Source organism: Bradyrhizobium sp. Ghvi, from assembly GCF_900115265.1.
Lineage (GTDB): Bacteria > Pseudomonadota > Alphaproteobacteria > Rhizobiales > Xanthobacteraceae > Bradyrhizobium.
Genome location: NZ_FOVU01000005.1, coordinates 287,242 through 344,912 on the forward strand (window position 1 = coordinate 287,242; position 57,671 = coordinate 344,912).

Sequence of the window (57,671 nt, forward strand, 5' to 3'; positions counted from 1 at the left end):
CGGCGATGGTCCAATCCTTCGGATCCTTCAGCTTGACGTCGGCTGGCGGCGTCAGCTTCGCCGCGGCTTCCGCGACCTTGCCGTAAGTCGTCGTCTTGCCCGAAGCCTTGTGGGTGATGACACCCTTGTCGACCGTGCATTCAGAGGCCGGCACCTTCCACTCGTCGGCGGCGGCCTGGATCAGCATCATGCGCGCGGTGGCGCCGCCCTTGCGGACATAGTCCTGCGAGCTGCGGATACCACGGCTGCCGCCGGTCGAGAAATCGCCCCAGACGCGCCTGCGAGCGACGCTCTGGCCGGGGGTCGGATATTCGGTCGTGACCTTCGACCAGTCGCATTCCAGTTCCTCGGCGACGAGCTGGGCGAGGCCGGTGAGCGAGCCCTGGCCCATTTCGGAACGGGCAATGCGGATCACCACGGTGTCGTCGGGCCTGACCACCACCCAGGCATTGACTTCAGGCGAGCCGTCGGCCGCACGCACCACGGCTGGGCCGCCGAACGGGATATCGAGGCCGATGGCAAGGCCGGCGCCGACTGCAGCGGTGCCGATCACGAAAGCGCGGCGGTTCATCCTTGGGGAAACGTGCTTGTTCATGTGCCGGCTCCTTTACGCGCTTGCGATCGTGTGGATCGCCTCGCGCACCTGCTGGAAGGTGCCGCAGCGGCAGATATTGGTGATGGCCTCGTCGATGTCGGCGTCGGTCGGCTTCTGTTTCTCATTCAGCAGGGCCGCCACGGCCATGATCATGCCGCTCTGGCAATAGCCGCATTGCGGGACATCCTTGGCGATCCAGGCCTGTTGTACCTTGTGCAGCGTAGCGCCGGAGGCGAGTCCTTCGATCGTGGTGATCTTCTTGCCCTCGGCCTCGGCCACCGAAATGCCGCAGGAGCGGGTGGCGACTCCGTCAACGTGCACGGTGCAGGCACCGCATTGTGCAATGCCGCAGCCGTATTTGGTGCCGGTCAGGCCGGCATTTTCGCGGATTGCCCAAAGGAGCGGAGTATCTGGCTCGACATCGAGCGTGAAGGTTTTTCCGTTGATTGTTAGGTTTGCCATCGCAAGTCCCCTGATTGGCCCATCCACCGATGGACTCAGCGGCAATGTGTCCGGCCAACTGGGACTGTTCAAATCAAGAGTCTGAGGGCGGCTATCGAAGATTCTCGCCGCTGCGGGAAGATTATGGAGAGGACGGTGTTACGCGCGCTTTGGGAAGGCCTCGCGAGGGGCCTGGGTCGCGCCATCTCCCTGAACGCCGACGGGATGGTCTGGGGCGACGTCCCGGCGAGCGACGTGCGACAGCTTGTCCCTTTTGCCGGGGTGCAAGGCCGCGCTGCTTTGCTACACTGACGGCAACGCATTCAAAAGTTCCCTGGGAGTTCCGTGAACGTGCCCTGCAACGTGCTTATGCTCTATCCGCTGTTCACCGCGGAGTCCTTCTGGAGTTTTGGCGAGTCCTGCAAGCTGATGGGGGTGCGGCGCCCTGCCGCGCCGCTGGGGCTGATCACGGTTGCGGCGATGTTGCCGGAGAGCTGGACGGTCAAGCTCATCGACTGCAACACGCAGCCTTTCGCCGATGAGGATCTCGCCTGGGCCGACGTGGTCTTCACCGGCGGCATGCTGCCGCAGCAGGCCGATACGTTGCGGCTGATCGACAAGTGCCGCGCGGCGAGCAAGCCGGTGGTGGTCGGCGGACCCGATGCGACGTCAAGCCCTCACATCTACGAGAAGGCGGACTTCCGAGTTCTCGGCGAAGCCGAGGGCGTCATCGACGAGTTCATCGCCGCCTGGGACAGCGGGAAACGTTCCGGCGTCTTCACGGCGCCGAAATTCCAGGCCGATGTCACCAAGACGCCGGTGCCGCGCTTCGACCTGCTGAGGTTCGAGGACTACCTCTATCTCGGTGTGCAGTATTCGCGCGGTTGTCCGTTCACCTGCGAGTTCTGCGACATCATCGAGCTCTATGGCCGTGTGCCGCGCACCAAGACGACCGAGCAGATGTTCGTCGAACTCGAGCGGCTCTACCAGATGGGTTATCGCGGCCATCTCGACTTCGTCGACGACAACTTCATCGGCAACAAGAAGTCGCTGCGCCAGTTCCTGCCCCAACTCGCCGAATGGCAACGCGCACACGGCTATCCCTTCGAGCTGTCCACCGAGGCCTCCGTCAATCTCGCCGACGACCCTGAATTGCTCGAGCTGATGGGCGCGGCGAATTTCTTCGGCATCTTCGTCGGCATCGAAAGTCCGGATCCCGCGACGCTGGTCGCGATGCGAAAGAAGCAGAATACGCGACGCAATATCGCCGAGAGCATCCACAAGATCTATGCCGCCGGCATGCTCGTCACCGCCGGATTCATCGTCGGCTTCGACAATGAGAAGGTTTCGATGGCAGATGCCATGGTCGATTTCATCGAGGAGGCCGCGATTCCCGTCGCCATGGTCGGCTTGCTCTACGCCTTGCCGAACACGCAGCTCACGCGGCGGCTTGAGCGCGAAGGCCGGCTGCATCCGGGCCACGATCTGGCGCCGACGATCGGCGCCGATCAGTGCACGGCCGGCATCAACTTCGATCCTATCCGCCCGTTGCGCGACATCCTGATGGACTACAAGCGGGTGCTGGAGCACATCTATAGTCCGGCTGCCTATGCAGGACGCATTGACCGTTTGATGACCCTGCTCGACCGATCCAGGCAGCGCCCCGAACTCGCCGAAGGAGATATCCGCGCCAGGCTAGGGGCGATGGAGACGGTGCACCGGGTGGTCACGGCCCTTCCCGAAGCACGGGGGCCGCTGTGGCAGACCTTCATGAACTGCGCCAAGCGGGACACCTCGTCGGCGCGGATCGCGGTGCAGATGATCGCGGCCTATGCGCATCTCGGCCCGTTCTCGCGCAAGGTCATCGACACCATCGACGCGCGCCTCGCCGCGCTCGACGAGCAACTGCCGGTTCCGGTCCTTGCCGATGGCGCAACCGCAGCGGGAAATCTGGCCTGATACCGGAGACAGAAGTCGAAATTCTCAAACGCACTTGTGAGCCCGCCGCTTGACAGCCTGACAACCTCAGGGCGATCGTTCTCTGGATAACGCCAGTTGCAGTGGCAGCGGAGTGCGTCATGTCCAGAAAGGTGATCGGCTGGTCGATTGCGGCGATCGTCGCAATCTTTCTGATCTTCAATTATTTGCCTTCGTTCGTCGCCGACTCTCTCTACAAAAACGTCGACGACATCACCGACGGGGAGATGCCCGCCACCGTCACCTCGTTTGAATCGGGGCCCGATGTCGTCAGCACGATCGGCGGCAGCGGAGAGGGGTTGAATTGCAGCCTTCCCGCACCAACCAACCTCTTTTTCGACGGAAGCATTGATTCTCGGGGCAGACGCCATCTCGTGCTGCAGCGGTTCCGGCAGGCCTGCGTCTTCCACGACCTCTGCTACCGCCATGGCCTTGCCACCTATGGCTATAACCAGAATGATTGCGATCGCATCCTGCAGAACGCGGCGTTCCGGCTCTGCACCTACATCCGCAACGGCAGTGGCACCGGCAGCGCAACGCGGTGCCAGACCGACTCGAAGATGGTCCTGGCAGGTGTCAGCATGGGCGGATACAACGCCTTTCGTGGCTGGGATCGATCAACCTATTTCGAATTCGAATCCGATCCTTTCCGCTCGGACGGCTTCCAGGCCAGCCGGGTGGTGGATCATCCGTTCAAGGCCGTCGATCCCGTCAAATATCGCGACGATCCAGATCAAGTCATTCTGTCGTTCGAGAACGTCCGATCCGATATTGCCGTCACCTGCATGACCTGCGGGCAACTGCCGGTGTTTGAATACACGCAGGATCCGAACCAGGTCGACGCCGAGCTGCGCTCGGTCGGCGTGACGAAACTGCCGGAGGCGTTGCTCAAGCGTGAGCCGATGTTGTCGGAAACCGTTCCGATCTGGCTGCCGCCACGCCGCCATCATGCGGCTCCGCATTTGCTGGTGGATGCTGCGGGCAAGGATCATCTGATCTGGATGAGCCGGAACAATCCGCAGGACACCATGTCCTGCGTCGTTGGTTCCGATGCCGCGCGACTTCTGACCAACACGTTGCCGCGGCGGGACCTGTGCTCGATCGATTCCGGCTCGTCGCTGACCATGGTGGAGGTCGACATGTTCGCGACGTCGCCGCTGCCGATGGAAATTCCAGGCGCGCCGGACCCGATCTACGCGACAGCGATCAGCCCGCAGAGGACGGCCGACAACGGTCTCAGTTTCTGCTCGCGCTCGGCATCGCGGCCGGTCGATCGATCCGGGAACGACGACCGGTCCGCGTGCATCAACTTCTCCGGAGACGACGTCAGCAAGGGCGCTGCCCTCGGCGCATTTCAGGACTTTCCCATCATTCGTTCCGGACAGCAGATCGTCTTCGCGCGGGACGTCGACCAGCGGACGACTTCGCCGCTGGCGGCGATCTTGCAGCGTGCCTTCGGCGACACCTATTCACCGGGAGGCGCCCTGCTCGTGATCGACGTCGCGCCGCCGACCACGCCCAAAGGACCCGCTTCGGCCAGGCTGAAGAAGATCGTCCGGTTCAACATCGATGATCGCTTCGATCCGATGATGCCGATCACGCGCAAAGTCGATGATTTGCGCTTCCTGAGCCTGGAAGCATCGAAAGAAACCGTGCGCCTTCGGCAGATCGACTTCGCCAGGGACAACCCCGCCATGGGCAATGTCCGGTTGATATTGGGAGGTGCCGACGTGGAGTTGGACCGATCCTGGGCCGCAAGGCCCGTGATGGTGCTGGAGACCAGGGATGCTCAACCCAAGACCAAGCTAGTGTTCTCGCGTGGCGAGATCGCGATTGACCCGGGCAAGGCCATCGCCCCCGACGCCACGACGGAAGCGCTGACATTGCAGACCCTCGTATTCGAACGCGACGCAGTTGCGCCTGCGGATGCGCCATTCGTCAGATCGGCTGGCGCGGCTTGCAGCATCACCTATGAATTCGCAGCCCGCCACACCGACTGGCCATGCTATCGCGCGTTCGACCCCGATCGTTCGATGCGGGCCTCGCCGGCCGCGCGGATGCATGCCTCGCAGATGCTGGTTGGGCATTTCTCGAAAAGCGCCGGCCATGCCATCGCGTTTCCCGATGCCTGTCTGAAGTCGGAGCCGATCATTCTCGCACCCAAGGGGGATACGTTCACGCCCGTGAGAGACACCGCGGGGTGGAACGGTCCGCCAAAACTGAGACGGACGATCACATGCGAGCCGCTCGATGCAGCGGAGGTCGTAAGCCGGCCGATGGTGCAGAAGGCACCGTGAATGCCGATTTACTTCACCGCCAGCCGCAAGAAGCTCATCACGCTGCCGAGGGCGGCAAAGCCTGCACCTAACGCCAGCGCCACGGTGGCGCCGTTGTGGCCGGCGAGCGCAAAGCAGGCCGCGGCGAGCGCCGCCCCGGTGGTCTGCCCGGTCAGGCGCGCGGTGGCGACGATACCCGAGGCACTGCCGCCGCGGTGCGGCGGCGCGCTTGACATGATCGCCTTCATGTTCGGCGCCTGGAAGAAGCCGAATCCCACGCCGCATATCATGATCCGCCAGACGATATCGGGGATGCCCGGGTTCGCCGGAAGCAGCGCGAGCAGCGCCATGCCGAAGCCGAGCAGGATGAGCCCGACGCCGCCGAGCAGGCCGACCGGATGGCGATCGGAGAGGCGGCCCGCAATCGGCGCCATGATGCCGACTACCAGGGGCCACGGCGTCATGAAGAAGCCGGTCTCGACCTGCGACCGCCCGAGCACATCCTCGAAATAGAACGGCAGCGAGACGAAGGCGAGGCCCTGCACCGCGAAGGAGCAGACCGCCGTCGCCGCCGACAGCGCGAACATCGGCCGGCCGAACAGGTCAATCGGCAGCATGGGCGCCGGATGGTCGGCGTGACGCCGCGTCAGGATGAATCCGACTGCGACTGCCGTGACCAGTTCGCCGGCCACAACGACCGGCGACAGATTATGCGCCGCACTGCCGATGCCCGTGATGAACAGGCCGAGACAGACGGCCGTGAGCAGCGCGCCGAGGAAATCAAAACCGTGATCGGCGCGCGGCGTCTTCGGCAGCATCGCAAAGCCGATGCCGATGGCAACGAGGCCGAAGGGGATGTTGACCGCGAACAGCCACGGCCACGGGCCCACCGCCAGGATGGCCGAAGCAATCGACGGGCCGAAGGTGAAGGCGGTGGCGACCACCAGCGCGTTGTGGCCGAAGCCGCGGCCCTGCATCCGTCCGGGATAGACGAAGCGCACCAGCGCGGTGTTGACGCTCATGATACCGCTGGCGCCCAAGCCCTGCAGGGTGCGCGCGACCAGCAGGCTATCCAGCGACCACGCCACTGCGCAGAACAGCGAGGCGATGGTGAACAGCACGAGGCCGCCGAGATAGATGCGCTGGTGCCCGACGATCTCGCCGAGCGCCCCGAGCGGCAACAGCGTTGCCACCAGCGCGATCTGGTAGACGTTGACGACCCAGACCGATTGCTCCGGGCTGACATGCAGGTCGGCGGCAATGGCGGGCAGCGCGATGTTGGCGATCGCGGTGTCGAGCGAGGCCATAGCCAGTGCCGTGAAGATCGCGGCAATCGCCCAGCGGCGCTGCTCGGCGGGCAGGCCATCGGCTTTGTGATGATCGAGCTCGCGCGCAGCGGCAGGTAACGTCATGGTCATTGCGTTGCGCTTCGCTCCAGCGTGTCCGGCATCGATGATCCTAGGCCATGTACTACGCTTGAGACGGCTTCCACAGACATAGGCTTGCATGCATTGTATGCGCGAAGGTCAGTCGCCGCTCTCTGACCGCATTTTCCCTCTGGCGTCTGAACGAAGTGTCGAAAACAACCCCATGCACAGTAGGACGCCCTTTGATCGAAAAGGGTTTTTTCAGCGGCGGCCGTAACCACCCCCGAACACAGGCAAGGTTTGACCCGCCAACCCGCATGCACACGCGCGTCATGATTTTCATAAGCTGCTACCGCGCGAGCATCCCTTCAAAACTTCGGTGCACGACAACGCTTGCTTGACAGTCATCCTCAACTCCAGCAGTCTCAGGTTGAATAACCTTCGAATGATTTTCGCTTTGCTGGTTTGATTTCTCGGGAACCAAACGCGGAGCATTCATATGACGGTTATTCCTCCCGCCAGTGGAGTCACGCTCCATGATGGCGACACGATGGATGTCAGCTACGGCGCTTCTGTCGACGGCACGTGGATCCTGACTGGCGGTTCGCAAACAGTCGGCGGCTCCTCCACGACGAGTACGGCAACCAACACGAACATCTTTGGCGGAGAGCAGGACGTCGTCTTCAACGGCCTCGCCAGCCATACGATCATCTACCAGGGCGTCCAGCGCGTTACCGGCCAATATGTCCATGAGGGACCATCTCCCGGCAAAGCTGATCACACCGCCATCGATGGTGGCGAGCAGGACGTCGACACCGGCATCGCATCGGCGACAACAGTCAATTCCGGCGGCGCCCAGAACGTGACGAATGGGGGCAGCGCGAGCGAAACGATCGTCAATTCCGGCGGGGTTCTCAGGGTTTCGGGTGAAACCGTGGAAACGGCGCCGGTGTATCCGCCGCCGGTGATCCGAAGCGTCGCGACCGCTGCAACCATCAACTATCAGGGCGAATTCGACGTCACGGGCGGCGGCACGGCGGTGAATGCGGTCGTTCATGGCGGCGTCATGACGGTCTCGGGATCGATACCGGATCCGTTCGCCAACGTCCCCGGCCAGCCGGCCGTCGACGCCAGCACAGCGACCGGCACCACCGTTTCGGGTGGAACCTTGACGGTGTCGGACGGAGCATTGGTATCCGGAACGATACTCCAAAACCTCGGCAAGCTGGACGTCGAGGCCGGCGGCACGGCGACCGGCACGACGATCAATTTCGGAACGATGCAGCTGTCCGCAGGCGCGACGGCGACTGACATAACAGTCAATCAATATGGCATTCTTGTCGTGCTTGGTCAGGCCAATTTTTCTGGCGCCGTCTTCAACGCCGGCAGTGCCTTGGAGATCGGAGATGGCGCGAGCGAAACCGGTTTCGTTGTCGCAAACGGCGTCACGCTGGACGTTTTGGACGGAGGTGCCCTCCATGGCGGCATTGTCGCCGCAGGCGGAACGCTCATGCTTGAAGCTGGCGCGAAATTATCCGACACGACTTTCCAGAGCGGCGCGACGTTCATCATCGAGTATGGCTATGCAGAAAGCGACTTCACCGTATCGAACGGCCTAACGTTCAAAGTATTCGGCGGCACAGCCGCGAACACGACGATATTGGCGGGCGGCAAACAAATCGTCGGTAATTTCGGCGACGGAGGCTCCGCCACCAATACCGTCATCAATGGCGGCGAACAGGATGTCGAGCTTCTCGCCACCGCGAGCTACACCACGATCAACATGGGCGGCATTCAGCATGTCGCCGGCCTTTACGTCCATGATGAGCCGGGACCGGGACGGGCCGACCACACCATCGTCAACAATGGCGGCGAACAAAATGTCGATACCGGCATCGTCTTGTTGACCACAGTCAATGCCGGCGGCGTCCAGAATCTCACCAACGGGGGCATTGCCAGCAACACCATCGTCGAATCGGGCGGCGTCATCAATGCTTCGGGAGAGACGGTCTATTATTCGCCCGGCGGCTATTACGCCACCGTCATCAGAAGTGAATTCGATTCGGCAGACGTCAACAGCGGCGGCCAATTGCACCTGACCGGGGCGGGGATCGCCAAAAACGCCATCATCGATGGCGGGGTGATGACCGTTTCGGGATCGATACCGGATCCCATAACCAACGACCCCAACGCACCGGCGGTCGACGCCAGCGAGGCGAGCGGAACAATCGTCAAGTCAGGCAGCATCTCCGTCTCGGACGGCGGCATCGTCACCTCTACGACTTTGAATGGCGGCACGCTTGACGTGCTCGCTCAAGGCACCGCCAACGCTACGACGATTGATCACGGCGCCACAGAACTCGTCGAAGCGGGCGGCATGGTCGGCGCGACCACGATCGCCGGCGGCATGCTTGATCTCAAGGCGGGTGCGATCGCTGACGATGTGATCACCTTTGCCGGCCAAGGCACGCTCAAGATCGAGCAGAAGCTGGTCTCGGGCCCATCGTTCTTTGCAAGCGAGATCAAGGGCCTTGCGATCGGCGACCAGATCGACCTCGCCGGGCTGTCCTATGCGAGCGGTGCAACGGCGACTGTATCCGGTTCGACACTCACGGTCAGCAACGGCACGGCGAGCGAGACCTTCACGTTGGCGGATACGTCGGTGGCACATTTCGGCATCACGAAAGACAGCGCCGGCGGCGTTTTGCTGACAGCCGCGGCTCTGCCGGCCATCGTTGGAACCGTGTCGGGACAAACGACCAGCAACGAAGCTGCGATCAATCCATTCGCGACCGTAGCGATCACGGATCCAAACGCAGCCGCGACGGATGGCCTGATCATCACGCTGGCCGGGGCGCCGGGCATCCTCTCCGGGATAGGGTTGATCTCGCTTGGAAACGGAACCTACGAGTTGGCGGCGACAGACCCGGCCAAGCTGACCGCCGAGTTGCACGGCCTCACCTTCGTATCCTCACCGCACGGCGACGGCAGCGCAACGACCAATTTCACACTAAGCGACACAAGCAGCGTTGGCTTGACTGTCACCGACGCCAACACCTCCGTCACGGATACGCATCAGACCGGTCCCACGATGATCAACGGGCCGGCATCCGGTTATGCGATCATTGAGGGCACGACGGGCAACGACATCATCCACGCCTATGGCATCTTCAATACCATCCACGGCAATGGCGGCAACGACGCGATCTACGCCGGCCTGTACGGCACGGTTGATGTGCCAAGTGGCGACAGCACCGTCTTTCTCGAGGGTTTCGACAACCGCGTATCCGGCGGCGACGGCAATGTCGCCGTGAAGGGGGCAACCGGCGCGACCATGATTGCGCTCGGCAATGGCAACGACACCATTGACGCGAGTGGATACGGAAACATCATCACGCTGGGCGACGGCAAAGATATCGTCCATCCGGGTGACGGCGCCAGCACAACGACGGCCGGCAACGGCAACGACCAGGTGACGCTCTCCGGTTTTGGCAACAAAGTCGTGCTGGGAAATGGCGATGACGTTGTCTCGGGCGGAGGTGGCGCCAACAATGTCACGCTCGGCGATGGCAACAACACCGTGGATCTCGGCGGGATGGTCAACCAGATCACCGTTGGATCGGGAACGAATACGATCATAGCCGGCAACGGATTGGATAACGTCGTGGCCGGCGCGGGCCACGATACAATCGCCCTCGGCGGGGTCGCCAACCACGTGGTGCTCAACGGCTCCACGGCAAATGTGACAAACCAGATCGGCCAGGACGTCATGACGGCCAATGGCGGATCAGATCAGTTCAACTTTGTCGGGTTCGGCAACCAGGCGATCATCAATGGCCCGGCCCATGTCGACATCATTGATCACAGTACGGGTCTGACCGTCTCGATCAACTCCAGCACCCAGATCGATTCGATCTCCGGATTTGGAAATGACGTGCTCGGCGTCGTCGATCTTGCAAACGGCGTGGGCAATTACCACTCCGTTGCCGATATCATGAACGCGCTCAAAGGTGATGGGCATGGCGGGACCGTGCTGGCCCTGGGCAGTGCGCCTAACGCGGGGTCTATCGATTTCGTCGATACCGCGATCAGCCAATTGCACGCATCGAACTTTGTGATCGTGTAGATCTCGGCTTCCAGGCGACGCCTTGCGAGGCAACCGACGGGCTCGTTCGCGCCTAGGAGAGGGGCCGCTGGGCTATCGGAGGCGCGTCGGCACCTCTGTCTCACATTTGTGCCTGGTGTTGATCCTGATCAAAGGTCGGGCCGTGGGGCACGTCACGTTGGGCGGACCAGCGTTCGCATGGGAGGAAACAACATGATCTTCAACGTCAAGCGTCTTGGGCTGGTCGTGGCGGTGGCCCTGTCGACCGCCGCACCATTGTCGCTGCACACTTCGTCCTCAACACTTCCATCAGTCTCAATCGACCGCGCTGAAGCGAGGGTAGGGCGACCGCTGACTCCGATGAGCGTCGCCGGCGTGAACCGCAGAGTACACCGTCGCGCGTATTACGGCGCAGCGGCGGTCGGTGCTGCCGGGGCTTACGGCGCGTATGGCTACCGGAGGGCCTGCGGATATTATCCGTATCCGCCTTGCTATTGAGGCAAGCGAGGTCTGCGACGGCGAGCAACCGACACGATAAGCGCATATGGTGTCCAGGATGCTGCGGCATCGTCAGTGAGCTTCCTCTCCCGCTTGCGGGAGGGGGGCGCCGATCACGGCACCGACGATTCATTCCCAAGGCGCGAAATTGGTCGACAGGCGCGGGAGGACAGGTGTCCGACCGCATTCGGACACGAAAGATCAAACCGCCGGGCCGGTGATTTCGAGCGACTGCCCGAACTCCGGAATACCGCTTCTAGAGGACAAGCCCCAGCACCAGCCACGTGGCAACAGACAAGCAGATGCCGATTCCCAAATACGGCAATGCCGTGCGCATGGTCACTCCTCGATTCCGAGACGCGACGAGAACATGCTCAGATACGCGTATTCGGGGCGGCAGCCCTATATTCCATGCGATGTATGAGCTTCAGCGTGGTACGGCATAAGACGCGCATATTTAATTTGACTTTAAATGCAGTCAAAATTATATGTATTTCAATTAATTATTATGTTTAATTTGAGCGCCTCGCGGCGCCGCAACATCATTATGTGCGGGTGTTCTGATCGAGTGCCGAAACCATGCAAACAGGCTGGGCGATTGCTCCATTGGAGTTGCTCTTGAGAAAGGCGTGATACATGCGCCGATCAATCGATATTACACCCAGGGATCGAGAAAACATCCGGATAGAAGATGCGGCGGGCGCCGCTGAGCTCGGCCACGGGTCGCCCGAGACGGACAGATGGGCCGCAAGGGATGACTCGACGATCTGCGGTTCACCGACCGAACGCTGTGGTGAGACCGAGGATGTCGATCTGGAGGGGGTAACGTCGGGTAGTTCGCTCCTTGCGGCTGTCGTTCTGGTCCCCCTCATCTTCATTGCGATAGCCCTGCTCGGTGCGCTCGGCCCGTTCAAGGCGCAAACGGCCCTGGACACGATGCACATCGACGGCGGAAGCGCCGCCGGACTCGACCGGCAGCCTGAGATCGGGACCGGATCGCTCGCACTCCCTGACAGCGAAACCTCCGAGGCCCTGATGCAGGCAGTCTCGGCAAGCACGGCGGCACCTCGACCACGGCTCGAGGCCGACGCTCCGCGCAGTGACGGACTCGCCGGTGACCTCGCCGGTGCGCGCAGGGAGCTTGAAGAGGCGGACCAGCGCACGCACGCAGCGGAACGTGCCACGGAGGATCTGCAGCAGTCTCTTCAACATGAGCAAGCCCGCAGCGCGACGCTCGCAGACGAACTTGCCGGAACCCGCCGCGAAATCGAGGCCCGTATCGCGCAGGCACGCGATGCGGACGAGGTGGCCGCGCAGCAGAGAGATGCGGCGGCGCGAGAGATCAATGAGCTGCAGCGATCCCTGCAGCAGGAGCAGGAAAAGAGCGCCGTCCTGGCGGAGCAAGCGAGCGCCGCGCAGACGGTAGCGGCACGCGCTGAGCAAGAACGCTACGAGGCGCAGGCACGTGCCGCGGCACTCGCGAGCGAGCTTGCCGGCATGACTCACGGATCGGCCACGGCCGACGGTGCGGCGACCGAGCAGAGCGAGGCGGCGGGCAGGGAGATCGCGGAATTGCGGCAGTCCTTGCAGCAGGAGCGCGAAAGGAACGCTGCCCTCGCGCAACAGGAGGACGCCGCGCGGTCGGCAACGACGGATGCTGAGCAACAACGCCGTGCTCTCGGAGAGGCCCAGGCTCACGCTGCCGCGCTGGAAGGCAAACTTGCGCAAGCGCGCGGGGACATCGAAATCCTGAACGGGCGTTTGCGCGAGGCGAGCGATGCAGCCTCGCAGCAGAGACAGGCAGCGAACCGAGAGATTGACGAACTGCGGCAGTCGCTGGAACGGGAGCGGAGCAGGACTGATGCCAGGGAGAGAGACATCGCCTCGGTATCCCTCCCCACCGACAAGGGCGCCCCGGCGTCGCAAATAAACGGCGGCCCGATCTTGTCGACGGCGAAGAACGTGACCGCAGCGGAGCCGCCGACGAGTCCAGCTCAAGACGAGGTGGAGGCCCGATTGATCCCGCGTGCCAGAGCGTTGCTCGATCAGGGCAATATCGGTGCAGCGCGGATCGTACTTGAGCTCGCTGCTGAGAAGAATATTGCGCAGGCAACCTTCATGCTCGCGGAGACATACGATCCAGCGGTTCTGTCCGCGTGGGGTGCTTATGGAACGCGCGGCGAGACGGCCAAGGCGCGAGATCTCTACGCGAAGGCGCAGAGGAGCGGTATTCGCGCAGCTAGAGAACGACTGGATGCATTGGATCACTGAGAGTGGGCTTGCACTGATGCTGGGACGAGTCGTTGCAGTGGGTAGTCCGGAAGGGAAGGACATGAACAAAGTGACAAGATCGCTCTCCTCGCTCCTGCTCGCCACGCTGGTGCCGATTGCCGTGCTGATTCAACCGGCTTGCCTGGAAGCACAAACCGCAAGATCCGCCAAGGCGGATGCACAAATGGTTCGACGGCCGCTGCCACAGGAGAGGGAAAAGGATCGGATGAACGCCTGGACCGTCGGGCTCGCCGGCGGCCTGCTCGAGGGCGCGCCGATCCGCCTCGCGGCAGAAATGGCCCGTGTCGTCGATGACGGAGCGGAGCTGCATCTCCTGCCGATCGTCACCCGGGGCGCCACCGACAATCTGAATGCGTTGCTTTATTTGCGCGGTGTGGATACCGCGATCATCAATTCCGACGCGCTCGACGAGTACAAGCTTCAGGTTCCGCAGATCCAAAGCCGCATCACCTACCTGCTCAATCTGTTTCCGTCCGAGTTGCACATCTTCGCACGGCCGGAGATCACGAGCCTGCAGGACCTTGCCGGCAAGAAAGTGAACTTCAATACCCAGGGCACCGCAGCGGCCTATTCCGGACCGATGATCTTCAGCCGCCTCGGCATCGACGTCGACAAGACGTTCATTCCGCACCAGCTTGCCCTGGAACAGATGCGAAAGGGGGAGATCTCGGCGGTCGTGTTCATCACGTCGAAGCCCGTCGATGCCTTCGTGCGCGGTCGTTGGGAGGCGGGATTCAAGTTTTTGCCGGTCCACTACGACAGGAGATTCGAGGACTATTATCTGCCCGCGACCCTGGACTCGACCGAGTATCCCAATCTGATCAAGCAGGGCGATCGGGTCTCGACCATCGCGGTCCCGACAGCGCTCGTTGCGTTTAACTGGCGGCCAGGCTCGAATCGCTATCAACGCGTGGCGCGCCTCGTCGACTACCTGTTCTCGCGGATTGACCGTCTGCAGGCGGCAGGCTTTGATCCGAAATGGCGGTCGATCAATCTTGCTGCAACCATCCCGGGACTCACCCGCTTCCAGGCCGCGCAGGAATGGCTGGATCGCCAGGCGCGCAGTGCCCAGGCGAAGCCATGAAGACTCCCGTTGCTCCGCTCGTGGTCACCTTCAACGTTGCGTGCGGAATTGCCTACGCGCAAAGCGCGCCCGGTTCCATGGAATCACCTCGGGCTTGTCCGGCGATGGACGGATCGGCTCGGCTGGAATGTCTTCGAGATTCATCACGCGAGTCGCCACCGCCTGCCCGGCGGGTGTCCGACGATAACTGGCTGGTCAGCGAGACCACCTCGCCGGTTGACTATTCGCCGATCGTCACGGCCACCACATCCTCTGTCAGCGGCTCCGATGGACCCGCGATGCAGCTCGCAATCCACTGCCGCAAAGGCCGCACGGAAGTCACGGTCGCCGGAGCGGCGCTGTCTCGGAGCGCCAACGAATACGTCATCTCCTTTCGGCTGAATGCGGATACGCCGATTCAGCTCGCAGCAGCCTCGCCGTCATTCGGCTCCGGCGTCGCTTTCGGAGGCGACGTCGTAAAGTTGCTGAGCACGCTACCCGAGGACGGTCACATCGTTGTGCGCCTTTTCACCCGCACTGGTCCGGTGCAAGACGGACAATTCTTGCTCAGCGGATTCGAAAATGTACGCAAGAAAATGGCGGCTGCATGCAAATGGCCACATGTCGTCGCCAGGCCGGGAAGGTGATAGTCAGGGAACGAGGAGACGCAAGATGATCAATCTGAAGTTGGCGATGGCAATGATCGGCGGCGTGGCAATGCTGCTCCTGGTCGGCTCACGCGCGCAGGCGCAGCTCGACAACCTGGCGATCGCCCACGCGAGCGAGAAGAACCAGGCGAACAATCAGAAGCAACCGACCAGACAGATGCGGACGAGCAAGCCGGGGCAGACACGCGCGGGCGCGCAAACCCCTGCGACCAGGGCGGCGCTGGATCAGGCGACAAAATCCGAGATCGCCAAGAAGCCGCATCAGCTGATATTGCAGGTCAATTCTAATGACCCCGCTACGATGAACCTGGTCCTCAACAACGCGACCAACGTCGCCGAATACTACCACGACCTCGGTGAGGCAGTGTCAATCGAGGTCGTCACCTTTGGTCCTGGCCTCCACATGCTGCGCGATGACACTTCGCCGGTAAAGCCGCGCATCGAAGTGCTCGCGATGAGCCATCCCGAAATCTCTTTCAAAGCCTGCGGCAATACCCGGGAAAACATGCGCAAGGCGGAAAACAAGGACATCAGCCTGATTCCGCAGGCGACCGTCGTCAAATCTGGTGTCGTGCGCGTCATGGAGCTGCAGGAGCAGGGATGGACCTATGTCAAACCTTGAGGTTCGCCGGCAGGTTTGGCCGCCGGATCCATAGCTAGAGCATCATGGAGCAGGGACCTCGACTCCGATGATCGTCAGAGCGAGTGTCAGCGGCGTGCCAGAAGTTGGCCACGAGGCCCCGCCTTAAAACTGATACCGCCGTAAGCCCCCATCCACCGGGATCACCGTGCCGGTGATGTAGCGCGCCACGGGCGAGGCCAGGAATACCGCGAGCGCGGCGAGGTCTTCCGGTTCGCCCCAATAGCCGACCGGAATCTCCTCCTCGGCAAAACGCTCGCGATAATCCTCGGGATAGTTGCGGCGGATCTGCTCGCTCATGATGCGGCCGGGCGGGATGCAGTTGATGGTGATGCCGTGCTCGCCGATTTCGCGCGACAGTCCCTTGGCCCAGGCGTGCACGGCGGCCTTCGCCGCAAACGCGGCGTTGAGGCCCTCCGGCTCGGACTTGCCGGTGATGTTGACGATGCGGCCCCATTTGCGTTCGATCATCTGCGGCAAGAGCGCGTGTGCGATGCGGCGATAACTGGTGAAGTTGAGCGCGATCGCCTCGTCCCATTTGCTGTCGGGCGCATCGACGGGGAGAGGGCGGCTGCCGCCGGCATTGTTGACGAGGATGTCGACATGACCGAGCTCCTTCAGCGCGAAGGTGGCGATCCGCTCGGCGGCGTCCTTGGCCATCACGTCCTGCTCGAGCGGGGTGATCAGGCCGCCGCCGACTTCCGTTACCAGCTCGGCCAGCAGGTCGGTGCGGCGCGCCACGCCGACGACGCGGACGCCTTCGGCCGCCAGGCCCTTGGCGATGGCACGGCCGATGCCGATGCTCGCTCCGGTGACAACAGCGGTTTTCGATTTGAGGCCGAGGTCCATGGTCACACGCTCTCTTGGTGGTTCTTGCTTTTTGCTTTCGTTTCCCGCCCGTCTCGCCGGCTTTGCGAATTTGCCTGGGCAGGACGAGCAGTGGTAACCAAGAGCGACAGCGAAGGAAACACCAAAAAGAAAAGGCTCGACCGATGGTCTGGGATCCGCAGCAATATCTGAAATTCTCCGGCCACCGGCTTCGGCCCGCCGTGGACCTGCTGATGCGAATTCCGGATATCGGCCCGCATGCGGTCGCTGATCTCGGCGCGGGCGCCGGTAACGTGACAAAATTGATCAAGGAGCGCTGGCCCTCGGCCGCCGTGACCGGCGTCGAGGGCTCGGCCGAGATGGTTGCCGCCGGGCGCAAAGCCGCGCCCGAAGTGGAATGGTCACACGAAGATCTCGGCCATTGGCGTCCCGCAAAGCAATACGACGTCGTCTATTCCAATGCCGCACTGCACTGGCTGCCCAATCATGCGGCACTATTTCCGTCGGTTATGGAGAGGGTCGCGCCCGGCGGGATCCTTGCGGTGCAGATGCCGCGCAATTTCCTGGCGCCATCGCATGTCCTGATCGGCGAGACCGCTCTGGACGGGCCATGGCGATCCAAGGTCGAGCACCTCGTCACGCCGCCGCCGATCGAGGGCCCGGCCTTCTATCACGACGTGCTCGCGCCGCTGTCTCAGAATATCGACATCTGGGAGACCGAATATCTTCAGGTGCTGGAAGGCGAAAATCCCGTGAAGGAATGGACCAAGGGCACCTGGCTGACGCGCTACCTCGACGTGCTCGAGGGCGACGAGAAGGCCGCGTTCGAAGCCGCCTATGGGATGCGGGTTGCAAAGGCCTATCCGAAGAATGCGGCGGGGCAGACCCTGTTCCCGTTCCGGCGGCTGTTCATGGTCGCCCAGCGCAAAGGTTAACGACCTTTGGCAATGCGACATAAGCGCTCGCTCGATCGCGATGAAGCGGGCGCTGGGTTGCGCATGCGACCGCCGTCAAGCTAGCCTGCCTGCGGCATAGCTTCGCTGTGGCAAATTGGGCTTAGGTCTAGTTGTTCGGGGTCCGGATTGCTGCCACTACTGAAATCCTAAAAACAAAAAGAATCCGGTTTCCTGGGTTGTTGGGGAGGTCTTTCATGCGCAAACTGCTCTTTGCGGCCGCTGCGGCCGCGTTCGCTCTGGCTCCGGCCGTTGCTCAGGCCCAGAGCCCGATCATCATCAAGTTCAGCCACGTTGTCGCCAACGACACTCCGAAGGGCAAGGGCGCGCTGAAGTTCAAGGAGCTTGCCGAGAAGTACACCGACGGCAAGGTCAAGGTCGAAGTCTATCCGAACTCCTCGCTCTACAAGGACAAGGAAGAGATCGAGGCGCTGCAACTCGGATCGGTGCAGATGCTGGCGCCTTCGACCGCGAAATTCGCCCCGCTCGGCATCAAGGAATTCGAGGCGCTCGATCTGCCCTGGCTGTTCAAGGACGAGGCGACCTATTCCGCCGCGATGAAGGGCACGGTCGGCAAGTGGTTGTTCCAGAAGCTGGAGACCAAGGGCATCACCGGACTCGCCTATTGGGACAACGGTTTCCACATGGTGTCCTCGAACCGACCGCTGATCAAGCCGGAGGATTTCAAGGGTCTGAAATTCCGCATCTCCGGATCCAAGATCGCCGACCAGTATTTCCGCCTGATGGGCTCGATCCCGCAGATCATGGCGTTCTCGGAAGTCTATCAGGCGCTGCAGACCGGCGTCGTCGACGGCTGCGAGAACACGGCGTCGAATTATCTCACGCAGAAATTCTATGAAGTGCAGAAGGACATCACCGTGTCCTATCACGCGCATCTGCAATACGCCGTCATCGTCAATTCGAAATTCTGGTCGGGCCTGCCGCCTGATATCCGCACCCAGCTCGAGAAGGCGATGGCGGATGCAACCGACTATACCAACCAGATCGCGCATCAGGAGAACGAGGACGCGCTGGCCGAGATCAAGAAGTCGGGCAAGACCACGCTGCACTATCTGACCGATGCCGATCGCAAGGCCTGGCAGGAAGCGATGCAGCCGACCTATAAATGGGCCAAGGGCCGGGTCGGGCAGGAGGTGCTCGATCTCGTCGCCAAGGAACTCGACGTCAAGATGAATTGACGCGTTGTCCGGGAGAACAAGACGAACGGTCGGGAGTGCATGCACTCCCGGCCGTTTCGTATCGATAGGGGGACTCTGATTTGCTTCGCGTGCTCAACCAGGCGCTCAACCATCTCGAAGAATGGTTGATCGCGACGCTCATTGCCGCTGCAACCGGACTGATCTTCATCGCCGTCGTGCACCGTTACGGTGCGGGCGAATCGATCAACCTCGCGCGATGGGCGACCGCACACGGCATGACCTGGCTGGCGTCGCTCGCGATGGCAGTGTTCACCTTCATGTCCGAGCTGGACCTCTCGTGGGCGCAGGAACTCTGCATTTACATGTTCATCTGGATGGCGAAGTTCGGCGCGGCCTATGGCGTGCGGACCGGCATCCATGTCGGCGTCGACCTGCTCGTTAATCGCCTGCCGGAGCATTCGCGCAAGCACGTCATCCTGTTCGCGCTGCTCTGCGGCGCACTGTTCACCGGCATGATCGCCGCCTTCGGCGCCTCCTTCGTGGGCGAGATGTTCCACACCGGGCAGCAATCCAACGATCTGGAAGCGCCGATGTGGTTCGTCTATCTGGCGATCCCGCTCGGCTCCGGCCTGATGTGCTTCCGCTTCCTCCAGGTCTCCTGGTTCTATTTCTGGACCGGCGATCTGCCGCATCACGACGAGACCCATGTCGAAGGCGTCCAGGCCGACGTCTCGCCGGCGCTGCACCCGCAACCCGCGGGCGCGGCGACGAAAGCGGCGGCGCGAAAAGTCTCACCGCTCGGCGTGATCCTGATCCTGACCCCGATCCTGATCTTCGCGCTCTGCCTTGCCGAGAAGACCGGATTCATCGTGCTGCCGCACTGGATGCGCGCGGCGACCGTGTTCGCGCTGCTGATCGCGCTGATGCTGACCGGCATCCCGGTCTCGATCGCGCTCGGCCTCACCGTGATGACGTTCCTGTTCACGCTGACCGCGGTGCCGATCGAAGCGGTCTCGATGAAGCTCTTCACCGGCATCGAAGGCTTCGAGATCATGGCGATCCCGTTCTTCATCCTCGCCGGCAATTTCCTCACCCATGGCGGCGTCGCGCGGCGCATGATCAACTTCGCGACCTCGCTGATCGGGCACTGGCACGGCGGTCTCGGCCTCGCCGGCATCGTCGCCTGCGCGATGTTCGCGCTGGTGTGCGGCTCGAGCGTGGCGACGGTCGCCGCGATCGGCGCCATCGTGCTGCCGGAGATGGTCCGCCACGGCTATCCGATGCGCTTTGGCGCCGGCATCATCACGGTCGCCGGCTCGCTCGGCATCTTGATGCTGCCGTCGATCCCGAAGATCGTCTACGCGGTCTCGACCAATACCTCGATCGGCGCGCTGTTCGTCGCGGGCCTGTTGCCCGGCATCCTGCTCACCACCATGCTCTGCATCGTGACCTGGTGGCTTGCGCGCAATCGCGATTATCCCCGGCTGCCGAAGGCGACCTGGGCGGAAACCGTTCACGCCTTTCGCGAGAGCGTCTGGGGCCTGATGCTGGTCGTCATCATCATCGGCGGCATCTACAGCGGCCTGTTCACCGCCACCGAGGCGGCAGCGATGGCTGCGGTCTATTCCTTCTTCATCTCGGTCTTCGTCTACAAGGCGATCGGGATGAAGGACGTGCCGCGGGTGCTGCTCCGTGCCGCCAACACCAGCGCGATGCTGCTCTACATCGTCACCAACGCGGTGCTGTTCTCCTTCGTGCTCTCCAACGAGAACCTGCCGGCGACGCTCGCCGACTGGATCGCGGCGCAGAACCTCGGCTGGGTCGGCTTCCTGCTGCTGGTCAACGTGCTGCTGCTGCTCGCCGGCAACTTCATGGAGCCGAATTCGATCATCCTGATCATGGCGCCGATCCTGGCGCCGGCCGCCAAGAAGCTCGGGATCGACCTCGTCCATTTCGGCATCGTCATGGACGTCAACATGGAGGTCGGCCTCTGCCATCCGCCTGTCGGCTTGAACCTCTACGTCGCATCGATGATCGCGCGCATGCGCATCACCGATCTGGCGGGAGCGGTGATGCCGTGGTTGCTGACCATGCTCGGCTTCCTCGTCATCGTAACCTACTGGCCCGATCTGACGCTCTGGCTGCCGCGGGTGCTCGGGATGCATTGAGCGTCGAGCGGCTTGAACTCTTACCCTCCCCTGGAGGACCCTCTCCAGGGGAGGGTAAGTGAAGCCCCCGCGCCGGCGATGGCAATCGACCGCGAGATGCGGTTAGATGCCGCGCGTCAGGCCGGGAGGATACAAAATGACCAGCAACGAGCCGAAGGATGCAACGCCGTCGGTGATTGCGCAGCATCAGGCGATGCTGAACGCGCTGCCGTTTTCCGACACGCGGGATTTCGACGACGCTGCGCGCGGCTTCCTCGGTACGATCGAGCATGCGAAGATCACCAACCCGCAAGGGCGGACGGTCTGGAGCCTCGAGCCTTATGGTTTTCTCTCGGCTGAAGAGGCGCCGCCGACGGTCAATCCGAGCCTGTGGCGACAGTCGCGGCTGAATATGCAGCACGGCTTGTTCGAGGTCGTGCCCGGCGTCTATCAGGTGCGCGGGCTCGACATCGCCAACATGACGCTGATCGAGGGCGACAGCGGCGTCATCGTGGTCGACACCCTGACCTCGATCGAGGGCGCGCGCGCCGCGCTCGATCTTTATTTCAAGCATCGCGGGTTGAAGCCGGTCGCGGCCGTGATCTTCACCCACACGCACACCGACCATTGGGGCGGGGCGCGCGGCGTGCTGGAAGAGGATGCGCTCGCCACGGGTCGCGTACCGATCATCGCGCCGAACCTGTTCATGGAGCACGCCGTCTCCGAGAACATCATCGCGGGACCTGCGATGCTGCGCCGGGCGCAGTACCAGTTCGGGCCGTTCCTCGCCAAGGGCGTGCGCGGGCAGGTCGATTGCGGCCTCGGCAAGACCATGGCGGCGGGCGCGGTCGCATTGCTGCGGCCGACCGACCTGATCATGGCGACCGGCGACAGGCGCGTCATCGACGGCGTCGAATTCGAATTCCAGATGGCGCCGAACAGCGAAGCGCCGGCTGAAATGCACTTCTTCCTGCCGCGCTACAAGCTCTTGAACCTCGCCGAGAACTGCACGCACAATTTTCACAACCTGCTGCCGTTCCGCGGCGCCGACGTGCGCGACGCGCTGGCCTGGTCGAAGTACCTCGGTGAGGCGCTGCATCTGTGGGGCGGCAAGGCAGAGGCGATGTGCGGCCAGCATCACTGGCCGGTGTGGGGCCGCGAGCGCATCGACACCATGATCCGGCAGCAGCGCGACCTCTACAAATTCGCGCATGACCAGACTATCCGCCTGATGAATCACGGCCTCACCGCGGCCGAGATCGCCGAGACGATCCAGCTGCCGAAAAGCCTCGAAGGCGCTTGGCACGGCCGCGGCTATTACGGCCACGTCAGGCATAACGTGAAGGCGATCTACCAGAAATATCTCGGCTGGTACGACGCCAATCCGGTCAATCTCGATCCGCTGCCGCCGGTCGCAGCGGGCAAGAAATATGTCGAGTATATGGGCGGCGCCGATGCGATCCTCGCGCGGGCGCGCGCGGATTTCGACAAGGGCGAGTTTCGTTTCGTGGCGCAGGCGCTCGGCCATCTGGTCTTTGCCGAGCCGGACAATCAGGCGGCCCGCGCATTGCTCGCCGATACGCTGGAGCAGCTCGGCTACGCCGCCGAGAGCTCGACCTGGCGCAACGCCTATCTGTTCGGTGCCCAGGAGCTTCGGCAAGGCATGCCGAAGGCGCCGCCGCGTCCGCCCATGCCGCGCGAGACGCTGGCCGCGCTGCGCTCCTCACAGCTGTGGGACGTGCTCGGCATCCGCCTCAACGGTCCCAAGGCGGAAGGCAAGCGCATCGTGCTGAACTGGAGCTTTTCGGATACCGGCGAGACGTTCGTGCTCAACCTGGAGAACTGTGCGCTCACCTATACCGAAGGCGTGCAGGCCGGGGACGCCGATGCCAGCTTCACGCTGGCGCGCGCGACACTGGATGAAGTGATCGCCAAGCTGACGAGTTTTCCGGAAGCCGTCACGGCCGGCAAGGTCAAGCTGTCGGGCAATCCGATGAAGCTCGCCGAGCTGATGGGGCTGATGGACGAATTCCCGCGGATGTTCGAGATCGTCGAGCCGAAGCGGGCGGGGGTTTAGGGGCGCGCCTTTTGCCTTCTCCCTTGTGGGAGAAGGTGGCGCGAAGCGCCGGATGAGGGGTATCTCTCCGCGGAGATGGTTTACGATGAGGAGGCAACCCCTCACCTAATCGAGTTAGTGGCCAGACCTCGGAGCCCTCTCCCACAAGGGGAGAGGGCGCTTCGACTGGCAGCCGCAATGTCGCGGCAGAACGATCCTTACTCCGCGCTGCTCACCAGCTTGATCCGCGGCGCCTGTTCTTCGGCGAGGCTGCGATAGGCCGCGAGATAATCCAGCGCCATTCGCCGCGCGGTGAAGCGCTTCTCGAATTGCTTGCGGATGGCGGTGCGGTCGAGCTTTGCCAGGTGATTGACCACGCCGGCGGCGCTGAGGACATCCTCGACCACGAAGCCGGTGAGGCCCTCGTCGATGATTTCAGGGACCGAGCCGCGGTTGAAGGCAACGACCGGCGTGCCGCAGGCCATCGCCTCGATCATCACAAGGCCGAACGGCTCAGGCCAGTCGATCGGTAGCAACAGACCGAGCGCACCGCTCAGGAAGTCCGACTTCTCGTGATCGCCGATCTCGCCGATGTAATCCACCAGCGGATTGTTCTCGATCATCGGCTTGATCAACTCGTCGTAGTAATCCTGGTCAGCCCGATCGACCTTGGCCGCGATCTTCAGCGGGATGCCGCAATGGGTCGCAATCCTGATGGCGCGGTCGACGCCTTTTTCCGGCGCGATGCGGCCGAGCACCGCGAGGTATTCCTGCTTGGCGGGCTTTGGCGTCAGCAAGTTCTCGGGAAGCCCATGGTAGATGGTCGACACCCAGTTTGCTTGCGGCACCGGCCTGCGTTGCGCATTCGAGATCGAGATGACAGGCATCTTGGAGAAGGTGTTGAAGACAGGCTGATGCTCTGGCAGGTCGAGCCGGCCGTGCAGCGTGGTCAGGAATGGCGTCGGCTGCCGGTAGAACAGCGACCACGGATAATAGTCGAGGTGGAAGTGAACGAAGTCGAATTCCTCGTCGTCACATTTCTGCCGCACGTGCTCCAGTAGCACCATGTGCAGCGCGTTGGGGTCGCGCACGGAACCGTCGAGCCGCAGCGCCCGCGGCCAGAGCGCGTCCAGTTTCGCCGAGGTCTGCGAATCGCCGCTGGCGAACAGTGTCACGTCGTGTCCGAGGGCAACCAACTCCTCCGTCAACCAATGCACCACCCGCTCGGTGCCGCCATACAGCTTGGGTGGAACAGCCTCCGTCAACGGAGCTACCTGCGCGATGCGCATCTCACCATCTCCTCTGCGATCATGTGAACGTTGAAACCCCCGCCGTGTATCGGGCACCGGCACGCCGACAAGGGAACGTTCCCGCAGTTGCGAAGTTCCTCTCAGCAAACGTTACTTATTCGACACATCGCGCACTGTGTCTCGATGCCGCCATCTGATCTTCTCAGATCGTCCGCATCCGCATGTCGTGATGGCATTGCCCGGGAACCGAGGCGAACTGGTCGATGTTCAGTCGAGCAGTAGAAAAAATGTACTCATCACGATGGGGTCGAGTGTCACATGGATCATCTTTCTCGGTATGCGCGCAGGCCATTTGCCTTTGTCTTGCGCTATCTGCGACGTCGATTGGCATCGCACCTGGTGATCCTGATCGCCGTCGTTGCGGCGGTTGCCTGCTCCGTAGGCACGCAGTACGGCGTTAAATCCCTTGTCGACAGTTTGTCGGCGGGAACCTCGCATGGCGGCAGCGTATGGCTGGCATTCATTCTGCTCATGTCGCTGATCACCGCCGACAATTTTCTGTGGCGGATCGCGAGCTGGACGGCGAGCTTCACCTTCGTTCGGGTCACGGGCGATTTACGCCGCGACATATTTCGTCATCTGACCGGACATGCGCCGAGTTACTTCTCGGATCGGATGCCGGGCATGCTGACCAGCCGCATCACGGCCACTTCCAACGCGGTCTTCACCGTCGAAAACATGTTCGTCTGGAATGTGTTGCCGCCGTGCATCGCCACAATTGCGGCCATCATGCTGATTGGAACCGTCAGTCCCTATATGGCGGCAGGCCTGATCGTGGTTGCCGGCGGGATGGTGGTCGCCATGTTCCATCTGGCCGCGGCCGGCAAGCCGCTGCATGACGATTTCGCCGACAAGGCGGCGGTCGTGGATGGTGAAATGATCGACGTCATCAGCAACATGCCGCTGGTCCGCGCTTTCTGCGGCATCGGCCACGAGCATGAACGGTTCGATGCCACCGTGAACCGGGAGCTCACGGCTCGCGGGCGCAGCCTGCGCTATCTCGAAAAGTTACGGCTCACTCACGCCGCCGTGACCGTCGTCCTGACAGTGGCGCTGATGGCCTGGGCGATCACGCTGTGGCAGCAGGGCGAGGCCACCACGGGCGATGTCGTGCTGGTCTGCACGCTTGGCCTCTCCATCCTCAACGCGACGCGTGATCTCGCGGTGGCGCTGGTCGACGTCACCCAGCACGTCGCGCGCCTGACCGAGGCGATCGCGACGCTCCTGGTGCCGCACGAGCTGCGCGATCACCCCGAGGCCGGGCCGCTGGTCAAGAGCGGCGCCGCGATCGCGTTCAACAACGTCACCTTCGGCTATCCCGGCGGTGAAAAGATCTTCGAGCGCTTCAGCCTGCGCCTGCAGCCGGGCCAGCGCGTCGGCCTGGTCGGCCAGTCCGGCGGCGGCAAGTCGACCCTGTTCACGCTGCTCCAGCGCTTCTACGACGTGGACGAGGGCAGCATCACGGTCGACGGTCAGAACATTTCCATGGTGACGCAGCAGAGCCTGCGCGAGGCGATCTCCGTGGTGCCGCAGGACATTTCCCTGTTCCATCGCTCCATCCGCGAGAACATCCGCTATGGCCGGCCGAACGCGACCGACGACGAGGTGCTGCGCGCCGCGATCGCGGCGCGCTGCGATTTCATCGATAGCCTCCCCGAAGGTCTCGACACCATGGTCGGCGACCGCGGTGTGAAGATGTCCGGCGGCCAGCGTCAGCGGATCGCAATCGCGCGCGCCTTCCTGAAGGATGCGCCTATCCTGCTGCTCGACGAGGCTACCGCCGCACTCGACAGCGAATCCGAGGAAGCGATCCGCGAGGCGTTGACGCGGCTGATGCGCGGCCGCACTGTGATCGCGATTGCGCATCGCCTGGCGACGCTGCGCAATTTCGACCGCGTGGTCGTTCTGAAAAGCGGCAAGATCATCGAGGATGGCGCGCCCGACCGGCTGATGCAGAGCCACGGCCCCTATCGCGAGCTGGTGACCCAGGAAATGAGCCGGCTCGCGAAGTTCGCCGCGTAACACAAACAGTCGCGTTTGCGTTGGTCGCGTTCGAAATCAAGACGCAGGGGAGCAGCTCATGGCAGCCGAAGCCGTCACCAAGATCATTTCGGTATCGCAGACGGTGGAATCCGTCGCGGAGCAGGCGTTCTACATTCCGATGACGGGCCCCGCCGCGCGACCGCGGCGGTCGCTCAAGCACGACGACACTTTCATCGTTCTGGACAGCCATGGCGACATCGGCGCCTCCGCGGGCGGGCCGGACGGCCTGTTCAATTGCGACACGCGCTATCTGGCGCGGCTGGAGCTCGTGCTCGACGATCTCCAGCCGTTGCTGCTCGGCTCGAACCTGCGCGACGACAATTCGGGACTGACGGTCGATCTCACCAATCCCGACATCTATCGCCAGGACCGCCTCGTCTTGCAGAAGGACCTGCTGCACATCGTGCGTACGATCTTCCTGTGGCGCGGCACCGCGTATCAGCGCATCGGGCTGCAGAACCACGGCGAGCAGCGCGCCAGCTTCGAGCTGACGCTGCTGTTCGACAACGATTTTGCCGATCTGTTCGAGGTCCGCGGCGAGCGGCGGCCGCGCCGAGGGACCGGCACCAGCAAGCTGCTCGGGCCGACCGACGTGCTGTTCGAATATCGCGGCCTCGACGATGCCGAGCGCACCACCGGCCTGCATTTCGATCCGCGTCCGACCCGGCTCTCGGTCAATGCTGCGACCTGGCAGCTCGAGCTGGATCCGCATGAGGCCAAGTCGCTTTTCGTAGCCGTCTCCTGCAACCGGCCGGTCGCGGAGAAACCGGCGCGCTTCTTCAGGGGCTTGCTCGCCCACCGCCGCGAGATGCGCCAGTCCACGATCGGCGCGGCGAGCATCGAGACCTCCAACAACATCCTCAACGAGGTGCTGTGCCAAGCCATGGCCGACCTCAACATGCTGATGACGGAGACGCCGCAGGGGCGCTATCCCTATGCCGGCATTCCCTGGTACTCGACGACGTTCGGCCGCGACGGGTTGATCACCGCGCTTCAGATGCTGTGGGTCGATCCGCGGGTCGCCAAGGGCGTGCTGCGGCGGCTCGCGCATTTCCAGGCCAAGGCGGTCGATCCGCTCGCCGATGCCGCGCCCGGAAAGATCCTGCACGAGATGCGCGGCGGCGAGATGGCGGCGCTGCGCGAGGTCCCGTTCTCGCAATATTACGGCAGCGTGGATTCGACTGCCTTGTTCGTCCTGCTTGCAGGGCGCTATTTCGAACGTACCGGCGACGAGCAGACTTTGGTCGAGCTGTGGCCGGCAATCGAGGCGGGCCTCGCCTGGATCGACGGTCCCGGCGATCCCGACCAGGACGGCTTCGTCGAATACCAGCGCGCCACCGAAAAGGGCCTCGCCAACCAAGGCTGGAAGGACTCTTACGACGCGATCTTTCACGCCGACGGCAAGCTCGCGGAAGGCAATATCGCGCTCGCGGAAGTCCAGGGCTATGTCTACGCTGCCAAGCAGCTTGCCGCCCGCTGCGCGTTGAAGCTCGGCAAGCCTGATCTCGCCAGCAAGCTCGGGGCGGAAGCCAAGGCGCTGGCCGAACGCTTCGAACAGGCGTTCTGGTGCGAGGCGCTCGGTACCTACGCGCTCGCGCTCGACGGCAACAAGCGCCGGTGTGAGGTCCGCACATCGAATGCCGGGCAGGTGCTGTTCAGCGGCATGATTCGCCAGGATCGCGCCCGCCTCGTTGCCGCCGATCTGATGCGCCCGCACTTCTTCTCGGGCTGGGGCATCCGCACCGTCGCGCGCGGCGAAGTGCGTTACAATCCGATGTCGTATCACGATGGATCGATCTGGCCTCATGACAACGCGCTGATCGCGCTCGGGCTCGCGCATTACGGGCTGAAGCACTCGGTCGCACATGTGTTCAAGGGCCTGTTCGATGCCGCAACCTACATGGATCTGCGCCGGCTGCCGGAATTGTTCTGCGGCTTCCGCCGGGAGAAGCGCCGCGGCCCGACGCTCTATCCGGTCGCCTGCGCGCCGCAGGCCTGGGCCAGCGCGACGCCGTTCACGCTGCTGGAGGCGGCGCTCGGCATCGAGTTCGACGTCCCGCGCTGCGAGATTCGCCTACGCAATCCGCATCTGCCGGCGTTCCTGAACGAGGTCATCCTGCGCGATCTGCGTCTCGGCGAATCCAGCGTCGATTTGCGCGTCAGCCGCCACGGCCATGACGTCGCGCTGGAGGTTCTGCGCACGCGCGGCCGTATCCAGGTGTCGATCGTGCTGGCGCATTAGCGGCCGGCAAGGAGGAGTCATGCGTACCGGCAGATGGTTGATCCTGAGTGTGGCGATCGTCGCCGGTGCGACCGTTGCCGTATCGCGGGCCGCAGAGGAGCAGCCCGCGGCCACGAACGAGGCGAACGCGCCTCCCACGGTTCAGCCGCCGGCATCGGTTGTGCCCGTGACGCCGAAGGACGCCGCGCCGCCGCCCTCGGTGACGATCATCGGGGCCAGCGACGCCCATGGCGTGCTCGGCCGCGACGTGCGCAGCGCGGCGGACGAGGACATGGGCCGCATCGTCGACGTCATCGTCGATCGCGAGGGTCGTGTCCGCGCCGCTGTGATCGATTTCGGCGGTTTCCTCGGGGTCGGGAGCCGCAAGATCGTGGTGGACTGGAATGCGCTGCGCTTTGGCAAGATTGCCAACAAGAAGGACAGCATCACGCTGGAATTGACGAAGGCGCAGGTCGCGGCCGCGCCTGAATACAAGGAAGACACGCCGATGGTCGTGCTAGGGGCGTCCGGCAGTCTTCAACCGCTGCAAGCCATCCAGTGAGGTGCGGGGAGGGCTGACCGCCTGTGCTCTTGTCGAGGAAGCCTGATCATGAGAAGCGCGAGCGACACGTTGAACAGGACAACGTCGCCGTCCCCATGCTTGCGGCCGTCCCGGCGCCGTCGCGCCGCAGCCTGCGCGGTCTCGACTGGTTCATCTTCTTCCTCGCCGACGTGCAGACCGGTTTCGGTCCGTTCATCGCCGTTTATCTGACGACGCAGAAATGGACGCAGGTCGAGATCGGCTTCGTGCTGTCGATCGGCGGCATCGTCGCGCTGATCGGGCAGATGCCGGGCGGCGCCATCATCGACGCCGCCAAATCCGAGCGGCTGGTCGCGGCACTTGCGATCGCGACCATCGGCTGCTGTGCGCTGGCCTATGCGGCGATGCCGATCTTTGCGGTGGTGGTGACCGCAGCCACGCTGCATGCGGCGGCGAGCTGCGTATTGGGGCCAGCGATCGCGGCGATCAGCCTTGGCCTCGTCGGTCCGCTGGCGATCGGCGAGCGGCTCGGCCGCAATGCCCGCTTTGCCTCGCTCGGCAACGGCGTCGCCGCCGCGGTGATGGGGACGGCGGGATATCTTCTCTCGAGCCGCTCGGTGTTCCTGGTCACCTTCCTGCTCGCGGTCCCGACCCTGATCGCGCTGTCGCGCATCCGCGAGGAGGAGGTCGACATCGCGCGCTGCCACGGCGAGATGCCGCGCGAGGCACCTGTTCCTGGCGATACCAATATCTGGCACCTGATTCGGCAGCGCCCGCTGATTGTTTTTGCGCTGAGCGTATTACTGTTGCAGCTCGCCAACGCCTCGATGATGCCGCTGATGGCAAGCGCGGTGACGGCACGGTCGAGCCAGTGGGCGACGGTGCTGGTCGCTTTCTGTATCGTCGTGCCGCAGGCCATTGTCGCGCTGCTGTCGCCCTCGGTCGGACGCAAGGCGCAACTCTGGGGCCGCCGTCCGTTGCTGCTGATCGGGTTCGGCGCGCTTGCGATTCGCGGCGTGCTGTTTGCGACCGTGCGCGATCCCTATCTGCTGGTGCTGGTGCAAGTATTCGACGGCATCACTGCGGCCGTGTTCGCGGTGATGATTCCCCTGATCGTGGCTGATGTCGCGTTCGGCAGCGGGCACTTCAACCTGGCGCAGGGCATCGTCGGCACGGCGACCGGGATCGGCGCCTCCCTGAGCACCGCGCTCGGCGGCTATGTCAGCGACAAGTTCGGCAATGCCACCGCCTTCTTCGGCCTGGCGGGCATCGCTGCGACCGGGCTGCTGCTGATCCTCTTCGTGATGCCGGAAACCCGGCGCACGGGCTTGACCGCCGCAAAAGAAATGGCCGGCTGAACGATTTCAACCGGCCAAGTCGGTAGGGAGGACGAAAAGATCAGGCGTCGAGAGTGTGCAGGCGCTGGCGGTTGCGCAGCACGATCTGGCGGGCGCCGGAGAAGCCGAGAATGCCTTGGGCATGGAGCTGCGACAGCGCGCGCGAGACGGTCTCGAGGGTGAGGCCGAGATAGTCGCCGATGTCGCGGCGGCACATCGGCAGCGCCATCATGCCGGCAACGGCGAGGCGGCGGTCCATTTCAAGCAGGAAGGTCGCAACCCGCTCCATCGCGGTCTTGCGGCCAAGCAACAGCATGTGGTCTTCGGCATGGCGCAACTCGCCGGCCGTCATGGCCCAGAGCTTGCGGGCGACCTGCACGTCGGTGCCGGCGGCCTTCTCGAGACTTCCACGCTTCACCAGGCGCACGGTGGTGTCGATGATGGCTTCAGCGGCGAGGCGATGGCTGGCGCCGGATTCGAGGCCGAACACGTCGCCGGCAAGATGGAAGGCGCCGATCTGGCGGCGGCCGTCGGAGAGGAGCTTGTAGGTGCGGACCGCGCCGGAGACGACCTGATAGACGTATTCGGCCGGCTCGTCTTCACCGTAGATCTCCTCGTCCTTGCGGTAGGAGAACTCGGTGGCGACCAGGCCGACATGGCCAGCGATTGCGCCGAACTGGTCCGAGACGGGATGGGCGGGGGCAATCTTGCCACCGATCTGGGTGTTGATCGCCGGGGTGTTGAACGTCTGGGTCAGCATCTGCGCCATCTCCGTTGTGATGACGCTTTCCTACGCGGTATCCCGGGCTTCGAAAATTTCGCGAGATATCTTAAGGGGGGTTACCTACGTAGTATTCCGTAGGCGACCCACAGGGCCGGTGTTCTCACACTTCGGTGTCCGGGAAATATCGTGTCTCCAACGCAAGTCTGGTCATCGGAAGCCTTCACGCCAACGGAGACACCAGATGATATCGAAATCTATCCCGCCTCTTCTGGCTGCGCTGTTGCTTGCGCTGCTACCGGACATGTCAGCGACAGCGCGGCCTCGACTCAACACCATCCACAGCCACCCGCACTCGAACCCGATCGAGGGCCGGCAGATCGCGGCTCCGCCGTGGAGCGCCGCCTGCATGACGGATCACGGCCCGAGCGAATGCGGCGAGCCGATGTGGATCTATGGTCCTCGCAGCGAGATCACACAGTACAGAAGCGCGTTCTGAGGCCTATCCCGGTTACCGCGATCGGTCCTGGATGGCGCGGCGGATGCGCTTGATCAGGTTTTCGTCGAGGAGCGGCTTCAAGATCACGTCCTTCACGCCTGCCGCCGCCGCCCGGGCCGAGATATTGCTGTCGGGATAGCCGGTGATCAGGATCACCGGCGTGTCGCCGTTGGATTGGCGCAACCGGCCGGCAAGATCGATGCCGTTGATATCCGGCATCTTATAGTCGATCACGAAGCAATCCGCCTCGGGCGCACCGCGGGCGTTGAGCAGCGCCGTGCCATTCCTGAACGTCCGCACGGCGAAGCCGTCGGTCTCCAGCAGGAATCGCAGGGATCCCAACACGGCGGCGTCGTCGTCGACCACAAAAACGGTGGGCTTTGTGGTGGGAGACGGCAGCCGCTCAGGGGGCGCGCTGATCTCAATCATGCTGATTGGCTAGCACGGCGCCTGGGAAGGGCCTTGACCTGCCTCAATTGGATTGGCCTAAATCCGATTGCCTCAGTCCTTCAGCATGCCGGCGCGCATCGCCAGCCGCACCAATTCCGACAGGCTGTTGGCCTGCATCTTGGTCATGACGTTGGCTCTGTAGACCTCGATGGTCCGGGGGCTGATGTCGTATTCGCGGGCGATCAGCTTGTTGGACAGGCCGGCGATCAGCCCTTCCATGACCTGGCGTTCCCTGGGACTCAAGGACGCGACACGAGCAGCGATGTCATGGGCAACGGCCTCATTCTTGGCCGCCGGCTCGGCCTGTCGGATTGCCTGTTCGATCATGGCGGTGAGACGATCGTCCTCGAATGGCTTTTCGAGGAAGTCGACGGCGCCGAGCTTCATTGCCTCGACCGCCAGCGGCACGTCGCCATGACCGGTCATGATCAGGATCGGAAACGGGCTTTGCTGCGCCTTCATGCGCTTCAAGAGCTCGATGCCGTCAAGTCCCGGCATGCGGACGTCGGAGACGACGCAGCCGAAGGCAAGGCCCGGCAGGGCCTCGAGAAAGGCCTGTGCGTCGTCGAACAGCGTGACGCCGAAGCCTGCGGAATCCAGCAGGAAGTTCAGCGAATCCCGCATCGCGGCGTCGTCGTCGATGACGTAGATGTGTCCCTTGGTCGTCATGAATCAGGTCTCATCCGTTGCCGGCAAGGTGAAGCGGAATGTTGCGCCGCCCGATGCGTTGTTCTCGGCCCACATCCGGCCGCCGTGAGCTTCGATGATCGAGCGGCTGATGGACAGCCCCACGCCCATGCCAGTTTCCTTGGTGGTGAAGAAGGTCTGAAAGAGGTTTGGAAGGACGTCGCTCTGGAAACCGGAGCCGGTGTCGGAGACCTCGACCTCGATCATGCCGTCGGCGACGCGGGCGTTGGCGACGACGAGCTCGCGCTGCGGCGACTGCGCCATCGCTTCCAGCGCGTTGCGGAAGAGATTGACCAGCACCTGCTGGATCTGCACCCGGTCTGCGAGGACGAGATCGGCGCCGGGATCGAGGCTGAAGCGGAGCTGCACGTTCTGTTCGCGCGCGCCGGCGAGCCCGAGTGCACCGGCCTCCTCGATCAGTTTGGAGAGGCTCTCGACCCGCTTCTCCGATTCGCCGCGGGAGACGAAATCGCGCAGCCGCCTGATGATCTGGCCGGCGCGCAGGGCCTGCTCGGCCGCGCGGTCCAGCGCGCTTTCGACCTTCGGCGTGTTCGGATCGACGCTGCCGGCGAGCAGCCGCCGCGACCCTTTCATGTAATTGCTGATCGCCGCCAATGGCTGGTTGAGCTCGTGGGCGAGCGCCGAGGCCATTTCGCCCATCGCCGTCAGCCGCGAAACGTGCACCAGCTCGGATTGCAGCTCCTGGAGCCGCGCCTGGGTCTGCTGGTGCTCGGTGAGGTCGCGCACGAAGCCGGTGAAATAGGGCTCGCCGCCGGACTGCATCTCGCCGATCGACAGGTGCATCGGGAAGGTGGTCCCGTCGCGCCGCTTGCCGGTCACGATGCGGCCGATGCCGATGATGTGCGGATCGTGGGTGGTGCGATAACGCGCGATGTAGCTGTCATGACGGGTGCGGTCCGGCTCCGGCATCAGGATGCTGACGTTCTGGCCGATCGCCTCCTGCTCGGACCAGCCGAACAGACGCTCGGCGGCCGTGCTGAACAGCTGCATGATGCCATGGCCGTCGATGACGATCATGGCGTCGGGAATGGTATGAAGGATGGACCGGAGATGGGTCTCGCGGGTGCGCAGCGCTTCCTCGACCTGCTTCTCGTTGTCGATATCGAGGAAGATGCCGCTGAGATGGCGGGCGAGGCCGGCCTCGTCGCGGATCAGCCCGGCGCGGGCCCTGATCCATTTGCCCCGGTCGGACGTTCCTGCAATCCGGAAGGAAACGTCGAAGCCGCCGCCATGCCCGGTGACCTGCTCGATCGCGCTCTCGACCCGTTCGCGGTCCGCCGGCTCGAGACATGACAGGAAAAGGTCATAGCTTGCCGGTTGACCCTGGGCGACGCCGAGCAGCATCCGCGCGGTTTCCGACCATTCCAGCTCACGCGTCGTGAGGTCGAGATCCCAGGTGCCGACGCCGAACCCCTCGATTCGGACCCGGAAATGCTCGCCGCGATGATCGTCTGGCGGATGCGTTACGCGGGTCGGCGACAAGCGATGCTCCTATCCTGATGCGGCGGCTCCGGATGCCGTTACCGCTTGCCGCAATGTCGCCCAAGCCCGACCCGGAGGCAAGGTCCGTCGTCTTTCCCCGGCTGGTGTCGCGCCCCGGCAGACCGGCGATTGATCTATCTCATCTCCCGGCACGGGGGCAGGCGTACAATTTGCTTGGATTGATTGCACTGGAGGATCCACATGACATACGCGACCGTGATGGTCAGCCTGGCGCTGGATCAGCCGAACAACGCGCGCCTCGAGGTCGCAGGCGAGCTTGCCGAACGATTCGAGGCGGATATCGTCGGGATCGCCGCGGCGCGCTACGCCCCGCCGCTCTATTTCACTGATGGTATCGCGGCCCAGCGACTGATTGATCAGGGAGAGGGCTCGGTCAAGCGGCGCCTCGCCGATCTGGAGGCGCAATTTCGTGCCGCGACCAGGACGCGCAGCGCGCGCGCCGAATGGCGAAGCGCCATGGATTTTCCCGCACGATACGTCCTGGCGCAGGCGCGCTGCGCCGACATCGTCGTCAGCGGCGGGCAGAGCCCGATCTTCTCCGACGCCTTTTCGCTGGTCAGCCCCAGGGATCTGGTGATGCAGACCGGCCGACCGCTGCTGGTTGTGCCCGACCGGATCAACTGGCTCGATGCGCGCAGCGTGCTGGTGGCCTGGAAGGACACGCCGGAGGCGCGACGGGCGGTGGCCGACGCGCTGCCGCTGCTGCGCAAGGCCAAGGACGTCGTCATCATCGAGATTCCGGAAGCGGACGATGACCGCTCGGCGGTCATGGCGCATGTCAGCGACGTCGCCGCATGGCTCGCCCGCCACGGCGTCACCGCGACGGCGCGCGTCCCGGAAGCGGGGAACGAAGCCGCCGCCGTGCAATTGGAGAGACTAGCAGACGATCTCGGCGCCGGCCTGATCGTCGCTGGTGCCTACGGTCATTCCCGCTTCCGCGAGCTCATTCTCGGCGGCGTCACTGAATATCTGGTCACGCAAACCGCCCGCTGCGTGCTGTTGTCGCACTGACGGCAAGACCGGCAGAGAACAATCGATGAGGACGCGCCGTGTACAAATTTCTTGAGCAGACCGTCGAAGGTTACATGACGCGCAACGTCAGCACGGTGCAGCGTGACCAGAATCTGCTCGCTCTCAGCGAGATGTTCGAGCAGGACGATTTCAACTCCTATCCGGTCGAGGACGATGGTCAAGTCGTCGGTATCGTCACCAAGTTCGACATCCTGAAGTGCTTTGCGTTCACGCCGAGCCAGATGCTGCCGCGCTATCGCGATCTGATGAGCCGCAAGGTCGGCGACGTCATGACGCCCGAATTCATCTATGTCAGCCCCGACACGCGGCTGACACGCGTGCTCCAGATCATGGTCGAACACCGCATCCGGAGCATCATCGTGCTCGACAGCAGCCAAAAGCTGGTCGGAATCGTCGCACGCCAGGATGTCATCGCAGCACTGAAGGCGACCGCGAACGACTGACGCGACCTCCTTGAATCCTGCGGTTCCACCTCCGTGATTTTCCGGAGGCTGTGGCACGTCATCGACTCGGCCCGACATCCAAGAGATTGATATCGCTCGCCGACCGGAAGCAGCCCCGCATTAACAGAAATCCATCTATCTTGATTTCAATCAATTCCCCGCGAGGGCGAATGTGGTTTCTGGCAGCGTGTTCTTTCAGAGAGAATCCGCGATGCCCCAGCCCTCCATCTCGAAAACCATGACGACAGGCGAAAGCGGCCTGGCGTTCATATTCGCGGTCACTGCCTTCCTGTGCCTGGTCGCTTCGGCCAAGGCGCTCGATGCGCCGTTCGCCTTCCATGCTGCGCTGAGTGCGGCGGCGAGCTTGGCCGCGGTATTCTTCATCATCAACCGCTATTACGACCGCCCGGCGTCGCTGCCGCCCCAGGAGATCAACGGCCGGCCCAACTACAATCTGGGCCCGATCAAGTTCACCGCCTTCATGGCGATGTTCTGGGGCATCGCAGGCTTCCTGGTCGGGCTCATCATTGCCTCGCAGCTGGCCTGGCCCGCGCTGAACTTCGACCTGCAATGGATTCAATTCGGCCGGCTCCGGCCACTGCACACCTCCGCGGTGATTTTCGCCTTCGGCGGCAACGTGCTGATCGGCACGTCGTTCTACGTCGTGCAGAAATCCTGCCGCGCGCGCCTTGCCGGCGACCTCGCGCCCTGGTTCGTCGTGCTCGGCTACAACTATTTCATTCTCATCGCCGGCACGGGCTATCTGCTCGGCGTCACCCAGTCCAAGGAATATGCCGAACCCGAATGGTATGCCGATCTCTGGCTCACCGTCGTTTGGGTTTGCTATCTGCTGGTCTTTCTCGGCACCATCCTCAAGCGCAAGGAACCGCATATCTTCGTCGCGAACTGGTTCTATCTCGCCTTCATCGTGACGATCGCGGTTCTGCACCTCGGCAACAACCCCGCGCTGCCGGTGTCGGTGTTCGGTTCGAAGTCCTACATCGTCTGGGGCGGCATTCAGGATGCGATGTTCCAGTGGTGGTACGGCCATAACGCGGTCGGCTTCTTCCTGACCGCCGGCTTCCTCGCCATCATGTACTACTTCATTCCGAAGCGCGCGGAACGGCCGGTCTATTCCTATCGGCTCTCGATCATCCACTTCTGGGCGCTGATCTTCCTCTACATCTGGGCCGGCCCGCACCATCTGCACTATACGGCGCTGCCGGACTGGACGCAGACGCTCGGCATGACCTTCTCGATCATGCTCTGGATGCCCTCCTGGGGCGGCATGATCAACGGCCTGATGACGCTGTCGGGCGCCTGGGACAAGCTGCGCACCGATCCCGTGCTTCGTATGCTCGTCGTCTCCGTCGCCTTCTACGGCATGTCGACCTTCGAAGGTCCGATGATGTCGATCAAGGTGGTCAACTCGCTTAGCCACTATACCGACTGGACCATCGGCCACGTGCATTCCGGCGCGCTCGGCTGGGTGGGCTTCGTCTCCTTCGGCGCGCTGTACTGCCTGGTGCCGTGGGTCTGGAATCGCAAGGGCCTCTACAGCCTCAAGCTCGTCAACTGGCACTTCTGGATCGCCACCCTCGGCATCGTTCTCTACATCTCGGCGATGTGGGTGTCCGGCATCCTCCAGGGTCTGATGTGGCGCGCCTACACTTCGCTCGGCTTCCTCGAATATTCCTTCATCGAGACCGTCGAGGCGATGCATCCCTTCTACATCATCCGCGCCGCCGGCGGAGCACTGTTCCTGATCGGCGCCCTGATCATGGCTTACAATCTCTGGATGACGGTTCGCGTCGGCGAACAGGAAGTCCAGATGCCCGTCGCTCTTCAGCCGGCGGAGTGAGGAGCTTCCCATGTCGTTCTGGACACGCCACCAAATTCTCGAAAAGAACTCGATCGTCCTGGTCTTGGGCATCCTGCTCGTGGTCGCGATCGGCGGTCTCGTCGAGATCACCCCGCTGTTCTACCTCAAGAGCACGATCGAGAAGGTCGACGGCGTCAGGCCCTACACGCCGCTGGAACTCGCCGGGCGCAACATCTACGTCCGCGAAGGCTGCTATCTCTGCCACTCGCAGATGATCCGCCCGTTGCGCGACGAGGTCGAGCGCTACGGCCACTTCTCGCTCGCCGCCGAGAGCATGTTCGACCACCCGTTCCAATGGGGCTCGAAGCGCACCGGTCCTGACCTTGCCCGCGTCGGCGCCAAATATTCCGACGACTGGCACGTCACCCATCTGACCAACCCGCGTGCGATCGTTCCGCAGTCGGTGATGCCGGGCTATCCGTTCCTCGCCAGGACCGAAGTCGATCCGGACGCGATCGCCGACCACATGCGTACGCTGCGGACGGTGGGCGTGCCCTATACCGACGACCAGATCGCCAATGCGGCCGCCGACATGAAGGCCCAGGCCGATCCGGACAATGCCGGCACTGACGCCTTCACCAAGCGCTACGCCAAGGCCGTCGTGCGCAATTTCGACGGCAAGCCGGGCACTCCGACCGAGATGGATGCGCTGATCGCGTACCTCCAGATGCTCGGCACGCTCGTCGACTTCAAGCTCTACAACGAGAAAGCCAATCTTCGCTGAGAAGGCATCCCCGATGAAAGCCATCCTGACACTCGACAATCTCGCGTCCGGTCTCGTGACCACGATCTGGACGCCGGTCTTCGTCGCGATCTTTCTCGCGATCATCGCCTACGCGTTTTGGCCCCGCAACAAGGCTGCGTTCGACGATGCGGCCAGCTTGCCCCTGCGGGAGGAGTGAGAGATCATGACCGACCATCATAGCGAAATCGATTCCGTCACCGGCAGGGCCACGACCGGTCATGAATGGGACGGCATCAAGGAGCTCAACACGCCACTGCCGCGCTGGTGGGTGATCTGCTTCTACCTGACCATCGTCTGGGCCATCGCCTACTGGGTCGTCTATCCGGCCTGGCCGCTGATCTCGAGCAACACGACGGGCCTGTTCGGCTACTCATCGCGCGCCGACGTCGCGGTCGAGCTTGCCAATCTCGAGAAGATCCGCGGTGACAAGATGGCGGCGCTGGGCACGGCGTCGCTCGCCGACATCGAAAAGGACCCGGCCTTGCTGGCGCTCGCCCGCGCCAAGGGCAAGACCGTGTTTGGCGACAATTGCGCGCCGTGCCACGGCTCGGGCGCCGCCGGCGCCAAGGGCTTCCCGAACCTGAACGACGACGAATGGCTCTGGGGCGGCTCGCTCGAGCAGATCATGCAAACCATCCAGTTCGGCGCACGCTCCGGCCACCCCAAAACCCATGAGGGCCAGATGCTGGCCTTCGGCAAGGACGGCGTGCTGAAGCCGGACGAGATCGTCACGGTGGCCAATTACGTGCGCTCGCTGTCGGGCCTGCCGACCCGGAGCGGCTATGACGCCGCCAAGGGCGAGAAGATCTTCGCCGACAATTGCGTCGCCTGCCATGGCGACGGCGGCAAGGGCAACCAGGAGCTCGGCGCGCCCAACCTGACCGACAAGATCTGGCTCTACGGCTCCGACGAGGCGGTTCTGATCGAAACCATCACCAACGGCCGTGCCGGTGTCATGCCGGCGTGGGAAGGGCGTCTCGACCCCGCCACCATCAAGGCGATGGCGGTTTACGTCCACTCGCTGGGCGGCGGCAAATAGCCGATCAGCGGTCAACGGTTCCAACGGGGGCGAAGAAATCCGCCCCCGTTTGCGTTGGATCAATGGTCTCATTGCCGTGGGGTCTAGGTTCAATCGCACCTTCCAGGAAGCGCTGAGCGATGAACAAGACCGTAAACCCGAAAGACCTCACACCGGTTGATGACAACGCGCCGCTCTACGCTGCCCGCAAGAAGGTCTATCCCCAGAGCGTCTCCGGCACCTTCCGCCGGATCAAATGGGGCCTGATGGCGTTCTGCCTCGGCGTCTATTATTTCCTGCCCTTCGTGCGCTGGAATCGCGGCCTTGGCGCCCCCAGCCAGGCGGTGCTGATCGATCTGCCCAACAGCCGCTTCTATTTCTTCTTCATCGAGCTGTGGCCGCAGGAGGTCTACTACTTCACCGGCCTGTTGATCGTCGCTGCGGTGGCGCTGTTTCTGATGAACTCGGTCGGCGGCCGCATCTGGTGCGGCTATCTTTGCCCGCAGACGGTCTGGACCGATCTGTTCTACGCCGTCGAGCGCTTCGTCGAGGGTGACCGCCGCGAGCGCATGCGCAAGGACAAGCAGGCCGGTTCACTCACGCCCGAGCGCGTCTCGGAGATCGCCGCCAAGCATGCGATCTGGCTCATGATCGCCTGGTGGACCGGCGGCGCCTGGGTGCTCTATTTCAGCGACGCGCCGACGCTGGTGAAGGATCTCCTGACCTTCCAGGCGCCGATGGTCGCCTATATCTGGATCGGCATCCTCACCGCGACGACCTATATACTCGCCGGCTACATGCGCGAACAGGTCTGCACCTATATGTGCCCGTGGCCGCGCATCCAGGCCGCGCTCACCGACGAATGGGCGCTGAACGTCACCTATCGCTACGACCGCGGCGAGAAGCGCACCTCGGTCAAGAAGGCCGCAGAGCTGCGCGCGCTCGGCGAGCAGGTCGGCGATTGCGTCGATTGCTACCAATGCGTCGCGGTCTGCCCGACCGGCATCGACATCCGCAACGGACCGCAGCTCGAATGCATCCAGTGCGGACTCTGCATCGACGCCTGCGACAACGTGATGGCCAAGATCGGCCGGCCGAAGCGGCTGATCGGCTACGACAACGACATCAACATCCACCGCCGCCAGGAAGGCAAGGCGCCGATCTACCGCTTCGTCCGCGCCCGCACCGTGGTCTACAGCGCGATCATCGCCGCGGTCGGCGGCATCATGATCTATACGCTCGCGACCCGCAGCCTGCTTGACATCAACGTGCTGCACGACCGCAACCCGCTTGCGGTCAAGCTCAGCGATGGCTCGATCCGCAACGCCTATACGGTGCGGCTCTTGAACAAGAGCGGTTATGATCGGGTCATCGCGATCGACGCGGACGGTCCGGCCAATCCCACGATTCACGTCGTCGGCGTTGATTCGGTGACGCCGGACAGACCGATGATCGTGATCCCGCGCGATTCCACCAGCGAGCTGCGGCTGCTCGTCACCGCGCCGGCCGACAACAATCCGGAAAAATCGATTCCGGTCCACTTCCACGTCACCGATATCGGGCTCGGCGTGGTCGCCTCCAGCACCGACAATTTCGTCGCGCCGTAAGTTCAGGAGATCGCCATGGCCGCCAAGCCGCTGACCGGAACCAAGGTGTTGCTGATGCTGGTCGCCTTCTTTGGGGTCGTCATCGGCGTCAACGTCACCATGATGAAGCTCGCGATCGCGACGCTACCCGGCACCGAGGTCGACAGCCCCTATGCCGCAGGCCTCGTCTATGACCGCGAGATCTCGGCGGCGCAGGATCAGGCGGCGCGCAAATGGAAGGTCAGCGCGCATATCGAGCGGCGCGCCGACGGCAATGCCGTGCTTCAGGTCGAGGCGCGCGACGCGTCGGGCCAGCCGGTGACCGGATTGAAATTCGGCGGGCGCCTCGAGCGGCCGACCGACAAGCGCGCCGACCTCGCGGTCGAGCTCACCGAGGCGGGCAGCGGCGTCTATCGCGGCAATGCCGCCTCCGTCGCGCCGGGCCAGTGGGATCTCGTGATCGAGGGTGATGCCAGGGGCGAGCGCGTGTTCCTGTCGCGCAACCGCGTGATCCTGAACTGAGGTCTTGCCATGCAGGTGACGCGCGATTTCTCTCACTACGTCCGCGCCGCGGGCGCAGGCGTTCAGCATATCGATCTCGCGGTCGAGGGTGTTCATTGCGCCGGCTGCATGGCCAAGATCGAGCGCGGCCTTTCTGCCATTCCTGACGTCACGCTGGCGCGGGTCAACCTCACCGACAAGCGCGTCGCGCTGGAATGGAAAGAGGGCACGCTCGATCCTGCCCGCTTCATCGATCGGCTCGAGGAGCTCGGCTATAAGGCCTATCCATACGAGACCCAGAGCGCGGAAGCGACCGAGGTCGCGGAATCGCGTTTCCTGCTCCGCTGCCTCGGCGTCGCCGCGTTCGCCACCATGAACGTGATGATGCTGTCGATCCCGGTGTGGTCGGGCAACGTCTCGGACATGCTGCCCGAGCAGCGCGACTTCTTTCACTGGCTGTCGGCGCTGATTGCGCTGCCGGCCGCTGCCTATGCCGGCCAGCCGTTCTTCCGTGCGGCCTGGCGCGCGCTGTCGAACAAGACCACCAACATGGATGTGCCGATTTCGATCGGCGTGTGCCTCGCGCTTGGCATGTCCGTGGTCGAGACCATCAACCATGCGGAGCACGCCTATTTCGACGCGGCGATCATGCTGCTCACCTTCCTGCTCGTCGGCCGCTTCCTCGACCAGAACATGCGGCGGCGGACCCGCGCTGTTGCCGGCAACCTCGCGGCGCTGAAAGCGGAGACGGCGGCCAAATTCGTCGGACCCGACGAAATCTCGCAGGTGCCGGTCGCCGCGATCCATCCCGGCGACATCGTGCTGCTCAGGCCCGGCGAGCGCTGCGCGGTCGACGGCAGCGTGATCGAGGGGCGTTCCGAGATCGATCAGAGCCTGATCACCGGAGAGACGCTCTATGTCACGGCCGGGCAGGGCACGCCTATCTATGCCGGCTCGATGAACATCTCCGGCACGTTGCGGGTGCGGGTCTCGGCTGACTCGGAAGCAACACTGCTCGCCGAGATCACGCGGCTGCTCGACAACGCGCTCCAGGCGCGTTCGCGTTACATGCGGCTCGCCGACCGCGCCTCGCGGCTCTATGCGCCGGTGGTTCATGCGACCGCGCTCATCACCATTTTGGGCTGGGTCATCGCGGGCGCCACCTGGCGTGACGCTGTTGTCACCGGAATCGCCGTCTTGATCATCACCTGTCCCTGCGCGCTCGGCCTTGCGATTCCGACCGTGCAGACGGTGGCCTCGGGTACGATGTTCAAGGCGGGCGTGCTGCTCAATTCCGGCGATGCCATCGAGCGGCTGGCCGAAGCCGACCATGTCATCTTCGACAAGACCGGCACGCTGACGCTCCCGGATCTCGAGGTCACGAACGCCGACGATATCCCCTCCGACGTTTTCGAGCTCGCCGGCCGCCTCGCGTTGTCGAGCCATCACCCGGTCGCCGCTGCGGTCGCGCAGGCCGTGGGCGCGACGTCGCCGATCCTCAGCGCAGCCGAGGAGGCCGGGCAAGGCGTCCGCGCCATGGTCGATGGCGTCGAGCTCCGTCTCGGCCGGCCGTCCTTCTGCGGCGCCGAGGCGCTGGTCGCTGATGCGACCCGTTTCGATCCTGAGGCGTCCATCGTGGCCTTCAGCAGGGGAGAGGAAAAGTTCATCCTCTCCGTGCGCCAGGGCCTGCGTCCGGACGCGCAGGCCGTGATCGCGGCACTGAAGGCACGCAATATCGGCATCGAGATCCTCTCCGGCGACCGTGAACCCGCCGTGATTGCAGCGGCCCACGCGCTTGGCATCGCCGAATGGCGGGCCGGCGTCACGCCCGCCGACAAGATCGCGCGGATCGAGGAGCTGAAGCGGCGCGGTGCAAAGGTGCTGATGGTCGGCGACGGCATGAACGATGCGCCGTCGCTGGCGGCCGCCCATGTCTCGATGTCGCCGATCTCGGCCGCGCATCTCAGCCAGGCGACCGCCGATCTCGTCTTCCTCGGGCGGCCCCTGGCTCCGGTCGTCGCGGCGATCGATTCCGCGCGCAAGGCGCTGCATCTGATGCGGCAGAACCTCTGGCTTGCGATCGGTTATAATGTGCTTGCCGTGCCGGTCGCGATCAGCGGCGTCGTCACCCCCCTGATCGCGGCAGCCGCCATGAGCGGATCGTCGATCCTGGTGATGCTCAATTCGCTGCGCGCCCGCAGCGCCTCGCGGGAGATCGTGTGATGGAGATCCTGGTTTACCTGGTGCCGCTGGCCTTGCTGCTCGGAGGCGCCGGCCTCGCCGCCTTCCTCTGGTCGCTCCGCAGCGGCCAGTACGACGATCTCGACGGCGCCGCCTGGCGGGCCATCGCCGATGACGACCCGCCGCCGCAGGAAGCGCCGGCGGAGATGGCGAAGGCCAGGCGCTAACGTTTCAGGCTAAGCGTCAGCAGGGCCGCTGCGGCGAGGGCCCCGCCGACACCGGCGACGCAGGCATGCCAACCATACGCGTCGAACAGACGTCCGAGCACGGCCGTGCCGACGAGGCCGCCGCAGAAGTAGCAGGCGAGATAGGTGCCGCTGGCGATGCCGCGGTTGTCGGTCGCCGCTTGTCCCACGAAGGCGGTCGCAGCGGCTTGGGCGAAGAAGGTGCCGACGCCGACCAGGACCATGCCGGTGAGTACCTCAGCCAGATGCGCTCCCAGCATCAGCGGCAGGCCGATTGCGGCGACCGCAAGCGCGCCCCAGATCGTCGGCCGCGTGCCGAGGCGGGCTGTCATCCTGCCGGCCAGCAACGTTGTGACGATGGAGGGCAGAAAGACGAAATAGACGAGACCGAGGTGCATCATGCCGAGCGACAGCGGTGGCCGAACCAGCACGAAATTGACGAATGTGAAGGTGCCGATGAACGCGAACAGGATGCAAAAACCGATGCCATATGCGGCCCGCAGCGGCGGATTGCGCCAGTGCGCGAGCGCGGCGATCAGCGGCGACGGTGCAGACATCGTCGGACGCATCGGCTCGACCCGCTTGATCGTGAAAAAGACTAGCGCCGCTCCCGCCAAATTGAGCGCGGCGAATACGTAGAAATTCCAGGCGAGGCCGAGGCCGTCGGCGAGCGCTGCCGAAACCAGACGGCCGACGAGGTTGCTGGCGACGTTTCCGGTGATGTAGGCGGCAAAGGCGCCGCCGGCATCGGTGGCACTGCATTGTTCACCGAGATAAGCAAGCGTCAAGGCAAAGGCCGACGCCATGCACAGACCCTGCGCAATCCGCAAGGTTGTGAAGACGGCAAGATTCGGTGCAGTCGCCAATAGGCTCGTCGGAATGGCGAGGAGCGCGAGGCTGAGCAAGATGCCGGTTCGCCGGTCGATATGCGGGCTGAAGAGGCCGACCGCCAGACCTGCGACGGCCATGCCGAAGGTGCTCGCATTGACGGCGAAGCCCATCGCCGCAGGCGTGACGCCATAGTGGCGCGTCAACGCTGGCAGGATCGCCTGAGTCGCGAACAAGTCGACGACGGTCAGGAATGCGGTGAGGCCGATCACGACCGACCGAAGTACGAGACCGGACAAATGTGCGTCCATCGCCATTGCGGACGGCTTGATCGGCGTGGAAAGATCGGTCATGGCATGGCCCTCCTCGGTCTGTCATTTCCGGGCTGGTGCGAACGGGACCGCAAGGTGGTCCGGAGCACCAGCCCCGGATCTCGAGGTTCCGGTTCGCTTCGCGCCCCGGAACGACTGCACACTCGGTACCGTCACATGTTGTGATCGTGCGGATCCTTGCGGACATCGCCGACATAGAGAACGACCGTCTCCTTGCCGAGGTTCTTCCACCAATGCGAGGTGCCGAACACTTCCGGGCGGATATCGCCGGCCTTGTGCACGATCGGATCGATGCAATTGGAGGCGTATTCGACGATTTCGCCCTGCTGCACGAAGATGAGGGCCGGGCGGTCATCATGGCTGTGCCACGGCACGATGCCGCCGGGCGCGATCGTCAGCTTGCGGAAACGCAGCTCGCGGCCTTCCAGATGCGCCGGCTGCTTGCCGAGGTCGATCGCGCCGAGCGTGACGTCAGTGACGCCGGCCGGCTTATAGTCAACCATCTGCCGCGCGTTCGGCTTGATCTTATCGGCCGGGCATTCGCCGGCGAGCACCGGCTGCGCCGAGAGAGTGAGAGCGCCGAACACGGCAAGCCCGGGCCAGATCAGGCGTGACAAGGTGTGGCTCGTCGACATGGGGAGGTCTCCTGTGTTGGCCGCAACCCCGCTGGTTGCCGGCTATGGCAGGAGTGTCGCCGAAACCGCGTCGGCCCTGAAATGCCGGCTTGCTCTCGATGCGATAGCCGAGCGCTATGTTGATGCGTGGCGGCTATCGAACCGATTGTGGATCGGCATTTCCGTTTGACAGGGATCAAGCATTCGATCGACCGGCAGCCCTTGCGGGGCGGCTGAAATGCCAAATAATAGGTTCACCAATGCCGGAGCGGAAAATGACATCCCTTTCCACAGCCGATGCCGAGCGGCTCAAGCTTGCCTTCCAGCGCTGCCGTGACATGGAGGGGACCCTGAACGAACAGCTTCGGGCGTACGCGAATGCCGGTCGTGAGATCTTTCCGGCTTACGGCGAGGCTGTCGATCGGCTCGTGGCAAGACTAGCCGGGAATGGCGGTGGGGAAAACGCGCCCCGGCCGGGCGAGATGATGCCGCCCTTCATGTTGCCGGACGAGAATGGGCATCTGGTCACCTTGCCTTCGCTGACTTCGCGCAGCCCGGTAGCGGTCATGTTCTTTCGAGGCCATTGGTGCCCTTATTGCCGACTGAACGTGCGCGCGGTGATCCAGGCCCAAGACGACATCAAGGCAATGGGCGCCCAGATTGTCGCGATCATGCCGGAAACGCAGGAGTTCACGGAGAAGTTCAAGGCCGAATCGGGGGCGCCGTTCCCGGTGCTGACCGACCTCGACAATGGCTACGCGCTGTCGTTGAATCTGGCGATCTGGCTCGGCGCAGAAATCCAGAGCTTGTTGTCCTATCAGGACATGGCCAGGTTTCACGGCAATGACGGCTGGATGCTGCCGATCCCGGCCGTGTTCGTGGTCGGCCGCGACGGCATCGTCAAGGCTCGCTTCGTCGATCCGGATTTCCGCAAGCGCATGGAGGTCGACGATCTGCTTGCAGCGCTCGAAAGCGCAAGCGCCGATCGCTAACGCGGCCTGTACGTCTTTAAGCGAATTCAGCCCGCAACCGCTCGCCAGTCCGCGCCGCGCAGCATCCGCATCACGGCGTTGGCCACCGCTGTGCGCTGGCGGCCGGCCACGCCGTAGAGGCTCACGGTACGGCGGGCGTCGAGGCCTGCGACCGCGGCGCGCGTCAGCGTTTCCGGCACGGGCGACGTGTGGGGGACCATGGCGATGCCGACGTTGGCTTCGACCAGCTCGATCAGGTCGCGCTCGCTCGATATCTCGTGACCATGATCAATGCCGTGCTCATGCAGGCTGACGGAAATACGGCCGGAATGCTCGCAGAAGGTTCGGCTTAGCAGTTGTTCGGAGCGCAAATCATCCAGCGATATGCTGCTGCGACCTGCCAACCGGTGTCCGCTGCTGACGACGAGTTCGAAGCCTTCGGTGAACAATGGCCAGGTGTCGAGCCGGTCCCAGGCCTCGTCGATCTCAGCCGCAATGCCGAGCTCTGCCTCGCCCTTCTTCAGGAAGTCGCCGACCTCTTTGCTCGAGCCGCGCAGGAAGCGAAATTCGAGCCGGTTGAACTGTCGTTTGATCTCGTTGAGGTGCGGAATCAGCAGCGCAAGGTCGACCGAATGCGTCAGCGCAATTCGCAACGCGCCGATTTCGCCGCTCTTGAAGGAGGAGGCGAGCGAGCGTGCGCCGGCGGCGGCGTCATAGCACTGTTTGAGCAGCGGATGCATGCGCTGGCCGAGCTCGGTCAATTGGGCCGCCGGACGCTCGCGGCGAAACAGGTCGCCGCCAAGCTCGGCCTCGAGCTGCTTGATCGCGCGCGTCAGCGACGGCTGCGTCACGTTGCACTCCTCGGCGGCGCGCGTGAAGTTGAGCAGTTGCGCCACCGCGAGAAAATAGCGGACCTGGTGCATTTCCATGGATCGGCTCCCAGCAAGACCGACCCGAAATCTAGCGGATCAGGGCAGCAAATGACATCCCACCTGCGATAGCCCGGACGTATGGACTCGGAAGCCAACCGGCATTTCCGCAAGATGGGATGGTCAGGCACATTTCGCCCCGGCCACGGCGCTGACCCTGCGCCCGCTGTTTGCTCCGAAAGAGGTTGGATCATGAATATTCCCATCAAAACGCAGGCGTCCGTTCCGTCGCATGTGCTCGCCGGCAAGGTGGCATTGGTCACCGGATCGACCAGCGGGATCGGCCTTGGGATCGCGCGTGCGCTGGCCGCCGCCGGCGCCGACATCGTGCTCAACGGCCTTGGCATGGCCAGCGAGATCGGTCGGACGCGCGAGCAGATCGCCGCCGAGTTCGGTGTCAAGACAAGCTATTCGCCGGCCGACATGACGAGCCCGAAATCGATCGCCGAGATGATCGCGGCCACCATCGCGGAATCCGGCCGGCTCGACATCCTCATCAACAATGCCGGCATCCAGCACGTCGCGCCGCTCGACCAGTTTCCGGCCGAAAAATGGGACCAGATCCTCGCAATCAACCTGTCTTCGGCTTTCCACACGACACGGCTCGCGCTGCCTGCGATGCGCCGGAACGGCTTTGGCCGTATCGTCAACGTCGCATCCGCGCACGGCCTGGTCGGCTCACCGTTCAAGTCAGCCTATGTCGCGGCCAAGCACGGTATCGTCGGTCTGACCAAAGTGACGGCGCTGGAGACGGCGGAAGACGGCATTACCTGCAATGCGATCTGCCCCGGTTATGTCTACACGCCGCTGGTCGAAGCGCAGATCGATGGACAGGCCACGGCGCACGGGATTTCTCGCGATCAGGTGATCCGCGACGTGCTGCTCGCGCAGCAGCCGAACAAGCGCTTCGCCACTGTCGAGGAGCTTGGCGCACTCACGGTGTTCCTGGCAACCGACGCAGCCGCCTCGATCACCGGCATTGCGCTTCCCGTCGATGGCGGCTGGACCGCGCATTGACATGAAACGGCATCGCGCGGGCCTGCGTAACAAGTCGCGGCCGCCAACGAATATTCGACCGATGCAGGCTCATCAGGAGCGAACCATGAACGGCACACAGGACAACGCAAAGGGCAAGGGCCTGCCGGGCCAGGTCGTGCTGGTCCTTCAGGGCGGTGGAGCGCTCGGCTCCTACCAGGCCGGGGTGTACCAGGCCTTGCACGAGGCCGGCATCGAGCCCGATTGGATCATCGGCACCTCGATCGGCGCGATCAATGCGAGCCTCATTGCAGGTAACGAGCCCGGCCAGCGGCTGGCGCGGCTGAAGGAATTCTGGAAGCGGATGGAGCAAAACCCGGTCTGGAATCTGCGCAGCGCGTTTCCCGGCTTCAACGACAAGCTGGCCTATTGGTCGACGGTCACCAACGGCATTCCCGGCTTCTTCCGTCCCAATCCGCTGGCGCATGCGGGCGATTCCTATCCGCTGGGGGCCGATCACGCCGGCTTCTATTCGACCGCACCGCTGGAGAAGACGTTGCGCGAGCTCGTCGATTTCAGCCTGGTCAATCGCTGCGTGCCGCGGCTGACGGTCGGCGCGGCTCATGTCCGTACCAGCCAGATGCGTTATTTCGACAGCCGCGACGGCGAGCTGACGGTGAAGCACGTCATGGCCTCGGGCGCGCTTCCACCGGCGTTTCCGGCGGTGCGCATCGATGGCGAGCTCTATTGGGACGGCGGCATCCTGTCGAACACGCCGACCGAGGCTGTTTTCGACGACAATCCGCGCAAGAATTCGCTGATCTTCGCGGTGCATTTGTGGAATCCCGTCGGCGCCGAGCCGACCACGATGGCGGAGGTGCTGAACCGTCACAAGGACGTGCAGTACTCCAGCCGCATCGCGAGCCAGATCGTCCGCCAGCAGCAGGCCCATCGTCTCCGCCATGTCATCAACCAGCTCGCCGCGCGTCTACCCGAAAGCGAGCGCGCCGATCCCGCGGTGAGGGAATTGACCAGCTACGGCTGTCCGACTCGGATGCATGTGATGCGGCTGCTCGCCCCCCAGCTCGACCGCGAAAGCCACACCAAGGACATCGACTTCAGTCCGTCCGGGATCATGCAGCGGTGGGGTGCGGGCTATGCGCATACCCGCTCGGTGCTGGCGCGTGCGCCGTGGGTCGGCGAATTCGATCCGCTGTCGGGCGTGGTGTTGCACGAGCATCTGGACGAGATGCCGATGGCCGCGGAATAGCGGCGCAGGCGGTCATTTGCTTCATCGAATTGCCACAGGCGTTGCGGATCGTACCAATCAGCAGTCGATGAGGTCCCTGCAAGTGGTGTCCGGAAACGATCTGGAATTGGCGCTCGACCAGGTCCGCGCCCACGCGGCGGGACCGGTCGCCGGCGTGTTCGGTCCTGACACGCTGACCTGGCGGCTCGACCGGGAGGCCGTCATCTTTCTCGGCGCCGGCCGGGCGCTGCTGCTTCAGCTCGCGCATCCCTGGGTCGCGGCCGCCATCGCCGAGCATTCCAACACCCTTGCCGATCCGATCGGGCGCTTCCATCGCACCTTCGACATCGTCTTTGCCATGGTGTTCGGCTCGCTCGACCGGGCGCTGTTGTCATCCCGGCAGCTGCACCGGCGTCATAGCATGATCGTCGGCGAGATGCCGGAGACCGTTGGCCCGTTCGCGGCAGGCTCGCATTACTGTGCCAATGACATCCCTTCGCTGCGCTGGGTTCATGCCACGCTGGTCGAGACTGCGTTGATGGCGCACGATCTGGTTCTGCCGCCGTTCTCGGTGGAGGAGCGCGAGCGCTACTGGATCGAGAGCAGGACGTTCGGCGCGCTGTTCGGATTGACGGCGGACGATCTGCCGGCCGACTGGTCCGGCTTTGCGGCCTACACGACCGCAATGGTGCAGTCGGAGACGCTCACCGTCAGCCCCGCTGCGCGTACGATTGCTGCGCAGATTTTTGATGGCGCACGTCCGTGGCTGCGGCCGCCGCGATGGTACCGCGCGCTCACGGCAAGCCTGCTGCCGGAGCGCCTGCGCTTAGGTTTCGGGTTTGAGCTCGACGCGCGCGACAAGAGATCCGCCGACAATGCGCTGCGGTGGATCAAGCGCCTCTATCCGAAATTGCCCGACCGGCTGCGTTATGTCGGTCCTTACCAGGAAGCGCTGGCGCGCTTGCGTGGTGAGCCGCGGCCGGACTGGATGACCCGCTGCCTCAACCGCGCCTGGATCGGGCGGTCGCAGATGGACGTGCGCGGGAAGGGGTGAGGAATGATGTCCGTGTCCCGGACAAGCTGCAACGCGTGAGCGTTGCGGTGCAGAGCCGGGACCCAGGAGCCTCGAAATCCGGTGCGACATGGGCCTCGTCTCAGCAGCGCATCGTCGAACAGATGCTGCGCTGCGTCCGGGGCACGAGAGAGTGCGCAGCTCACGCCGTCGCAAGTTTCCGGTACAGCTTGTTGTAATTTCCCGCCGAGATGCTCCAGGAGAATGTTCGGCCCATGGCGCTGCGGCGCATGGTGTCGAGCTGGTCCTGGGCCATGAAGGCGGAGAAGGCGCGGCGGACGCCGCCGAGGAAAGAATCATGCGACGGTCTCGAGAACAGGAAGCCCGTCTCGCCGTCGGTAATGGTCTCGGCGAGGCCGCCGGTCTGGTGCCCGATCGGCAGCGAGCCGAAGCGCTGGGCGTACATCTGGCTCAGCCCGCACGGTTCGAACCGCGACGGCATCAAGGTGAAATCGCTGCCGGCGAAGATGCGCCGCGCCTGGGCTTCGTTGAAGCCGATGGTGACGCCGATGGCGTCAGGACGGCGGCGGTGGGCATCGATCAGCGCCTGCTCGAGCGCGGGTTCGCCGGAGCCGGTGACGACGATCTGCCCGCCGGCATCGACGATCTCGTCGGCGGCTGCGAGCACGAGGTCGATCCCCTTCTGGTGCACGAGGCGAGCGACGATGCCGAACATCGGCCCGCGCGAGACTGCCAGACCGAACTGCTTGCGCACGTAATCGGCATTGGCCTTCTTGCCGACCCAGTCGCCGGCACCGAATTGTTGCGCGAGCTGGGCGCAGGAGCGCGGATCCCAGCTCTCGTCGATGCCGTTGAGGATGCCGGTGAGCTCGGACGCCTCGGAGCGGACGCGCAACAAGCCTTCCAGTCCGCAGCCGAACTCTTCGGTCGTGATCTCGCGCGCATAGGTGCCGCTGACGGTGGTGAGATGCGAGGCGTAGACCAGCCCCGCCTTCAAGAAGGAGAGCTGGTCATAGAACTCGACGCCGTCGATGTGGAAGGAGCTTTCGGGGACGCCGATCCGACGCAACGACTCCTTCGGGAAGAGACCCTGATAGGCGAGGTTGTGGATGGTCAGGATCGACGGCAGCTTGGCGCCGCGCCAGGCGAGATAGGCCGGCACGAGCGAGGCCTGCCAATCGTTGGCATGGATCAAGTCTGCTGCCCAATTCTTGTCCAGCATGCCCATGGCAAGCTCAGCGGCCGCCGATGCAAACCGCGCGAAGCGGATGTCGTTGTCAGGCCAGTCGCGTCCGGACTCGTCGCCATAGGGATTGCCGGGCCGGTCGTAGAGCTGCGAGCACAGCAGCACATAGACCGGCATTCCGTCCTTGGTCGCGGCCCGGCCGAGCGAGCAGGCCGGCATTTCCGCAAAAGCCGGACAGCGGCCAACGATCTGAATATGCGTGAGTTGTTCGATGATATCCCGATAGCCGGGCAGCATGATCCGGATATCGGCGAAGGGGCGGAGCGCTCGGGGGAGGGCAGCAGAAACGGCACCAAGTCCGCCGACGCGGACGAAGTCGTCCATCTCCGTGGTGACGAACAAGACCCTCAAGAACAGCTGCCTTCTTCCGATCCCGTTTTGCTGCTATGCAAGAACGGGTCCAGTTGTCCAGGAATTCTCAAAGCCCGCCCACGCGGCGCATCCGTTCGGTAAATACTTTCCTACGTAGCCGCCGCCCTCTAGGGTCGCCGCATCAACAAGAGAGAACAATGAAGGTTCCAAAGGGGGCTTCGGGGATGCAGCTAGCAGATAAGCATGAGGGGACGACGACAAAGGCCTTTGCGGGCCTCAGGGTGCTGGATTTTTCGACCACCATCGCAGGTCCCCATTGCGCGCGGATGTTAGCCGACATGGGCGCCGAGGTCATCAAGATCGAGACCGATGGCGGCGAGACGATGCGCACCCGGCCACCGTTGCGCAAGGGCTGCAGCACCGTGTTCGGCCAGCTCAATGTCGGCAAGAAGAGCGTGGTGCTCGATCTCAAATCCGAGGATGGGAAGGAGGCGGTCCGCCGGCTGGCCGCGACAGCAGACATCCTGGTCGAGAATTTTCGCCCCGGCGTGATGCGCCGCCTGCAGCTCGACTACGACAGCCTCCGCCCGGTCAATCCCAGGCTGATCTACTGCTCGATCTCCGGCTACGGTCAGAGCGGCCCCTCGGCCGAGCTGCCGGCCTACGCGCCGGTGATCCATGCCGCCTCCGGCTATGACATGGCGCATCTCGCTTATCAGCCCGGCCGCAACAGACCGGACTATTGCGGCATCTATCATGCCGACGTCGTCACCGGCACCTACGGTTTCGGTGCGATCGCCTCCGCGCTCTATCAGCGCAGCGTGACCGGGCTCGGTCAGCACATCGACGTCTCGATGCTGGAATCGATGTTGTCGCTGACGCTGACCGAATTGCAGACCTCCCAATTCGCTGTGAAGCCGCCGCCGCGTCCGATGTTCGGGCCGACCGAGACCGCCAACGGCTATGTCATGATCACCGTCGCGAGTGAGAAGACGTTCCAGGCTTTGATGGGCGTGATCGGTCGTTCCGAATGGATCTCCGATCCGCGCTTCTCCGACTACGGCGCGCGCCGCGAGAACTGGGTGGAGATGATGGATGGCGTTGAAGCCTGGTCGCGGCGGCTCGCAACCGACGCGTGTCTTGCGGTGCTCGGGGCGGCCGGTGTGCCGGCCTCGGCGTATCGCACCGTGGCCGAGGCGCTGGCCGATCCGCAGCTCGCGCACCGGAAGGCGCTCTCCGAGGTGCGGGACGAGGGCGGCTCCTTTAGGGTACTCAACCTGCCGTTCCGGATGACGGGTGCCGATACCACGCCGGCCAAAACGATCGCCGTGCTTGGTGAGCATACCGATGTGCTGCGCGACGAGATCGGCCTTCTCACCGACGCGCCAATTCCGACAGGCAAAACAGCCGTGCAGGGCTGATGAACGGCATCGCGCGGCAAGCAATGCGGTCTTGCGCGCGCTCGGCTTGCCGGCCTCCAGCGACGTCAACTAGACAGGTTCGGGTTTGTCGCGCCCGGCCAGGCGTGGCAAGGTGATGCGATAACAAGACGAATGCCGGGAGGATTCCGATGAAGAGTTTCAAGGTTGCCGATTTCAAGGCGCCGCTGCAGGAGTTCGACGAGGCGACGCCGCAGCCGTCGGGCACGCAGGTGCTGATCAAGGTCAAAGCCGCCGGCGTCTGCCACAGCGATCTCCACATCTGGGAAGGCGGCTACGATCTCGGCCACGGGCGCAAGCCGCTGTCTCTGAAGGATCGCGGCATCAATCTGCCGCTGACCATGGGCCACGAGACCGTCGGCGAAGTGCTGGCGTTTGGACCCGATGTGAAGCCGACCGAGCAGGGCGATCTCAAGGTCGGCGACGTCGGCCTCGTCTATCCCTGGATCGGCTGCGGCAAATGTGCGACGTGCCTCGCGGGAGACGAGAACATGTGCCTGACGCCGCGCTCGCTCGGCGTCTATTGCGACGGTGGCTATGCCGATCACATGCTGGTGCCGCATCCGCGTTACCTGCTCAATCTCAGAGGACTCGATCCCGCAACGACGGCGCCTTATGCCTGTTCGGGCGTCACCACTTACAGCGCGCTGAAGAAGGTCGAGCAGTATTTCGATACGCCGATCGTGATGTTCGGCGCCGGCGGCCTCGGCTTGATGGCGCTCTCGCTCCTGAAAGCCATGGGCGGCAAGGGCGCGATCATGGTCGATATCGACGTCAGGAAGCGCGAAGCCGCCGAGAAGGCCGGTGCGCTCGCTACCGTCGATCCCAAGGCCCCGGACGCGCTGGAGCAGCTGGCGAAGAAGGCGGGTGGTCCGATCCGCGCCGTGATCGATCTCGTCGGCAATGCCGCGACGACGCAGCTCGGCTTCGACTGTCTGACCAAGGGCGGCAAGCTCGTCATCGTCGGCCTGTTCGGCGGCGGCGCGACCTGGGCGCTGCCGCTGATCCCGATCAAGGCGGTGACGATCCAGGGCAGCTATGTCGGAAATCTGCGCGAGACGCAGGAACTGCTCGATCTCGTGCGTGCGAAGAAGGTGCCGCCGATCCCGGTGACGAAGGCGCCGCTCGACAAGGCCAACGATGCGCTGCTGCAATTGCAGCAGGGCGCGGTGGTCGGGCGCACCGTGCTGACGCCGTAGTTTGTTCTGTCATTCCGGGGCGGTCCGCAGGACCTAGCCCGGAATCTCGAGATCCCAGGTTCGGCTCTTCGAGCCGCCCCGGGATGACGTCCCCGATACAGGAATCCCCATGCCCGCAAACAACGCCTTCCACATTGCCGTGCTCGCCGGTGACGGTATCGGTCCCGAGGTCATGGCGCCCGCGCTCGAAGTGCTGCGCAAGGTCGGCGACAAGTCGGGCCTGAGCTTCCGCTTCACCGAGGCGCCGGCCGGCGCCAACAACTATCTTGCGACCGGCAAATCGATGCCGGACTCGACCATCAAGCTCTGCGAGGAGGCGGACGCGATCCTGCTCGGGGCCTGCGGCCTGCCGTCGGTGCGCTACCCCGACAACACCGAGATCGCGCCGCAGATCGAGCTGCGCTTCATCTTCGATCTCTATGCCGGCGTGCGGCCCGCACGCCTCATTCCTGGCGTGCCGAGCCCCATCGTCGGTGCCGACCAGCGCGGCATCGATCTCGTGGTGATCCGCGAGTCCACTGAGGGCCTGTTCGCCTCCATGGGCAAGGGCGTCGTCACCCAAGAAGACGCGCGCGAAACTATGGTGATCACGCGCAAGACCTCCGAGCGCCTGTTCGAATTCTCGTTTCGCCTGGCCGAGCGGCGCAAGGCGCGCGGCAAGCCCGGCTCGCTCGCCTGCGTCGACAAGGCGAACGTGTTCAAGGCTTTTGCGTTCTTCCGCGGCATCTTCGACGAGATCGCGCAGAAGCATCCCGGCGTGACGGCCGATCGGCTCTATGTCGATGCCTGCTCGGCGATGCTGGTCAAGCGTCCCTGGGATTTCGACGTGATGGTCATGGAGAACATGTTCGGCGACATCGTCTCCGACATCACCGCGAGCCTGATCGGCGGCCTCGGCATGGCACCCTCGGCCGACATCGGCGACACCTACGCGGTGTTCCAGCCGTGCCACGGCACCGCACCTGACATCATGGGACAGGGCAAGGCCAACCCCACGGGCATGATCCTGTCGGCGGCAATGATGCTGGACTGGCTCGCGGACAAGCACGGCATCGAGAGCGCGACGGAAGCGGGCGAGCAAATCGAGCGGGCGGTCGATCAGGTCTATGCCGGCGGCCTCAAGCCGATGGAATTTGGTGGCAGCAATGGCACCGCCGAGATCACGAAGGCGGTGCTTGGGGCGTTGTAGTTAGAAGCCATGGCAAGGGGCCTTGCGGCCCCTTCTCGTTCACCAGCGGTGCCAGTAGCGATGGCGCCAGCCCCAGGGGCGTCCGTAAAACGGGCGCGGGCCGTAATAGCCGTAGGCGCCGTAGAAGTTCGGACGCCACCAGCAGCGGCCCCAGGGGTTACAGACCCAGCGTACCTGATCGACATGCGCGGCCGGACCGCTCGCAATCTGGTCCGCCTGCGGGATGCCGTTCGGCATTGCCGCGAGCGCCTGTCCCGACGCCAGCGCGGCACCCCCCAAGGCAGCCAGACCAAGAACAGCAAATTTGAGTTTCATCGCAATCTCCCTCGTTGGTGGCGGAAGAACTTGCGAGGGATCAAGTGGTTGCTATCGCGACAAACCGGGCGAGGAATTTAATCTTCCTGAATGGAAGTTCAGCTTCACCTCCGCTGTTCTTCATTTCCCCCTGAACTGCGGCTTGCGCTTTTCAATGAAGGCCTGCCGGCCCTCGCGAAAATCCGCTGAGTCTATGCAGGCGGTGCCAATCGAGGAGGATCAATAGGTTGTCGTCGCGATGCGGCAGTTCATATCGGATCGGCATCTTTCAACGCCGGTTCAAGCACCGCGGGCTGCTCTTGACGTCCACATCCGCTCCCGGATCACGCTGCAGATCTGGAATTTGAACTCGCTGAAGAACGTCTCCACGCCCCGCCTCTTGGCCTTGGCGTGCTCGGGATCGATCCGCCATTGGTGAAGCGCCTCTTCGGTCTCGAACTCGACGATCGTCACCCGTTCTCCATCGTCAGCAACGAAGCCTTTGTGTGAGATGTAGCCGGGTATCGTCCGCGCCAGTTCGCTCATGCGTTTTGCGATCGGCCCATATTCATCCTGTACGCCGGGATTAATTCGGGTGCGAAATACGGTGACGATCATCAGACAAGCTCCTGTGTGGGACTGCGATCTTTACCGGAAGGGCTAAATCACCTAAAATGAATAATTGTGATATAGTTCATCATGATGAGAGATATATGGATCTGTCCGATTTACGGATATTCGCCGCCGTCGTGCGCGAAGGCAGCGTGACCCGAGCAGCCGCGCGGCTGCACCGCGTCCAGTCCAATGTCACAACCCGTATCCGGCAGCTTGAAGAGGATCTCGGGGTTGCGCTCTTCATACGCGAGGGCAAGCGCCTGCATCTGGCGCCCCAGGGACAGCTGCTGCTCGGCTACGCAAATCGATTGCTTGCGCTCGCGGACGAAGCCCGCGATGCTTTGCAGAACGCAAAGCCCCGCGGCACGTTTCGTCTCGGCGCGATGGAGAGCACGGCAGCAGTCAGGCTGCCGG

The 57,671-nt window shown here is 63.6% G+C and carries 50 protein-coding genes and 2 pseudogenes (2 of these 52 only partly in view); 36 read left to right on the forward strand and 16 right to left on the reverse strand.

Features of this window, described 5'->3' with window-relative positions; translation table 11 throughout:
• Positions 1-595 carry the start of a xanthine dehydrogenase family protein molybdopterin-binding subunit gene (locus tag BM374_RS20665; RefSeq protein ID WP_092295643.1) on the reverse strand. Its footprint begins 1,592 nt before the window's first position, so 595 of the gene's 2,187 nt are visible here — the first part of the coding sequence; it begins with the start codon at positions 593-595; its stop codon lies off the left edge, out of view.
• A 12-nt stretch (positions 596-607) separates the two neighbouring features.
• Entirely contained in the window at positions 608-1,057 is a 450-nt protein-coding gene (locus BM374_RS20670) for a (2Fe-2S)-binding protein (protein WP_177248430.1), read from the reverse strand.
• Positions 1,058-1,405: 348 nt separating this feature from the next.
• Between BM374_RS20670 and BM374_RS20675 the strand changes: the two genes are divergently transcribed.
• Entirely contained in the window at positions 1,406-2,995 is a 1,590-nt protein-coding gene (locus BM374_RS20675) for a B12-binding domain-containing radical SAM protein (protein ID WP_092295649.1), read from the forward strand.
• A 119-nt stretch (positions 2,996-3,114) separates the two neighbouring features.
• A complete protein-coding gene (locus BM374_RS20680) occupies positions 3,115-5,310 on the forward strand; it encodes a hypothetical protein (protein WP_092295651.1) in 2,196 nt (731 codons plus the stop codon).
• Between the two features lie 8 nt (positions 5,311-5,318).
• Here BM374_RS20680 and BM374_RS20685 read toward each other — a convergent pair whose 3' ends face one another.
• Positions 5,319-6,707, reverse strand: a complete 1,389-nt coding sequence (locus BM374_RS20685) for an MFS transporter (protein WP_092295653.1) — start codon at positions 6,705-6,707, stop codon at positions 5,319-5,321.
• A gap of 448 nt (positions 6,708-7,155) precedes the next feature.
• Between BM374_RS20685 and BM374_RS20690 the strand changes: the two genes are divergently transcribed.
• From BM374_RS20690 to BM374_RS20715, 6 genes are all read left to right on the forward strand, one after another.
• Positions 7,156-10,782 (forward strand): AIDA repeat-containing protein, encoded by a 3,627-nt coding sequence (locus tag BM374_RS20690; RefSeq protein WP_092295656.1) that lies wholly within the window; start codon positions 7,156-7,158, stop codon positions 10,780-10,782.
• Between the two features lie 192 nt (positions 10,783-10,974).
• Positions 10,975-11,259: a hypothetical protein gene (locus BM374_RS20695; RefSeq protein ID WP_092296918.1), complete on the forward strand. Its 285-nt coding sequence runs from the start codon at positions 10,975-10,977 to the stop codon at positions 11,257-11,259.
• Positions 11,260-11,895: 636 nt separating this feature from the next.
• The gene (locus tag BM374_RS20700) at positions 11,896-13,530 is read left to right on the forward strand and encodes a coiled-coil domain-containing protein (protein ID WP_092295659.1); all 1,635 of its coding nucleotides are present in this window, start codon (positions 11,896-11,898) and stop codon (positions 13,528-13,530) included.
• A 61-nt stretch (positions 13,531-13,591) separates the two neighbouring features.
• The gene (locus BM374_RS20705) at positions 13,592-14,635 is read left to right on the forward strand and encodes a TAXI family TRAP transporter solute-binding subunit (RefSeq protein WP_092295662.1); all 1,044 of its coding nucleotides are present in this window, start codon (positions 13,592-13,594) and stop codon (positions 14,633-14,635) included.
• Positions 14,636-14,655: 20 nt separating this feature from the next.
• On the forward strand, positions 14,656-15,261 hold the full coding sequence (locus BM374_RS20710; protein ID WP_244552653.1) for a hypothetical protein: 606 nt from the start codon (positions 14,656-14,658) through the stop codon (positions 15,259-15,261).
• Positions 15,262-15,286: 25 nt separating this feature from the next.
• The gene (locus tag BM374_RS20715; RefSeq protein ID WP_244552654.1) at positions 15,287-15,904 is read left to right on the forward strand and encodes a DsrE family protein; all 618 of its coding nucleotides are present in this window, start codon (positions 15,287-15,289) and stop codon (positions 15,902-15,904) included.
• Positions 15,905-16,027: 123 nt separating this feature from the next.
• Here the strand turns inward: BM374_RS20715 and BM374_RS20720 are convergent, their stop codons facing one another.
• Complete coding sequence (locus tag BM374_RS20720) at positions 16,028-16,771, reverse strand: SDR family NAD(P)-dependent oxidoreductase (protein WP_092295665.1); 744 nt, start codon at positions 16,769-16,771, stop codon at positions 16,028-16,030.
• 143 nt (positions 16,772-16,914) lie between these two features.
• Here BM374_RS20720 and BM374_RS20725 point away from each other — a divergent pair, with 143 nt between their 5' ends.
• The 5 genes and pseudogenes from BM374_RS20725 to BM374_RS20740 all read left to right on the forward strand — a co-directional run bounded on the left by BM374_RS20725 (position 16,915) and on the right by BM374_RS20740 (position 23,087).
• Entirely contained in the window at positions 16,915-17,685 is a 771-nt protein-coding gene (locus tag BM374_RS20725) for a methyltransferase domain-containing protein (RefSeq protein WP_092295668.1), read from the forward strand.
• A gap of 215 nt (positions 17,686-17,900) precedes the next feature.
• Positions 17,901-18,902, forward strand: a complete 1,002-nt coding sequence (locus BM374_RS20730) for a DctP family TRAP transporter solute-binding subunit (RefSeq protein WP_092295670.1) — start codon at positions 17,901-17,903, stop codon at positions 18,900-18,902.
• 278 nt (positions 18,903-19,180) lie between these two features.
• A pseudogene (locus BM374_RS40130) lies at positions 19,181-19,504 on the forward strand (TRAP transporter small permease); the annotation flags it as partial.
• Positions 19,505-19,747: 243 nt separating this feature from the next.
• The gene (locus BM374_RS40135) at positions 19,748-21,031 is read left to right on the forward strand and encodes a TRAP transporter large permease (RefSeq protein ID WP_349509994.1); all 1,284 of its coding nucleotides are present in this window, start codon (positions 19,748-19,750) and stop codon (positions 21,029-21,031) included.
• A gap of 136 nt (positions 21,032-21,167) precedes the next feature.
• Complete coding sequence (locus tag BM374_RS20740) at positions 21,168-23,087, forward strand: alkyl/aryl-sulfatase (protein WP_092295676.1); 1,920 nt, start codon at positions 21,168-21,170, stop codon at positions 23,085-23,087.
• A 197-nt stretch (positions 23,088-23,284) separates the two neighbouring features.
• Here BM374_RS20740 and BM374_RS20745 read toward each other — a convergent pair whose 3' ends face one another.
• A complete protein-coding gene (locus BM374_RS20745) occupies positions 23,285-24,355 on the reverse strand; it encodes a glycosyltransferase family 4 protein (RefSeq protein WP_092295679.1) in 1,071 nt (356 codons plus the stop codon).
• Positions 24,356-24,634: 279 nt separating this feature from the next.
• Here BM374_RS20745 and BM374_RS20750 point away from each other — a divergent pair, with 279 nt between their 5' ends.
• From BM374_RS20750 to BM374_RS20765, 4 genes are read left to right on the forward strand one after another with little or no spacing between them, the layout of a single operon-like run.
• Positions 24,635-26,398 carry an ABC transporter ATP-binding protein gene (locus BM374_RS20750; RefSeq protein WP_092295682.1) on the forward strand — a complete coding sequence of 588 codons (1,764 nt, stop codon included), beginning with the start codon at positions 24,635-24,637 and terminating at the stop codon, positions 26,396-26,398.
• Between the two features lie 58 nt (positions 26,399-26,456).
• On the forward strand, positions 26,457-28,661 hold the full coding sequence (locus BM374_RS20755) for an amylo-alpha-1,6-glucosidase (RefSeq protein ID WP_092295685.1): 2,205 nt from the start codon (positions 26,457-26,459) through the stop codon (positions 28,659-28,661).
• A gap of 19 nt (positions 28,662-28,680) precedes the next feature.
• Entirely contained in the window at positions 28,681-29,202 is a 522-nt protein-coding gene (locus BM374_RS20760) for a PRC-barrel domain-containing protein (RefSeq protein ID WP_177248432.1), read from the forward strand.
• A gap of 23 nt (positions 29,203-29,225) precedes the next feature.
• Positions 29,226-30,539 (forward strand): MFS transporter, encoded by a 1,314-nt coding sequence (locus BM374_RS20765; RefSeq protein ID WP_092295688.1) that lies wholly within the window; start codon positions 29,226-29,228, stop codon positions 30,537-30,539.
• A 40-nt stretch (positions 30,540-30,579) separates the two neighbouring features.
• Here the strand turns inward: BM374_RS20765 and BM374_RS20770 are convergent, their stop codons facing one another.
• A complete protein-coding gene (locus tag BM374_RS20770) occupies positions 30,580-31,278 on the reverse strand; it encodes a helix-turn-helix domain-containing protein (RefSeq protein ID WP_177248433.1) in 699 nt (232 codons plus the stop codon).
• 205 nt (positions 31,279-31,483) lie between these two features.
• Between BM374_RS20770 and BM374_RS20775 the strand changes: the two genes are divergently transcribed.
• Positions 31,484-31,738 (forward strand): hypothetical protein, encoded by a 255-nt coding sequence (locus BM374_RS20775; protein WP_092295694.1) that lies wholly within the window; start codon positions 31,484-31,486, stop codon positions 31,736-31,738.
• 12 nt (positions 31,739-31,750) lie between these two features.
• Here the strand turns inward: BM374_RS20775 and BM374_RS20780 are convergent, their stop codons facing one another.
• The 3 genes from BM374_RS20780 to fixL form a co-directional block, all read right to left on the reverse strand.
• Complete coding sequence (locus BM374_RS20780) at positions 31,751-32,167, reverse strand: response regulator (protein ID WP_092295697.1); 417 nt, start codon at positions 32,165-32,167, stop codon at positions 31,751-31,753.
• A 72-nt stretch (positions 32,168-32,239) separates the two neighbouring features.
• A complete protein-coding gene (fixJ, locus tag BM374_RS20785) occupies positions 32,240-32,857 on the reverse strand; it encodes a response regulator FixJ (RefSeq protein WP_092295700.1) in 618 nt (205 codons plus the stop codon).
• Positions 32,858-32,860: 3 nt separating this feature from the next.
• Entirely contained in the window at positions 32,861-34,378 is a 1,518-nt protein-coding gene (fixL, locus tag BM374_RS20790; protein WP_092295703.1) for a sensor protein FixL, read from the reverse strand.
• Between the two features lie 201 nt (positions 34,379-34,579).
• On the opposite strand from fixL, the gene BM374_RS20795 reads away from it, so the two are divergent.
• The 10 genes from BM374_RS20795 (at position 34,580) to ccoS (ending at position 44,014) form a co-directional block, all read left to right on the forward strand.
• Entirely contained in the window at positions 34,580-35,410 is an 831-nt protein-coding gene (locus tag BM374_RS20795; protein ID WP_092295706.1) for a universal stress protein, read from the forward strand.
• Positions 35,411-35,448: 38 nt separating this feature from the next.
• Complete coding sequence (locus BM374_RS20800) at positions 35,449-35,874, forward strand: CBS domain-containing protein (RefSeq protein ID WP_092295709.1); 426 nt, start codon at positions 35,449-35,451, stop codon at positions 35,872-35,874.
• Positions 35,875-36,085: 211 nt separating this feature from the next.
• Positions 36,086-37,735, forward strand: a complete 1,650-nt coding sequence (ccoN, locus tag BM374_RS20805) for a cytochrome-c oxidase, cbb3-type subunit I (protein WP_092295712.1) — start codon at positions 36,086-36,088, stop codon at positions 37,733-37,735.
• Between the two features lie 10 nt (positions 37,736-37,745).
• A complete protein-coding gene (gene ccoO / locus BM374_RS20810) occupies positions 37,746-38,480 on the forward strand; it encodes a cytochrome-c oxidase, cbb3-type subunit II (protein WP_092295715.1) in 735 nt (244 codons plus the stop codon).
• A gap of 13 nt (positions 38,481-38,493) precedes the next feature.
• Positions 38,494-38,658, forward strand: a complete 165-nt coding sequence (locus tag BM374_RS20815; protein WP_092295718.1) for a cbb3-type cytochrome oxidase subunit 3 — start codon at positions 38,494-38,496, stop codon at positions 38,656-38,658.
• A 6-nt stretch (positions 38,659-38,664) separates the two neighbouring features.
• Entirely contained in the window at positions 38,665-39,540 is an 876-nt protein-coding gene (gene ccoP, locus BM374_RS20820; protein ID WP_092295721.1) for a cytochrome-c oxidase, cbb3-type subunit III, read from the forward strand.
• Between the two features lie 119 nt (positions 39,541-39,659).
• Complete coding sequence (gene ccoG / locus BM374_RS20825; protein WP_092295724.1) at positions 39,660-41,126, forward strand: cytochrome c oxidase accessory protein CcoG; 1,467 nt, start codon at positions 39,660-39,662, stop codon at positions 41,124-41,126.
• 15 nt (positions 41,127-41,141) lie between these two features.
• Complete coding sequence (locus tag BM374_RS20830; protein WP_092295726.1) at positions 41,142-41,627, forward strand: FixH family protein; 486 nt, start codon at positions 41,142-41,144, stop codon at positions 41,625-41,627.
• Between the two features lie 9 nt (positions 41,628-41,636).
• Positions 41,637-43,829, forward strand: a complete 2,193-nt coding sequence (locus tag BM374_RS20835) for a cation-translocating P-type ATPase (RefSeq protein ID WP_092295729.1) — start codon at positions 41,637-41,639, stop codon at positions 43,827-43,829.
• Positions 43,829-44,014 (forward strand): cbb3-type cytochrome oxidase assembly protein CcoS, encoded by a 186-nt coding sequence (gene ccoS, locus BM374_RS20840; RefSeq protein WP_092295732.1) that lies wholly within the window; start codon positions 43,829-43,831, stop codon positions 44,012-44,014. The genes BM374_RS20835 and ccoS overlap by 1 nt, the downstream gene beginning before the upstream one ends.
• Here ccoS and BM374_RS20845 read toward each other — a convergent pair.
• Together BM374_RS20845 and BM374_RS20850 are read right to left on the reverse strand one after the other, a co-directional pair.
• Positions 44,011-45,213: an MFS transporter gene (locus BM374_RS20845; protein ID WP_092295734.1), complete on the reverse strand. Its 1,203-nt coding sequence runs from the start codon at positions 45,211-45,213 to the stop codon at positions 44,011-44,013. The genes ccoS and BM374_RS20845 overlap by 4 nt on opposite strands.
• Positions 45,214-45,344: 131 nt before the next feature.
• Positions 45,345-45,827, reverse strand: a complete 483-nt coding sequence (locus tag BM374_RS20850) for a cupin domain-containing protein (RefSeq protein ID WP_092295737.1) — start codon at positions 45,825-45,827, stop codon at positions 45,345-45,347.
• A gap of 254 nt (positions 45,828-46,081) precedes the next feature.
• Here BM374_RS20850 and BM374_RS20855 point away from each other — a divergent pair, with 254 nt between their 5' ends.
• Positions 46,082-46,798, forward strand: coding sequence for a peroxiredoxin-like family protein (locus BM374_RS20855; protein WP_092296929.1), 717 nt, complete (start codon positions 46,082-46,084; stop codon positions 46,796-46,798).
• A 26-nt stretch (positions 46,799-46,824) separates the two neighbouring features.
• On the opposite strand, the gene BM374_RS20860 is transcribed toward BM374_RS20855, so the two are convergent.
• Positions 46,825-47,706: a LysR family transcriptional regulator gene (locus BM374_RS20860; protein ID WP_092295740.1), complete on the reverse strand. Its 882-nt coding sequence runs from the start codon at positions 47,704-47,706 to the stop codon at positions 46,825-46,827.
• 192 nt (positions 47,707-47,898) lie between these two features.
• On the opposite strand from BM374_RS20860, the gene BM374_RS20865 reads away from it, so the two are divergent.
• The 3 genes from BM374_RS20865 to BM374_RS20875 all read left to right on the forward strand — a co-directional run bounded on the left by BM374_RS20865 (position 47,899) and on the right by BM374_RS20875 (position 50,984).
• On the forward strand, positions 47,899-48,723 hold the full coding sequence (locus BM374_RS20865) for a 3-hydroxybutyrate dehydrogenase (RefSeq protein WP_092295743.1): 825 nt from the start codon (positions 47,899-47,901) through the stop codon (positions 48,721-48,723).
• A gap of 85 nt (positions 48,724-48,808) precedes the next feature.
• Positions 48,809-49,951 carry a patatin-like phospholipase family protein gene (locus BM374_RS20870; protein ID WP_092296932.1) on the forward strand — a complete coding sequence of 381 codons (1,143 nt, stop codon included), beginning with the start codon at positions 48,809-48,811 and terminating at the stop codon, positions 49,949-49,951.
• A gap of 82 nt (positions 49,952-50,033) precedes the next feature.
• The gene (locus BM374_RS20875; protein ID WP_177248476.1) at positions 50,034-50,984 is read left to right on the forward strand and encodes an oxygenase MpaB family protein; all 951 of its coding nucleotides are present in this window, start codon (positions 50,034-50,036) and stop codon (positions 50,982-50,984) included.
• Between the two features lie 160 nt (positions 50,985-51,144).
• Here the strand turns inward: BM374_RS20875 and glgA are convergent, their stop codons facing one another.
• Positions 51,145-52,560, reverse strand: coding sequence for a glycogen synthase GlgA (gene glgA, locus BM374_RS20880; RefSeq protein WP_092295746.1), 1,416 nt, complete (start codon positions 52,558-52,560; stop codon positions 51,145-51,147).
• A gap of 185 nt (positions 52,561-52,745) precedes the next feature.
• Between glgA and BM374_RS20885 the strand changes: the two genes are divergently transcribed.
• From BM374_RS20885 to BM374_RS20895, 3 genes are all read left to right on the forward strand, one after another.
• The gene (locus BM374_RS20885) at positions 52,746-53,942 is read left to right on the forward strand and encodes a CaiB/BaiF CoA transferase family protein (RefSeq protein ID WP_092295749.1); all 1,197 of its coding nucleotides are present in this window, start codon (positions 52,746-52,748) and stop codon (positions 53,940-53,942) included.
• 149 nt (positions 53,943-54,091) lie between these two features.
• Positions 54,092-55,159 (forward strand): alcohol dehydrogenase, encoded by a 1,068-nt coding sequence (locus BM374_RS20890; RefSeq protein ID WP_092295752.1) that lies wholly within the window; start codon positions 54,092-54,094, stop codon positions 55,157-55,159.
• 109 nt (positions 55,160-55,268) lie between these two features.
• On the forward strand, positions 55,269-56,348 hold the full coding sequence (locus tag BM374_RS20895; RefSeq protein ID WP_092295755.1) for an isocitrate/isopropylmalate dehydrogenase family protein: 1,080 nt from the start codon (positions 55,269-55,271) through the stop codon (positions 56,346-56,348).
• Between the two features lie 39 nt (positions 56,349-56,387).
• Here BM374_RS20895 and BM374_RS20900 read toward each other — a convergent pair whose 3' ends face one another.
• The 3 genes and pseudogenes from BM374_RS20900 to BM374_RS20905 form a co-directional block, all read right to left on the reverse strand.
• Positions 56,388-56,663, reverse strand: coding sequence for a hypothetical protein (locus BM374_RS20900; protein ID WP_092295758.1), 276 nt, complete (start codon positions 56,661-56,663; stop codon positions 56,388-56,390).
• Positions 56,664-56,783: 120 nt separating this feature from the next.
• Positions 56,784-56,876: pseudogene (locus tag BM374_RS39465) on the reverse strand (enoyl-CoA hydratase); the annotation flags it as partial.
• Positions 56,877-56,942: 66 nt separating this feature from the next.
• Entirely contained in the window at positions 56,943-57,260 is a 318-nt protein-coding gene (locus tag BM374_RS20905) for an antibiotic biosynthesis monooxygenase family protein (RefSeq protein WP_092295761.1), read from the reverse strand.
• Positions 57,261-57,355: 95 nt separating this feature from the next.
• On the opposite strand from BM374_RS20905, the gene BM374_RS20910 reads away from it, so the two are divergent.
• A protein-coding gene (locus BM374_RS20910) for a LysR family transcriptional regulator (protein WP_092295764.1) crosses the window boundary here: on the forward strand, positions 57,356-57,671 show its 5' end (the start). The gene runs 584 nt beyond the window's last position; only the first 316 of its 900 coding nucleotides appear in the window; it begins with the start codon at positions 57,356-57,358; the stop codon falls past the right edge of the window.

Excerpts from the sequence above, each read along its gene's own strand:
- BM374_RS20670 (WP_177248430.1), bottom strand. The coding sequence starts at position 1,057 with ATGGCAAACCTAACAATCAACGGAAAAACCTTCACGCTCGATGTCGAG.
- BM374_RS20675 (WP_092295649.1), top strand. The coding sequence starts at position 1,406 with ATGCTCTATCCGCTGTTCACCGCGGAGTCCTTCTGGAGTTTTGGCGAG.
- BM374_RS20680 (WP_092295651.1), top strand. The coding sequence starts at position 3,115 with ATGTCCAGAAAGGTGATCGGCTGGTCGATTGCGGCGATCGTCGCAATC.
- BM374_RS20685 (WP_092295653.1), bottom strand. The coding sequence starts at position 6,707 with ATGACCATGACGTTACCTGCCGCTGCGCGCGAGCTCGATCATCACAAA.
- BM374_RS20690 (WP_092295656.1), top strand. The coding sequence starts at position 7,156 with ATGACGGTTATTCCTCCCGCCAGTGGAGTCACGCTCCATGATGGCGAC.
- BM374_RS20695 (WP_092296918.1), top strand. The coding sequence starts at position 10,975 with ATGATCTTCAACGTCAAGCGTCTTGGGCTGGTCGTGGCGGTGGCCCTG.
- BM374_RS20700 (WP_092295659.1), top strand. The coding sequence starts at position 11,896 with ATGCGCCGATCAATCGATATTACACCCAGGGATCGAGAAAACATCCGG.
- BM374_RS20705 (WP_092295662.1), top strand. The coding sequence starts at position 13,592 with ATGAACAAAGTGACAAGATCGCTCTCCTCGCTCCTGCTCGCCACGCTG.
- BM374_RS20715 (WP_244552654.1), top strand. The coding sequence starts at position 15,287 with ATGATCAATCTGAAGTTGGCGATGGCAATGATCGGCGGCGTGGCAATG.
- BM374_RS20720 (WP_092295665.1), bottom strand. The coding sequence starts at position 16,771 with ATGGACCTCGGCCTCAAATCGAAAACCGCTGTTGTCACCGGAGCGAGC.
- BM374_RS20725 (WP_092295668.1), top strand. The coding sequence starts at position 16,915 with ATGGTCTGGGATCCGCAGCAATATCTGAAATTCTCCGGCCACCGGCTT.
- BM374_RS20730 (WP_092295670.1), top strand. The coding sequence starts at position 17,901 with ATGCGCAAACTGCTCTTTGCGGCCGCTGCGGCCGCGTTCGCTCTGGCT.
- BM374_RS40135 (WP_349509994.1), top strand. The coding sequence starts at position 19,748 with ATGCGCGCGGCGACCGTGTTCGCGCTGCTGATCGCGCTGATGCTGACC.
- BM374_RS20740 (WP_092295676.1), top strand. The coding sequence starts at position 21,168 with ATGACCAGCAACGAGCCGAAGGATGCAACGCCGTCGGTGATTGCGCAG.
- BM374_RS20745 (WP_092295679.1), bottom strand. The coding sequence starts at position 24,355 with ATGCGCATCGCGCAGGTAGCTCCGTTGACGGAGGCTGTTCCACCCAAG.
- BM374_RS20750 (WP_092295682.1), top strand. The coding sequence starts at position 24,635 with ATGGATCATCTTTCTCGGTATGCGCGCAGGCCATTTGCCTTTGTCTTG.
- BM374_RS20755 (WP_092295685.1), top strand. The coding sequence starts at position 26,457 with ATGGCAGCCGAAGCCGTCACCAAGATCATTTCGGTATCGCAGACGGTG.
- BM374_RS20760 (WP_177248432.1), top strand. The coding sequence starts at position 28,681 with ATGCGTACCGGCAGATGGTTGATCCTGAGTGTGGCGATCGTCGCCGGT.
- BM374_RS20770 (WP_177248433.1), bottom strand. The coding sequence starts at position 31,278 with ATGCTGACCCAGACGTTCAACACCCCGGCGATCAACACCCAGATCGGT.
- BM374_RS20775 (WP_092295694.1), top strand. The coding sequence starts at position 31,484 with ATGATATCGAAATCTATCCCGCCTCTTCTGGCTGCGCTGTTGCTTGCG.
- BM374_RS20780 (WP_092295697.1), bottom strand. The coding sequence starts at position 32,167 with ATGATTGAGATCAGCGCGCCCCCTGAGCGGCTGCCGTCTCCCACCACA.
- fixJ (WP_092295700.1), bottom strand. The coding sequence starts at position 32,857 with ATGACGACCAAGGGACACATCTACGTCATCGACGACGACGCCGCGATG.
- BM374_RS20795 (WP_092295706.1), top strand. The coding sequence starts at position 34,580 with ATGACATACGCGACCGTGATGGTCAGCCTGGCGCTGGATCAGCCGAAC.
- ccoN (WP_092295712.1), top strand. The coding sequence starts at position 36,086 with ATGCCCCAGCCCTCCATCTCGAAAACCATGACGACAGGCGAAAGCGGC.
- ccoO (WP_092295715.1), top strand. The coding sequence starts at position 37,746 with ATGTCGTTCTGGACACGCCACCAAATTCTCGAAAAGAACTCGATCGTC.
- BM374_RS20815 (WP_092295718.1), top strand. The coding sequence starts at position 38,494 with ATGAAAGCCATCCTGACACTCGACAATCTCGCGTCCGGTCTCGTGACC.
- ccoP (WP_092295721.1), top strand. The coding sequence starts at position 38,665 with ATGACCGACCATCATAGCGAAATCGATTCCGTCACCGGCAGGGCCACG.
- ccoG (WP_092295724.1), top strand. The coding sequence starts at position 39,660 with ATGAACAAGACCGTAAACCCGAAAGACCTCACACCGGTTGATGACAAC.
- BM374_RS20830 (WP_092295726.1), top strand. The coding sequence starts at position 41,142 with ATGGCCGCCAAGCCGCTGACCGGAACCAAGGTGTTGCTGATGCTGGTC.
- BM374_RS20835 (WP_092295729.1), top strand. The coding sequence starts at position 41,637 with ATGCAGGTGACGCGCGATTTCTCTCACTACGTCCGCGCCGCGGGCGCA.
- ccoS (WP_092295732.1), top strand. The coding sequence starts at position 43,829 with ATGGAGATCCTGGTTTACCTGGTGCCGCTGGCCTTGCTGCTCGGAGGC.
- BM374_RS20845 (WP_092295734.1), bottom strand. The coding sequence starts at position 45,213 with ATGACCGATCTTTCCACGCCGATCAAGCCGTCCGCAATGGCGATGGAC.
- BM374_RS20850 (WP_092295737.1), bottom strand. The coding sequence starts at position 45,827 with ATGTCGACGAGCCACACCTTGTCACGCCTGATCTGGCCCGGGCTTGCC.
- BM374_RS20855 (WP_092296929.1), top strand. The coding sequence starts at position 46,082 with ATGACATCCCTTTCCACAGCCGATGCCGAGCGGCTCAAGCTTGCCTTC.
- BM374_RS20860 (WP_092295740.1), bottom strand. The coding sequence starts at position 47,706 with ATGGAAATGCACCAGGTCCGCTATTTTCTCGCGGTGGCGCAACTGCTC.
- BM374_RS20865 (WP_092295743.1), top strand. The coding sequence starts at position 47,899 with ATGAATATTCCCATCAAAACGCAGGCGTCCGTTCCGTCGCATGTGCTC.
- BM374_RS20870 (WP_092296932.1), top strand. The coding sequence starts at position 48,809 with ATGAACGGCACACAGGACAACGCAAAGGGCAAGGGCCTGCCGGGCCAG.
- BM374_RS20885 (WP_092295749.1), top strand. The coding sequence starts at position 52,746 with ATGCAGCTAGCAGATAAGCATGAGGGGACGACGACAAAGGCCTTTGCG.
- BM374_RS20890 (WP_092295752.1), top strand. The coding sequence starts at position 54,092 with ATGAAGAGTTTCAAGGTTGCCGATTTCAAGGCGCCGCTGCAGGAGTTC.
- BM374_RS20895 (WP_092295755.1), top strand. The coding sequence starts at position 55,269 with ATGCCCGCAAACAACGCCTTCCACATTGCCGTGCTCGCCGGTGACGGT.
- BM374_RS20900 (WP_092295758.1), bottom strand. The coding sequence starts at position 56,663 with ATGAAACTCAAATTTGCTGTTCTTGGTCTGGCTGCCTTGGGGGGTGCC.
- BM374_RS20905 (WP_092295761.1), bottom strand. The coding sequence starts at position 57,260 with ATGATCGTCACCGTATTTCGCACCCGAATTAATCCCGGCGTACAGGAT.